Annotated in this window: 42 protein-coding genes, 1 tRNA gene and 3 pseudogenes (2 of these 46 only partly in view); 31 read left to right on the top strand and 15 right to left on the bottom strand. The window is 70.2% G+C overall.

The genetic code is table 11. The annotated features are described in order from the left end of the window. The 10 genes from ACWD4O_RS25550 to ACWD4O_RS25505 form a co-directional block, all read right to left on the bottom strand. On the bottom strand, nt 1-93 hold the 5' portion of the coding sequence (locus ACWD4O_RS25550; protein WP_451283163.1) for an Hsp20/alpha crystallin family protein. The gene continues 405 nt to the left of window position 1, outside the view; 93 of the gene's 498 nt are visible here — the first part of the coding sequence; its start codon is at nt 91-93; its stop codon lies beyond the left edge, outside the window. 47 nt (nt 94-140) lie between these two features. Next, a complete protein-coding gene (locus tag ACWD4O_RS25545; RefSeq protein WP_451283162.1) occupies nt 141-1922 on the bottom strand; it encodes an FAD-dependent oxidoreductase in 1782 nt (593 codons plus the stop codon). Continuing rightward, complete coding sequence (locus ACWD4O_RS25540; protein WP_451283160.1) at nt 1922-2185, bottom strand: UBP-type zinc finger domain-containing protein; 264 nt, start codon at nt 2183-2185, stop codon at nt 1922-1924. The genes ACWD4O_RS25545 and ACWD4O_RS25540 overlap by 1 nt, the downstream gene beginning before the upstream one ends. Nucleotides 2186-2190: 5 nt before the next feature. Further along, nucleotides 2191-2637 carry a thioredoxin gene (trxA, locus tag ACWD4O_RS25535; protein ID WP_451283158.1) on the bottom strand — a complete coding sequence of 149 codons (447 nt, stop codon included), beginning with the start codon at nt 2635-2637 and terminating at the stop codon, nt 2191-2193. Next, nucleotides 2634-5273 carry an ATP-dependent chaperone ClpB gene (clpB, locus tag ACWD4O_RS25530; protein ID WP_451283156.1) on the bottom strand — a complete coding sequence of 880 codons (2640 nt, stop codon included), beginning with the start codon at nt 5271-5273 and terminating at the stop codon, nt 2634-2636. The genes trxA and clpB overlap by 4 nt, the downstream gene beginning before the upstream one ends. Further along, nucleotides 5264-5632 (bottom strand): chaperone modulator CbpM, encoded by a 369-nt coding sequence (locus tag ACWD4O_RS25525; protein ID WP_451283154.1) that lies wholly within the window; start codon nt 5630-5632, stop codon nt 5264-5266. Before ACWD4O_RS25525 ends, clpB begins: the two co-directional genes overlap by 10 nt. Continuing rightward, a complete protein-coding gene (locus ACWD4O_RS25520) occupies nt 5632-6573 on the bottom strand; it encodes a DnaJ C-terminal domain-containing protein (RefSeq protein WP_451283152.1) in 942 nt (313 codons plus the stop codon). The genes ACWD4O_RS25525 and ACWD4O_RS25520 overlap by 1 nt, the downstream gene beginning before the upstream one ends. A 6-nt stretch (nt 6574-6579) precedes the next feature. Beyond that, nucleotides 6580-7164 carry a nucleotide exchange factor GrpE gene (locus ACWD4O_RS25515; protein WP_451283150.1) on the bottom strand — a complete coding sequence of 195 codons (585 nt, stop codon included), beginning with the start codon at nt 7162-7164 and terminating at the stop codon, nt 6580-6582. Between the two features lie 10 nt (nt 7165-7174). Continuing rightward, nucleotides 7175-9091 (bottom strand): molecular chaperone DnaK, encoded by a 1917-nt coding sequence (gene dnaK, locus ACWD4O_RS25510; protein ID WP_451283148.1) that lies wholly within the window; start codon nt 9089-9091, stop codon nt 7175-7177. 67 nt (nt 9092-9158) lie between these two features. After that, nucleotides 9159-9686, bottom strand: a complete 528-nt coding sequence (locus ACWD4O_RS25505) for a general stress protein (protein ID WP_451283146.1) — start codon at nt 9684-9686, stop codon at nt 9159-9161. A 251-nt stretch (nt 9687-9937) separates the two neighbouring features. On the opposite strand from ACWD4O_RS25505, the gene ACWD4O_RS25500 reads away from it, so the two are divergent. The 6 genes and pseudogenes from ACWD4O_RS25500 (at nt 9938) to ACWD4O_RS25475 (ending at nt 15543) form a co-directional block, all read left to right on the top strand. After that, entirely contained in the window at nt 9938-11695 is a 1758-nt protein-coding gene (locus ACWD4O_RS25500) for a PucR family transcriptional regulator (RefSeq protein ID WP_451283144.1), read from the top strand. A 21-nt stretch (nt 11696-11716) separates the two neighbouring features. Next, nucleotides 11717-12052 (top strand): thioredoxin family protein, encoded by a 336-nt coding sequence (locus ACWD4O_RS25495; RefSeq protein ID WP_451283142.1) that lies wholly within the window; start codon nt 11717-11719, stop codon nt 12050-12052. Nucleotides 12053-12167: 115 nt separating this feature from the next. Beyond that, nucleotides 12168-12590 carry an Hsp20/alpha crystallin family protein gene (locus tag ACWD4O_RS25490; protein ID WP_451283140.1) on the top strand — a complete coding sequence of 141 codons (423 nt, stop codon included), beginning with the start codon at nt 12168-12170 and terminating at the stop codon, nt 12588-12590. Between the two features lie 170 nt (nt 12591-12760). After that, a complete protein-coding gene (locus ACWD4O_RS25485) occupies nt 12761-13135 on the top strand; it encodes a DUF2267 domain-containing protein (RefSeq protein WP_451283139.1) in 375 nt (124 codons plus the stop codon). 582 nt (nt 13136-13717) lie between these two features. Continuing rightward, a complete protein-coding gene (locus ACWD4O_RS25480) occupies nt 13718-13966 on the top strand; it encodes a hypothetical protein (protein WP_451283137.1) in 249 nt (82 codons plus the stop codon). A 201-nt stretch (nt 13967-14167) separates the two neighbouring features. Further along, nucleotides 14168-15543 (top strand): annotated as a pseudogene (locus ACWD4O_RS25475) (IS1380 family transposase). A gap of 266 nt (nt 15544-15809) precedes the next feature. On the opposite strand, the gene ACWD4O_RS25470 reads toward ACWD4O_RS25475, so the two are convergent. Further along, nucleotides 15810-16370, bottom strand: coding sequence for a hypothetical protein (locus ACWD4O_RS25470; protein ID WP_451283136.1), 561 nt, complete (start codon nt 16368-16370; stop codon nt 15810-15812). Between the two features lie 305 nt (nt 16371-16675). On the opposite strand from ACWD4O_RS25470, the gene ACWD4O_RS25465 reads away from it, so the two are divergent. From ACWD4O_RS25465 to ACWD4O_RS25425, 9 genes and pseudogenes are all read left to right on the top strand, one after another. Beyond that, a complete protein-coding gene (locus ACWD4O_RS25465; RefSeq protein WP_451283134.1) occupies nt 16676-17656 on the top strand; it encodes a hypothetical protein in 981 nt (326 codons plus the stop codon). A gap of 5 nt (nt 17657-17661) precedes the next feature. After that, a complete protein-coding gene (locus tag ACWD4O_RS25460; RefSeq protein ID WP_451283132.1) occupies nt 17662-20553 on the top strand; it encodes a protein kinase domain-containing protein in 2892 nt (963 codons plus the stop codon). Nucleotides 20554-20682: 129 nt separating this feature from the next. Next, entirely contained in the window at nt 20683-21405 is a 723-nt protein-coding gene (locus tag ACWD4O_RS25455; RefSeq protein ID WP_451283131.1) for a hypothetical protein, read from the top strand. A 212-nt stretch (nt 21406-21617) separates the two neighbouring features. Next, nucleotides 21618-22094, top strand: a pseudogene (locus ACWD4O_RS25450) (ATPase, T2SS/T4P/T4SS family); the annotation flags it as partial. Continuing rightward, a complete protein-coding gene (locus tag ACWD4O_RS25445; protein WP_451283129.1) occupies nt 22087-22947 on the top strand; it encodes a type II secretion system F family protein in 861 nt (286 codons plus the stop codon). The pseudogene ACWD4O_RS25450 and the gene ACWD4O_RS25445, both read left to right, overlap by 8 nt. A gap of 102 nt (nt 22948-23049) precedes the next feature. Next, on the top strand, nt 23050-23844 hold the full coding sequence (locus ACWD4O_RS25440; protein ID WP_451283127.1) for a type II secretion system F family protein: 795 nt from the start codon (nt 23050-23052) through the stop codon (nt 23842-23844). Nucleotides 23845-24015: 171 nt separating this feature from the next. Continuing rightward, complete coding sequence (locus tag ACWD4O_RS25435) at nt 24016-24225, top strand: DUF4244 domain-containing protein (RefSeq protein ID WP_451283126.1); 210 nt, start codon at nt 24016-24018, stop codon at nt 24223-24225. 46 nt (nt 24226-24271) lie between these two features. Next, on the top strand, nt 24272-24616 hold the full coding sequence (locus ACWD4O_RS25430; RefSeq protein ID WP_451283124.1) for a TadE family type IV pilus minor pilin: 345 nt from the start codon (nt 24272-24274) through the stop codon (nt 24614-24616). Beyond that, nucleotides 24613-25014: pseudogene (locus ACWD4O_RS25425) on the top strand (Rv3654c family TadE-like protein); the annotation flags it as partial. The gene ACWD4O_RS25430 and the pseudogene ACWD4O_RS25425, both read left to right, overlap by 4 nt. Here ACWD4O_RS25425 and ACWD4O_RS25420 read toward each other — a convergent pair. Continuing rightward, a complete protein-coding gene (locus ACWD4O_RS25420; protein WP_451283122.1) occupies nt 24956-27595 on the bottom strand; it encodes a DEAD/DEAH box helicase in 2640 nt (879 codons plus the stop codon). The pseudogene ACWD4O_RS25425 and the gene ACWD4O_RS25420 overlap by 59 nt on opposite strands. 81 nt (nt 27596-27676) lie before the next feature. On the opposite strand from ACWD4O_RS25420, the gene bldG reads away from it, so the two are divergent. From bldG to ACWD4O_RS25365, 11 genes are all read left to right on the top strand, one after another. Then, the gene (gene bldG / locus ACWD4O_RS25415) at nt 27677-28018 is read left to right on the top strand and encodes an anti-sigma factor antagonist BldG (RefSeq protein WP_009189842.1); all 342 of its coding nucleotides are present in this window, start codon (nt 27677-27679) and stop codon (nt 28016-28018) included. A 111-nt stretch (nt 28019-28129) separates the two neighbouring features. Continuing rightward, the gene (locus tag ACWD4O_RS25410) at nt 28130-28564 is read left to right on the top strand and encodes an ATP-binding protein (protein ID WP_451283120.1); all 435 of its coding nucleotides are present in this window, start codon (nt 28130-28132) and stop codon (nt 28562-28564) included. Between the two features lie 349 nt (nt 28565-28913). Then, nucleotides 28914-31319 (top strand): sodium-translocating pyrophosphatase, encoded by a 2406-nt coding sequence (locus tag ACWD4O_RS25405; RefSeq protein ID WP_451283118.1) that lies wholly within the window; start codon nt 28914-28916, stop codon nt 31317-31319. 194 nt (nt 31320-31513) lie between these two features. Continuing rightward, entirely contained in the window at nt 31514-32113 is a 600-nt protein-coding gene (locus ACWD4O_RS25400; RefSeq protein WP_451283117.1) for a small secreted protein, read from the top strand. Nucleotides 32114-32220: 107 nt separating this feature from the next. Beyond that, nucleotides 32221-33750: a DUF7059 domain-containing protein gene (locus tag ACWD4O_RS25395; RefSeq protein ID WP_451283115.1), complete on the top strand. Its 1530-nt coding sequence runs from the start codon at nt 32221-32223 to the stop codon at nt 33748-33750. 442 nt (nt 33751-34192) lie between these two features. Continuing rightward, nucleotides 34193-34390 carry a hypothetical protein gene (locus ACWD4O_RS25390; RefSeq protein ID WP_450952127.1) on the top strand — a complete coding sequence of 66 codons (198 nt, stop codon included), beginning with the start codon at nt 34193-34195 and terminating at the stop codon, nt 34388-34390. 303 nt (nt 34391-34693) lie between these two features. Next, nucleotides 34694-37525 carry a type I DNA topoisomerase gene (gene topA, locus ACWD4O_RS25385; RefSeq protein WP_451283112.1) on the top strand — a complete coding sequence of 944 codons (2832 nt, stop codon included), beginning with the start codon at nt 34694-34696 and terminating at the stop codon, nt 37523-37525. 159 nt (nt 37526-37684) lie between these two features. Beyond that, nucleotides 37685-40858 (top strand): dTMP kinase, encoded by a 3174-nt coding sequence (gene tmk / locus ACWD4O_RS25380; RefSeq protein ID WP_451283111.1) that lies wholly within the window; start codon nt 37685-37687, stop codon nt 40856-40858. 166 nt (nt 40859-41024) lie between these two features. Then, complete coding sequence (locus tag ACWD4O_RS25375; RefSeq protein ID WP_451283109.1) at nt 41025-42230, top strand: DNA polymerase III subunit delta'; 1206 nt, start codon at nt 41025-41027, stop codon at nt 42228-42230. A gap of 91 nt (nt 42231-42321) precedes the next feature. Then, on the top strand, nt 42322-43932 hold the full coding sequence (locus tag ACWD4O_RS25370; protein WP_451283107.1) for an alpha/beta hydrolase: 1611 nt from the start codon (nt 42322-42324) through the stop codon (nt 43930-43932). Nucleotides 43933-44039: 107 nt separating this feature from the next. Then, nucleotides 44040-44113: transfer RNA gene (locus ACWD4O_RS25365), tRNA-Thr, on the top strand. Nucleotides 44114-44439: 326 nt separating this feature from the next. On the opposite strand, the gene ACWD4O_RS25360 is transcribed toward ACWD4O_RS25365, so the two are convergent. After that, nucleotides 44440-47499, bottom strand: coding sequence for an FG-GAP-like repeat-containing protein (locus ACWD4O_RS25360; RefSeq protein WP_451283106.1), 3060 nt, complete (start codon nt 47497-47499; stop codon nt 44440-44442). Between the two features lie 839 nt (nt 47500-48338). Here ACWD4O_RS25360 and ACWD4O_RS25355 point away from each other — a divergent pair. The 4 genes from ACWD4O_RS25355 (at nt 48339) to ACWD4O_RS25340 (ending at nt 54417) form a co-directional block, all read left to right on the top strand. Next, nucleotides 48339-49631, top strand: coding sequence for a glycosyltransferase family 2 protein (locus ACWD4O_RS25355; protein ID WP_451283104.1), 1293 nt, complete (start codon nt 48339-48341; stop codon nt 49629-49631). Between the two features lie 89 nt (nt 49632-49720). Then, on the top strand, nt 49721-51610 hold the full coding sequence (locus tag ACWD4O_RS25350) for a right-handed parallel beta-helix repeat-containing protein (RefSeq protein WP_451283103.1): 1890 nt from the start codon (nt 49721-49723) through the stop codon (nt 51608-51610). Between the two features lie 81 nt (nt 51611-51691). Continuing rightward, nucleotides 51692-52891, top strand: coding sequence for a right-handed parallel beta-helix repeat-containing protein (locus ACWD4O_RS25345; protein ID WP_451283101.1), 1200 nt, complete (start codon nt 51692-51694; stop codon nt 52889-52891). Between the two features lie 227 nt (nt 52892-53118). Next, complete coding sequence (locus ACWD4O_RS25340) at nt 53119-54417, top strand: UDP-glucose dehydrogenase family protein (protein ID WP_451283276.1); 1299 nt, start codon at nt 53119-53121, stop codon at nt 54415-54417. 157 nt (nt 54418-54574) lie between these two features. Here the strand turns inward: ACWD4O_RS25340 and ACWD4O_RS25335 are convergent, their stop codons facing one another. Beyond that, nucleotides 54575-54997 (bottom strand): PaaI family thioesterase, encoded by a 423-nt coding sequence (locus ACWD4O_RS25335; protein WP_451283099.1) that lies wholly within the window; start codon nt 54995-54997, stop codon nt 54575-54577. A 450-nt stretch (nt 54998-55447) separates the two neighbouring features. Between ACWD4O_RS25335 and ACWD4O_RS25330 the strand changes: the two genes are divergently transcribed. Then, on the top strand, nt 55448-56299 hold the full coding sequence (locus ACWD4O_RS25330; protein WP_451283098.1) for an MHYT domain-containing protein: 852 nt from the start codon (nt 55448-55450) through the stop codon (nt 56297-56299). A 146-nt stretch (nt 56300-56445) separates the two neighbouring features. On the opposite strand, the gene ACWD4O_RS25325 is transcribed toward ACWD4O_RS25330, so the two are convergent. Continuing rightward, on the bottom strand, nt 56446-57671 hold the 3' end of the coding sequence (locus tag ACWD4O_RS25325) for a DNRLRE domain-containing protein (RefSeq protein ID WP_451283096.1). It continues 2260 nt past the right edge of the window; 1226 of the gene's 3486 nt are visible here — the last part of the coding sequence; its start codon lies off the right edge, out of view; its stop codon occupies nt 56446-56448.

The raw sequence follows: 57671 nt of genomic DNA, 5'->3' as shown, positions 1-57671 counted from the left end.
CAGTTGGTCGAACTCCGTCAGCGGATTGCGTGCCCAGCCAAGGGGCCTGTCCTGCATGGCGCCACCGCGGGGGCGCCGGACGGGCGTGGTCATTCCCATCGCCTCCTTCTCCTTCTCGCGTTCTCGTCGCCCGCTGGGTGTCATGCGAGCCAAGCGGACTCCTTCGGACGGGTGTGCGGGGAGCTGTCGGTGCCGCCGGGCGCGGCCGTGTGGCCCAGGTAGCGGTGCACGAAGTGGATGCTCATCGCGCCTTCGCCGACCGCGGAGGCCACGCGCTTCACCGAGCCGCTGCGCACGTCGCCGGCGGCGAAGACGCCAGGCAGGCTGGTCTCCAACGTCAGGCAGTCGCGGCCCTGGCTCTGCCACAGCTCGGGAACGGAGCACGCCTGCGCCTCCGCGCCGGTGAGCACGTAGCCGCGCGCGTCGAGGGCGAGCGCGCCGGACAGCCAAGCGGTGTGAGGGTCTGCGCCGGTGAAGACGAAAAGGGCCCGCACCGCGAGGTGACGGTGCTCGCCCGTACGGTGGTCGACCACGGTGACCGCCTCCAGCGCCTTGTCGCCGAGTGCCTCGGTCACCTCGGTGCGCAGCAGCACGCGCACCCGCGGGTGGCGCTCGACCTGATCGATCAGGTAGCGGGACATGTGCGCCTCGAGGCTCCGCCCACGGACGAGCAGATACACCTGCGGTGCGTACCCGGCCAGGAAGAGCACGGCCTGGCCCGCGGAGTTGCCGCCGCCGACCACCGCCACCGGGTCGGTACGGCACTGCTGGGCCTCGTAGACGGTCGCCGAGTAGTGCACGCTCGCGCCCTCCAACGGCTCGATGCCGGGCACCTGGAGGCGGCGGTAGCGGGCGCCGGTGGCCAGGACGACGGTACGGGCGGTGATCTCGCTGCCGTCGTCGAACCCGACGGCGTAGTGGCCGTCCCGCCGTTCGAGCCGGGCCGCCTCCGCAGGGACACTGATCCGGGCGCCGAACTTGTCCGCCTGGAGCACGGCGCGCTCGGTGAGTTCGGCGCCGGAGATGCCGGAAGGGAAGCCGAAGCAGTTGTCGATGCGGGAGGACGTCCCGGCCTGGCCGCCGGTGGCCAGCGCCTCGACCACGGTCGTGCCGAGGCCCTCCGAGGCGGCGCTCACCGCGGCGGCGAGACCTGCCGGACCGGAGCCGACGATGAGGAGATCGCCGCGTCCGTTGCCCGATTCCAGAGGCGGCAGGCCGATGAACCGGGCCAGTTCGGCGTTGCTCGGATTGCGCAGCAGGGTCGTGTCCCGCCAGATCACCAGCGGCGTCTGTTCCGGACCGACCGCGAAGCGCCGCAACAGCGCCTCGGCCTCCTCGTCCGTCTCCAGATCGATCCAGCGGTGCGGCAGCCGGTTGCGGGCGGCGAACTCGCGCAGCCGCCGGGTGTCGGGCGAGTAGCGCGAGCCGATGATGCGGAAACCGGCGCCCTGCCCGACGAGTAGAGCCCGACGGCCCAGACAGGCGCGCAGCACCAGATCACCAAGGGTGGAGTCCCGGGTCACCAGGGCACGCAGCTGGTCCATGGACAGGGTGAGGATCTCGCCGGGGTCCCTGACCACGGCGGTGTAGAAGGCCACCTGTCCGTTCAGGAGGCCGAGTTCGCCGATGAAGCGGCCAGGGCCGTGCACACGCAGCAGGTGTTCATCGGGCGTGCCGTAGCCCTCGACGATGGCGACCGAGCCACTGAGGACGACGTAGAACGTCTCGCACCGCTCGCCCTCTCGGATCAGTACGTCACCCGCGTCAGCCGCGCGCCGCCGGCCATGCTGCGCCAGGCGGGCCATCTGGTCGTCCGACAGGCGGGGATAGGCGCCGTAGATGTCGGGGGTCTCGAAGGGGACGCTCTCCTCCGCCTCGTCCGGCACCGGCGCTGCGCCCGGCCGCGTCTCGTCGCCGGGCATCACACGAACGCCTCATGGACGAAGCACCACCGCCAGTCCTCGCCGGGCTCGAGCGACGCCACGATCGGATGGCCGTCGGCGGCGGCGTGACGGCGGGCGTGCCGGTTCGGCGAGGAATCGCAGCAGCCGACGTGGCCGCAGGTCAGGCAGAGCCTGAGGTGGACCCACGGGGAGCCGAGCAGCAGACACTCCTGACACCCTTCTGAGGTCAGCGGCTGGACCGGCCGGACAAGCGCGAGGTGGGGGTCTGCGTGCAGGGTCATCCGGATCACCCTTTCCGGGCCGTGATCGACTGTTCCACCCACTGGCGCAGAGCGGGGGCGGGCGCCGCCCCCGCCTGCCGGGCGACCGTCTCGCCCTGGTCGAGGACCAGCAGCGTCGGTACCGCCTGGACCTCGAACCGCCGCGCCAGGCGCGGGTTCTTGTCGATGTCGACCTTGACCAGTTTGATCTTTCCCGCGAGATCGGCGGCGACCTTCTCCAGCGCGGGACTCACCATGCGGCAGGGGCCGCACCAGGTGGCCCACAGGTCGACGACGACGGGCACGGTGGCCTGCTCGACGACCTCGGTGAAGTCGTCGTCGCCCGCGTCGGCCATCCACGGCAGCGGCTGCTTGCAGTTGCCGCACCTGGGGCTGCCCTCGGCGGCCGCCGGCACCCGGTTGGTGCGCCCGCAGTGCGGACAGGTGACGTTGGTGGCTTGCACGGTGCTCATGCCGCCCTCGCCCCCTTCCCGTCCTCGGGCTGGTCGTAGGTGACCACCAGTTCTCCGTGCTCGGCGTCGACACGGACCTTCGCGCCGTCCTGGACGTCGCCGCGCAGCAGGGCGCGCCCGACGAGTGTCTCGACCTCGTGGGAGATGTAACGCCGCAGCGGGCGGGCCCCGTACACCGGGTCGTAGCCCTGATGAGCGATCAACTCACGGGCTGCTTCGGTGAGTTCGACGGTGATGCGGCGTTCGGCGAGGCGGCGGCGCAGTTCGTCGAACTGCAGCTCCACGATCCGCTCGATCTGCCGCTCACCGAGCGGTTTGAACAGCACGATGTCGTCGACACGGTTCAGGAACTCCGGGCGGAAGTGCCCGCGCAGCTCGCCCATCACCAGGGCGCGGGCGTCCGGCTTGATCTCGCCCTCGGCGGTGGCGCCGTCGAGGAGGTGCTCGGAGCCGATGTTGGACGTCATGATGATCACGGTGTTGCGGAAGTCGACGGTGCGGCCCTGGGCGTCGGTGATGCGGCCGTCATCGAGGATCTGCAGCAGGGTGTTGAAGACATCGGTGTGCGCCTTCTCGATCTCGTCGAACAGCACGACCGAGTACGGCTTGCGGCGTACGGCCTCGGTGAGCTGGCCGCCTTCCTCGTAGCCGACGTATCCGGGCGGGGCGCCCATGAGCCGGCTGACGGTGTGCCGCTCCTGGTACTCGCTCATGTCGAGGCGGACCATGTTCTCCTCGGAGTCGAACAGGGCTCGGGCGAGGGTCTTGGCCAGCTCGGTCTTCCCGACGCCGGTGGGGCCGAGGAAGATGAACGAGCCGATGGGGCGGCGAGGGTCGCGGATGCCGGAGCGGGCGCGGATGATGGCGTCGGCGACGAGCTGGACGGCCTCGTCCTGGCCGATGACGCGCTCGCGCAGGATCTCGTCGAGGCGCAGCAGTTTCTCGCGTTCGCCCTCCTGGAGGCGGGCGACGGGGATGCCGGTCCAGGCGGCGACGATCTCGGCGATCTCCTCCTCGGTGACGACCTCGCGCAGCAGCCGGTTCTGCCCTTGTTTGGCGGCCAGTTGCTCCTCCTCTGCGGCGAGTCGGCGCTCCAGGTCCTGGAGGCGGCCGTAGCGGAGTTCGGCGGCGCGGTTGAGGTCGTAGGCGCGTTCGGCCTCCTCCGCCTCGTGGCGGACCTGCTCCAGTTCCTGGCGCAGTTCCTGCACGCGGCGGATCGCCTGCCGTTCGGCCTCCCACTGGGCGTGTTTGGCGTCGGCCTCGCCGCGCAGGTCGGCCAGTTCCCTGCGCAGCTCCTCCAGGCGGGCCTTGCTGGCGGGGTCGGTCTCCTTGGACAGGGCCGCCTCCTCGATCTCCAGACGGGTCACCCGCCGGGTGATCTCGTCGAGTTCGGCGGGCATGGAGTCGATCTCCGTACGCAGCCGGGCACAGGCCTCGTCGACGAGGTCGATGGCCTTGTCGGGCAGGAAACGGTCGGTGATGTAGCGGTGGGAGAGCGTCGCTGCCGCGACCAGCGAGGTGTCCTGGATCTTGACACCGTGGAAGACCTCGAGGCGTTCGCGCAGGCCGCGCAGGATGGAGATGGTGTCCTCCACGCTGGGTTCGTCGACCAGGACCTGCTGGAAGCGGCGTTCGAGGGCGGCGTCCTTCTCGATGTGCTTGCGGTACTCGTCGAGGGTGGTGGCGCCGATCATGTGGAGTTCGCCGCGGGCGAGCATGGGCTTGAGCATGTTGCCCGCGTCCATGGCTCCTTCGGCGGCGCCCGCGCCGACGACCGTGTGCAACTCGTCGACGAAGAGCAGGATCCGCCCCTCGGCGGCCCTGACCTCGCTCAGCACGGCCTTGAGGCGTTCCTCGAACTCGCCGCGGTACTTGGCGCCCGCCACGAGCGAGCCCATGTCGAGCGCGAACACCGTCTTGTCGCGCAGTCCTTCGGGCACGTCACCGCGCACGATGCGCTGGGCCAGACCCTCCACGATGGCGGTCTTGCCGACGCCGGGGTCGCCGATCAGGACGGGGTTGTTCTTGCTCTTGCGGCTGAGGATCTGGGTGACGCGGCGGATCTCGGCGTCCCGGCCGATGACGGGGTCGAGCCGCCCGGTCCGGGCCTCGGCGACCAGGTCACGGCCGTACTTCTCCAGGGCCTCGTAGGCCACCTCGGGGTTGGCGGAGGTCACGCGTTGGTTGCCGCGGACCTGGGTGAGCGCGCCGAGGAAGGAGTCCCGGGTCACGCCGTGCTCCTTCAGCAGGCGCCCGGCGGCGGTCGCCGAGCCCTCCTCGGCCAGCGCCAGCAGCAGGTGTTCCACGGACACGTACTCGTCCTTGAGGCGTTTGGCCTCCCGCTCTGCCGCGTCCAGCAGCCGGGCCAGACGCTGGGTGACGAAGACCTGGCCCGGCGCCGCGCCCGGGCCGGTCACCTTGGGCCGGCGGGAGAGCTCCTCGCGTACGGCCGCGCGCAACTCCTCGGGCTCGGTGCCCGCCTGCTGCAGCAGCCGCGGGATCAGGCCCTCCTCCTGGTCGAGGAGGGCGAGCAGCAGATGTTCGCCGTCGACCTCGGTGTGGCCCAGACGGCCGGCGGCGCTCTGGGCCTCCTGCAGGGCTTCCTGTGACTTCTGGGTCAGGCGGTTCATGTCCATGGTGGTAGATCACTCCTCACGCCTGCACGCCGCAGCGCGGCTTCGAGCAAGCTGATGCGGTCGAGCAGATCGAGCACCAGACCGAGGGATGCGTAGTTCAGGCACAGCCCGGTGCGCAACCGTTGGACGCGGGCCAGGGCGGCCGGGGCCGTGGGGGCGAACGCCAGCCGTCCAGAGGCGTCACGGCCGGCATCCACCAGTCCGAGGGCGACGAACCGACGGATCAGGTCGGGATGGAGGCCTGAGCGGCGGGCCACGGTCTCCAGGGAGAGCCTGGGCACGGGCACGATCGCGTACTGCACGCCCACCTCGGTCGTGCGTGCGTGGGACGGGCGGGCCTCGGCCGGTCGGTCGGTCATCAGGTCCTCCTGGGGTCGAACGAGGAGACAGCGGCAAGTTCCTCCAGCAGCTCGCGCTCCCGGTCGCTCAGCCGGGGCGGCACCATGATCCGCAGCTCCGCGTATAGGTCTCCGTTCGCGCCGCGCGGGCCCGGCATGCCCTCGCCGCGCAGCCGCAGGCGCCGTCCGCTGGAGGACCCGGCCGGCACGGTCACCTTCGCCGTGGCACCGCTCGGCGTGCGCACCGGCACGGTCGCGCCCAGCGCCGCCTCCCACGGGGTGACCGGAAGCCTCACGTGGACGTCCCGGCCGTCAAGGCGGAACTCGGGGTGCGGCTGGATCCGCACCCTCAGGTACAGGTCCCCGGCGGGAGCGTCGTCGCCGCTCCCGCGCCCGCCCTCCCCGGCCAGCCGGATGCGCTGCCCGTCGGTCGTGCCGGGCGGCACGTCGACCTGGTAGCGCCGCTGCCCGTCCGGCCCGGCGAGGGTGACCGTACGGCGGCCGCCCCGATAGGCCTCCTCGACGGTGAGCGGCAGTTCGGCCTCCTGGTCGGCGCCGGGCACGCGCATTCGCCCGGCGCCGCCGAACAGCGAGCCGAACAGATCCTCGACGTCGACCCCCTCGCCCCCGAAGCCCGCCGTGGAGTACCGCACCCGGGGACCGCCGCCGGTGGCCCACCGGAAGCCGCTGTCGGCTCCGGCTCCGGCTCCGGCGGCGACCCGCTCCTCCCAGTCCTCCGGGATCTTCCGGAAGTCCTCGCCGAAGCGGTCGTAGCGGGCTCGCTGCTCCGGATCGGACAGGACGCTGAAGGCCTCATTGATGTCCTTGAACCGCTCCTCCGCCTGGGGGTCCTTGTTGACGTCGGGGTGGTACCTGCGGGCCAGGGTGCGGTAGGCCCGCTGGATCTCGTCCCGGTCGGCGGTGCGCGGAACGCCGAGCACCTCGTAGAAGTCGCGTGCCATGGACGGTCACTCCCGCTTGGCGACGGTCACGGCGGCAGGCCGCAGCTGCCGCTCGGCCTCCCCGTAACCGGGTCGCAGCACTTGGACCACGGTGTTCGGATCGGCGTCGGGATCCTGGACCACGCCGACCACCTCGTGCCGGGCCGGGTCGAACGGCACGCCTTTCTCTGCGTGGCGCGGGTAGCCCAGCCGCTCCATGACGTTTACGGCCTGGTCCCGCACAGCTCGGATACCTTCGACAATCGCGCCGGGGTCGGCGGCCGCGTGGCTCAGGGCAAGTTCCAGGTTGTCGATGACGGGCAGGAAGGCCGCAGCCGTACGGGCGCGTTCGGCCGCGGCCTCCCGCTCCAGCTCCCTGGCGTGGCGTTTGCGCAGGTTGTCGAGGTCGGCCAGGGCGCGGCGCCAGCGGTCCTCGGCCTCTCGCAGCGCGACAGCGTATTCGTCGTCGGGTGCGGCGGCGCCGGTTGCGGCGTCGGGCCCCGGCTCGGCCTCCTCGGTCGGCGGTCCAGGCTGCTCAAGGTCCCCGCGCGGCGGCTGTACGGCGCCTTCCTGCGGCGGGTCGGGCTCTGGGCCCCGGGGTGGGATGGGCATGGCGGGCACCTCAGCCCTTGTCGAACTCGGCGTCGATCACATCGTCGTCGCCCCCGGCGCCGCCCGGCGCGGCCCCGCCGGTACCGGATCCGTCCGGTGAGCCGGTGCCTGCCGGACCGCCCGCGGCGGCTCCCGCCTGGTGGGCCGCGAGCCCCGCGAAGACCTGCTGGAGTTCGGACGTCAGCGGCCGGACCTTGTCCACCCCGGCGTCGTTCTTGACCGCCTCGCGGGCCTCGGCCACCAGCATCTCGGCGCGGGCCTTCTCATGTGCGGGCGCGGTGTCGCCGAGCTCGCCGAGGCGCTTTTCGACCTGGTAGGCGATGGCGTCCAGTTCGTTGCGGGCGTCGACCGCCTCGCGCAGGGCCTGGTCCTGGCCGCGGTTGCGGTCGGCCTCCTGGACCATCCGCTCGACCTCGCTGCGGTCGAGGTTGGAGCTCTCGCTGATGGTGATGCCCTGCTCCTTGCCGGTGTCCTTGTCCCGCGCGGTGACGTTGAGGATGCCGTTGGCATCGACGTCGAAGGTGACCTCGACCTGCGGCTCGCCGCGCGGCGCAGGGCGGATGTCGGTGAGCTGGAAGCGACCCAGGACCCGGTTGTCGGCGGCCCTCTCCCGCTCGCCCTGCAGGACGACGACGTCGACGGCGGGCTGGTTGTCCTCGGCGGTGGAGAAGGTCTCGGTGCGGCGCACCGGGATGGTCGTGTTCCGCTCGATGATCTTCGTCATCACGCCGCCGCGTGTCTCCACGCCCAGCGACAACGGGGTGACATCGAGCAGCAGGACATCCTTGACCTCGCCCTTGAGGACCCCGGCCTGGATCGCGGCGCCCATCGCCACGACCTCGTCGGGGTTGACGCTCATGTTGGGGTCCTTGCCGCCGGTCAGCCTCCGCACCAGGGCCTGGACGGCGGGGATGCGGGTGGAGCCGCCGACGAGGATGACCTCGTCGATGTCGTTGTCACTGACCTTGGCGTCGTCCATGGCCTGCCGCACCGGGCCCAGGCACCGCTCCACCAGGTCGCCGGTGATCTGCTCGAACGTGGACCGCATGATCGTCGTGGTCAGATGCTTGGGCCCGGAGGCGTCGGCCGTGATGAACGGCAGGCTGACCTGCGTCTGGGTCACCGAGCTGAGCTCGGTCTTGGCCTTCTCGGCGGCCTCGAACAGGCGTTGCAGCGCCTGCGGGTCGTTCCGCAGGTCGATGCCGTTCTCCTTCTGGAAGCCGTCGGCGAGCTGGTCGACCAGCCGGCGGTCGAAGTCGTCGCCGCCCAGATGGCTGTCGCCCGCCGTGGACCGTACCTCCACCACGCCGTCGCCGACGTCGAGGATGCTGACGTCGAAGGTGCCGCCGCCCAGGTCGAAGACGAGCACCGTCTCGTGCTGCTTCTTGTCCATGCCGTAGGCGAGGGCGGCCGCGGTCGGCTCGTTGATGATCCGCAGCACTTCCAGGCCGGCGATCCGTCCGGCGTCCTTGGTAGCGGTGCGCTGGGCGTCGTTGAAGTAGGCGGGCACCGTGATGACCGCCTCCGTGACCCGCTCTCCCAGCTGCTTGGAGGCATCGTCGGCGAGCTTGCGCAGCACCTGCGCGCTGATCTCCTCGGGCGCGTAGAGCTTGTCGCGCACCTTGAAGCGGGCGGCGCCGCCGTCTCCCTCGACCACGTCGTACGCGACGGCCTTGGCCTCCTCGGAGATCTCGTCGAAGTGCCGGCCGATGAACCGCTTCGCCGAGTAGATGGTGCCCTTGGGGTTGAGGATCGCCTGCCGGCGGGCCAGCTGACCCACCAGGCGCTCGCCCGTGTCGGTGAAGGCCACCACGGACGGCGTCGTACGGTTACCCTCGCTGTTGGGAACGACCGCCGACTCGCCGCCCTCCCAGACGGCGATCACCGAGTTCGTGGTGCCCAGGTCGATGCCTACTGCCTTGGCCATGAGGAACTCCTTCCGCGACGGGCGGCCCCCGTTCGCCTCGGAGTCGCGCCCGGTCTTCCGCACTCGCTCAGGTGACGGCGGGACCGCTCCGCGGGCGGCTGCTCTTCCAAGCCCCGCTGCTTGTGCTGGTGCCGGTCCCGCCGGGCAGCTCGGCCAGCAGCTGCACCGCCTCGTCGGCGACCGCTTCGTCGGCGACGACGTCGTACCGGCTGGGCTGCATGAAGCTCACCGAGGCGAAGTCCCGGCGGCCACGCTGGGCCGCGTGCACCAGCAGGCCGAGCAGAGCACCGACGAGTGCTCCGAAAACCAGCCCGTCCAAGGCGAGGAGCAGTCCCGACACGACCGGGTCCAGCCAGTTCAGCAGCCCGAAGATCCACCCGATCAGTGCGCCGGGCAGGGCACCGCTCGCCGCGCCCTGGAGGGCGGCCCCGCCATGTCCCATGCGGCCGGTCACCTGCTCGACCAGGCGCACGTCCTGCCCGATGATGGCCACCCTCTCGACGGGAAAACCCTGATCGGACAGGTGATCGACGGCGCGTTCCGCCTCCTGGTAGGTCGTGTACGAGGCGATGGTCCTGCGGACCTGCTCGTTCATCAGCCAGTCCTTCCTGCCACGGCCACCGGTGCGCCCGGCGATCCCTGACAAGCCCAGAGTTGCAAGAGAGCAGCGCGCTCCGCCTGCACCCGATAGGTCAGAAGTCGACGCGGTCGGTCGGCCCACGAGAGCAAGGCACAAATCGGACAAGTCGGATTGCCTTGCCTAGGCTGGGTGCTCAGGGCACGCCCAGGCGTGGATCCCACGACTCGCTCGATCGCCTCCGATGACCGGAGGAGAACGGAGTGACCATGGCCTCCCATCCGTCACGGAGGCTTTCCCCTCACATCTCCGACCAGAAGGTGACCCGCCACCCGAGCAACACCGCGGGCACCGAACGGCACGCCCCCCGTCCGCTCGCGGCGGACCCACACGGGCTGCTGGTGCTGTCCCACACCCTGTTCACCTGCGCGGAGCAGAGTGAGATCGTGCGGTTGGCCATGCGGCACGTCAGGGCCCTTGGTCCCTACCACGCCGAGGCCGGATACCTCGCGACGGGCGACGGTTTGTCCCGCGTCCCCGGCCACGACGCGGGAGCGCCAACGGTCGACGACGCACAGATGAAGGAGCTGGGCGAGGCTGACGGCTCCGTATACCTTCCAGAGAGGCCCTGGAGCTGGGCGTTCGGCCTGCGCGGGGCCGGCGGTCTGCTCGGCTACATCGTGGTCTCCTCCCGCTCCGGGCCCGATGAGCAGGGCCACTTCCTCCTCTCGACCCTCGTGAGGCTCGCATCGGCGGCCATGTCACTGGCGGCCACGCACCCCGCGCACCACGACAACGCCGGCGAGCTGAGCCGACTTCGCACCGAACGGGACACCGCGCTGCGGCAACTGGACGCAATGCGCTCCAAGCTGCACCTGCAGAAGAGCGTGCACGAGACCCTCGACCGTGTCGCCGCCCGGGGCGGCGGCGAGGACGCCATCACCCAAGCGCTGTACGAGCTCACCGGGCTGTCGGCGCTCATCGAGGACCGGTTCGGCAACCTGAGGTGCTGGGCCGGTCCCGACCGGCCCGACCCCTATCCAGTGCGGTCCTCGACCCACCAGGACGAGATGTTGCGGGAGGTCGCGCACGAGGCGGGCCCGGTCAAAGTCAAGGACCGGCTGATCGCCCTGGTCCGACCACGCGGCGACCTCCTCGGCGTACTCGCCCTGGAGGACCCCGAGGCGACGGCCGACGAGCACACCACGTTCGCCTTGGATCACGCCCAGCGCTTGCTCGCCCAGGAGCTCCTGCATATGCGAGAACTCACCGAGGCCGGACTGCGGCTTCGCCGCCAGCTGATCGACGACCTGTTGGAGGGCACTGACGAGACGAGTGCCTACGCCCGGGCCGAAGCCGTCGGCCACGACCTGCAACGTACCCATTACGTGGTCGTGGTGTACTGGCCTGGCAACGCCCCTGACGACTCCTTCACCCGTGCCGTCGAGCAGGCGGCGGCCGCCACGGCGACCCGTCCGCTGATCACCCGTCGCGGCGACCGGGTGGTCCTGCTGACCGAAGCAAGGCCCAACGACGATGCCGTGCACGCGGCGCTGGCCCATGAGCTGGGGACGCCCGACGGAGCGATCGGGGTGAGCACCCCCTGCGACTCCCCTGACGCCGTTCCCCGCTGCTATCAGGAGGCACTGCGGGCCCTGGAGGTGCGGCAGAACTCCCGCCAGCGCAGCGGGACGACGTTCTTCGAAGACCTCGGGCTGTACCGGATCCTGGGGCCCGGCAACGATCTCCGGGAGCTCGAAGACTTCGTGCGAGAGTGGCTCGGCCAGCTGATCGACTACGACGCAGAACACGACACGGAGTTGGTGGAGACGCTCTCGCGCTACTTCGACTGCGGAGGCAACTACGACGATGCGGCCTCTGCGCTGACGGTCCACCGCAGCACCCTGCGCTACCGGCTGCAGCGCATCCGTGAGATCAGCGACCGCGACCTGGCGGATGTGGACACCCGGCTCAACCTGCAGGTGGCAACGCGCGTTTGGAAGATCATCCTGGGTGGGCGGCGCTGACCGCGGATACCCGGAGGTCCGGTGCAGCGGGTCAGCCCGGCACTCGAACAGGTCGCCTGTGGCCTCGCCGGACCCATCAAACTAGTCAAAGTCGACGTCCACCAGTCCTGCCCGCTGGCCCGGCGATTCGAGGTACAGATGGTGCCCACCCAGCCGGTGCTCCACAACGGGCAGGTCATCGCCCGGCAGGCCGGCGCGGCACCCGCGGACGTCCTGCGCCCGTGGGCCGAGAAATTGCTCCCCGGACGCCGGCCCGGCCCGCCTCCGCAAGGGGCACGAGGACCGTCCAGGCCAGCCTGCGCCGGTTCTCCGGCGGCACACGATATCCAGGGCAGCGGCACGGCCAGTCGCCCCTGAACTGGGCTTTCAGGGAAATATGAGCCCGCACTTGTCAAGTTTTCTTCTCTGAGCTATATGAATGGTGTACGGGCATCGCAGACCGGATCCGTCGTTCGAAAGGAGATGACCAGTGATGCTCATGCGCACCGACCCGTTCCGTGCACTGGATCGACTCACCCAGCAGGCGCTCGGTACGAGGTCCTGGACCACCGCCATGCCGATGGAGGCATACCGCGCGGATGACGAATTCGTGGTCCACTTCGACATCCCGGGTGTCGACCCCGAGACCATCGACCTCGACGTCGACCGGAACGTCCTCACCGTCCGCGCCGACCGCCGCTCGCCGGCACCCGATGGTGCACAGTTGATCGCGGCCGAGCGCCCGACCGGGACGTACAGCCGCCAGCTGTTCCTCGGCGACAGCCTCGACACCGAGCGGATCGACGCCTCGTACGACGCCGGGGTCCTTACGCTCCGCATCCCGGTGGCCGAGCAAGACAAGCCGCGGAAGATCCAGATCTCGGGCGGCGAGCCTTTGAAGCAGATCGACGCCTGAACCGGGCTGCACCCGGCTCCCGGCAGGAGCCCTCGCTTTGCACTGCCGGGGGCCGACAGCCGACCCATCCCGTCCACGCACCGTCTGACATCTTCGCCGCCGCCTTTGGCCCGGAGCTCGGCGAACGGAACGAAAGGGAAGGGATACCGGAGATGCGATGGAGCGAACTCGTGGAGGAAGTGCGCGAGCGCGGGGAGTACCCCACCACCAAGGAGGCCGAGCGGATCACAAAGATCGTGCTCTCCACACTGGGCGGGCACCTGACCGGTCCGGCGAAGGCCGATCTGGTCAAGCGGCTGCCTGTCGAGGCCGCCACGGTCATTGCCGAGCAGGTACCCGTCATCAAGCCGCTGACCGGTGCGCAGTTCGTCGACAATGTGGCGGCCCGGATCGATGGAGCCACTCCCACGACTGCCCGCTGGGACGTCAGCTCGGTCCTGAGTGTGGTGGCGGACGCTGCGGGTGACGAGCTCACGGAGCGCATTATCCGCCTGCTTCCGCCCGGATACGCCCTGCTGTTCGGTCGGATCCAGCTTGCGGCCTGATCGCCTGCCGCCCAACCCCGCCGAGCTGCGGAAACTGCCCGCACGGGAGGTGTGCTGGTGCCGAGCAACGATCAGTGGAGGTGGGTGACCTGGCCTGCCACCGCCCCACGGGGCGCATCAGCCCCACGGGCCTTGCGGTTGTACATTTCCTCGTCCTTGCGATGGACATTCCTCTCCGAGAGGGGTGATGGCGATGTTCCTGTCCATAGCGTCATCGGCCCTCAAGAGGTGCTGGCAAGCCCTGTTGAGGTGTGGGCAGATCTTCGAGTGGTGGGGGGACGCCTTCGAGAGGCCCGGGAAGGTCCGGACTACATTGGATGACCTGATCACGGATGTGATCCTGCGGCCCCTGCGAGGAAGCCCCGCCCCAGTCAGCACAGTTGGCTCCGTGGAGCGGCACCAAAACGCCGACACCAGAACTGCGTATGTCCGAACCGGCTTAGCCCCGGGCTTTCACGAGGTGGTCTGTCCGAGACTTGATCGCAAACGCGAGAAGTGCTCCTGACCTGCAATGCCGGTGATTTAGGGCATCAGTGCAGGTAGAGCGTGTGCTGATAGCTGTTTTGGGTGAGCTGCCCCTGGGTGCATGGGGAGATCCGCACGATCACCGTCTACCAGGCGCTGTGTGCGCTCAAGGTCCACGCAGCCGAACAGGGAGAGATCGATCCCGACCAGATCTCCTTCACCACGGTGGAGCGGCTCGCCCGGCTCACCACTGCCGGACAGGCCGCAGCGAACCCGCAGGCCCTAGGCGCCGCCCGACTCGAAGTCGTCCAGGAACTCCTCAACGACCTCCTGCCCCACGCCGCAACCGCCGCTGCCAACGGTTGAAAAACCACCGAGGAACACGTTCGAAGCCAAACGCCGGGACCCCGCCCTCCCAGCCGCGTCAGCTACTCACTCAAAGTCACACGGAACCCGGGACACCCGCCCTCACCTGCAGAAGCGTCTAAATCACTGGCATTGTCCTGACCTGGAACGATAGGACTTGTCGAGAGTCCAGATCGTGCCGTGGAAAGAAGCACTTCTCAGGTGAAGAAGCACACCGGGTCGTACCCGCGTGTCCGCGTTGAGGGCAGCGGTCGTGGAGTGGTCTCGCAGGCCGGGACCGTGCTGCTGGTGGAGACAGTCCGCAAGACGGGCCTGGATACTGCGATATCTGCGGCTCTGGCACCTGGCGCAAGCCGCGGGCGGTGCACGACCCCGGCAAGATCCTTCTGGATGTGGCGCTTGCGCTCGCCCTCGGTGGCGACTGCCTGGCCGACATTGGCATGCTGCGGGTCGAGCCGGCCGTGTTCGGGCCGGTGGCTTCGGACCCGACAGTCTCCCGACTGATTGACACGCTCGCAGCAGGCGGCCAACTCGCCCTGAACGCGATCCGCAGCGCCCGGTCCCAAGTGCGTCAACATGTATGGAAGTTGGCTGGCATGTCGGCGCCGGATGCGACCGGTTCTGTGACCGTGGACCTGGATGGCGTCCTGGTGATCGCGCATTCCGACAAGGAAGACACGGCTGCGACCTGGAAGAAGACCTTCGGCCACCATCCGCTGATGGGCTTCGTCGACCATGGGACGGGCGGGTCCGGCGAACCGGTGGCCGGTCTGCTCAGGCCCGGAAACGCCGGCAGCAACACCGCCGCCGATCACATCACGACCACCCAACTGGCCCTGGCCCAGCTGCCCAAGCCCTATCGGCGCGGGCGCCGGACGCTGATCCGCACCGACTCCGCGGGCGGCACCCACGAGTTCGTGGCCTGGCTCGCGAAACGCGGACGGTGGCTGTCGTACTCGGTCGGCATGACCATCACCGACGCAATTCACCAGGCCGTACTCAAGGTGCCGCTCACGGCATGGACGCCGGCCGTCGAGCCCGGCGGAGAGATCCGCGACGGGGCCTGGGTCGCCGAACTCACCGGCGGCATGCTCGACGGCTGGCCGAAGGGCATGCGGCTGATCGTCCGGAAGGAACGACCGCACCCCGGCGCCCAGTTGAGGATCACGGATGCCGACGGCATGCGGATCACGTGCTTCGCGACCAACACCACCGGCCGGCCCATCGCCGAGCTCGAACTCCGCCACCGCCTGCGGGCACGGGCCGAGGACCGCGTCCGGGCTGCCCGCGCGACCGGCCTGCGGAACCTGCCCCTGCACGACACCGCGCAAAACAGGGTCTGGCTGGAGATCGTCCAGATCGCACTCGACCTGCTGGCCTGGATGCCGATGCTCGCACTGAACGGTCAGGCCCGGCTCTGGGAGCCCCGCCGGCTTCGGCTCCGGCTCTTCTCCCCAGCCGCCCAGCTCGTCACGACCGGCAGGCGTCGCATCCTCCGCATCGCCCGCCACTGGCCGTGGTCCGGCGAGATCACCACAGCACTCGCACGACTCGCTCTCCTACCGAAGCCCGGCTGACCAGCGACTTTACGTCCCGACGAGGAGCACCACCCCTACCGGAGTAGTGGAACCCGGCGCCCACCCGACGCGACAGTCGGGCCACCGGCCTGCCCACCCTCAGCCACCGAAAACGAAACGGTCCGCCGACTCCGTCGGCGGACCGTCAAGAAAGATCGAGGCTAGCGGCCGTCCACGGCAGAGTGCCAGAACCGGCTGCCAGCCGAGCGTCGGGGCGAGGTCCCGCTGATCGGCGGTTGCCAGCTCGCCGAAGCGCGGCTGAGGATTCACTCGGCAGTGATCAGACGCGTCATCTTGATGCGGAACTCCTCGAGACCCGGCGGGCGGACCCCCTGATCCCGGCCGGCCCGGTTCATCAGCGCCTCCTTCAAGAGCTGATGCTTTCCGAATACTCTCGTCTTGGCCTGCAGAGCGCCGAGAAGTCTCTTCGGCTCAACTAGGTCTATCCACTTTTCATCCCAGCGACCCCGGGCCAACTCCTGTTGCTCAGACAAAATTGCATCCCATGCAGCGGCGCGGTTCTCGTAAACGCGAGCACAGGCGATATCGAAATCGGGGGCAGAGTTGAAATTGCTCCGACGGGGCGGGGGATGGAGGCGATTTCTTGCCGCATGGGCGAGTGTCTCGGCTACTTCATTCATGAATTGGGCGGCCAACTCCCGAAGCATCTCCTCCACATCCTCATCCGAGATTCTGCGGCCAACCGTTTCTAGGGAAACGGAAGAGATGAGGGGTGGATGAAGCAGCATACTTTCGAGTGTTCGACGAGGCCAGACGTGAAGGTTCGGATAAGCGACGGAAAGACGCTGGACCTCTTCTGCGGTCATTAGGTCGCGATCCAACAGGCAGAGTCATGGCAACTGAATTACGCTCGCCGCCAAGGATCGATGATGACAGTTGTGTGAGTGCCTGCGCCGCTCGGCGTTCGCCGGCTGTAGTTTCTGCAGCCAGGCGGCAACACGCTGGAACTGTCCGTAGAACCGGTGGGCACCCCGGTGCCGAAGACTGAGTGAAAACTTGCTGGTCAGGGAATATCCATGAGGCCGTACTCACCCTGGAGCGGCAGCGCTGAAGAAGCTCAATTACCTTTGGTATGTCGGCTTCGCCATCCTCACCTTTCGGAGTGCAGGTGTTGGATCCAATCACCGCCAAGATCGCCGCGAGTGTCGCAGCCTCACTACTCGGCCAGGCCGCCAAGCGGATCGGTGCAGCCGCGTTCGGCAAGCCCGAGACGCGCGCCGCGGAGAAGGCGATCCGCCGGGCTATCGACCAGGGAGTCGAGGAAGTCTGCGCAGACGGGCTGCCGGCCGAGGTCGTGCAGCACGTCCTGCTCATGATCCACAACTTGGTTGAGGAACAGCACGACCTCGGCGCCGACCTGCTCGGCCAACGAGACGACGACGCCGCCTTGCGGTACTGGACCGAGGCCGCCGAGGAGGCGGGATGGGATCTGGCCACCTTCCCCGTTCACTTCCCGGACATCGTCACTCGCATCACCCGGCACATCCCCAACGAGATTCGTGCCATGGCCGGCGAGGCAGAGAGCCCGCTGCACAACCGCGTCGTGCTCGCTGTTCTGGAGAAGGTGGAGTCACAGCTGGCCGACCTGCAGCGGCTGAACACGGCTGCCCTGTCGCGTGATGTCCCGCTGGCCGACCCGCTCCGTGAGACGCTGGAACGGGCCAAGGCGGCCTGCAAGGCCACCGACTCACGTTTCCTCACGCCGCACCTGCTCCTCGCCCTGATTCGGTCGCCCTCGACCGCCGTCCGTGCCCTGTTCGACCAACAGCGAGCCGGGCTTGCGGGGGAGATCGAGGGCTCACTGGCCGACTATGTCGGCGGGCACCCGGTGGCAGGCTTCGTTGACTTCGACTGGCGTGAACGCTCGGAGGTCCAAGCCGCGCGGGTCGTAGCGATCCGACTGGGCGCGGCGGTCGTGACCGACCGACTCCTGCTCCTCGGCGTTCTGGAGACACCCTCCACGACCCGCCGGCAGCTCATCGCTTGGCTCGGGGACGAGCTACTCGCCGCGGTAAAACGGGGAGTACTGAACTCCCCGGCGGGCCAGACGTTCGTCACGCCGGGCGTCGTCTTCGAGGCGCAGGGCGAATAGCCGTCATGGACCCTTCAGCCACCCCCGGTGAGATCTTCGTTCCCCGCAAGCCGAGCGGGACCCGCACCCGGCTGGTGACCGATGGCAAGGTGACCCGCGAAGTGCGGATCATCGGACGCCTTGGGCCGGCTTACGAGGTCTTCGACATCCAGAACGGCGGACATGGCGAAATCTACTTCTGTGTCCCGACGGGCGGAACGGACCCACGCTTGGCCGTCGTCTGCAAGCGGGTCCCCCGTCAGGTGCTGCTTGACCCGGTACGCCGCCGCGCGTTCTCGCGGGAGTGCCTGCTGGCGGTACGACTGGCAGCCCTCCCCGGCTTCGCCTCCAGCCACATCCTCCGGATGAACGGCGTCCCTGTTCTGGTCACGCCGGCGGTGTTGCGCGGTGACGACGGTGTGGTGAACCTGCGGGATGTCGTCGAGGGCCCTCAGCTGCCCGTCCCTGTGGTGGGCTTTCTGGCATGGGCGGTCGCTGAGAGCATGTCCACGGCGCTTCACGTCCACCCCGATTTCGTCCACGGTGATCTGAAACCCGAGAACATCCTGGTGCAGGCGGGAGCACCGCTGATCACCGATCTCGGTCTCGCCAGCACCCTCCGGCACGGGTGGGGACAGGACACCCTGCCCGGTACGCCCCGGTATCTTGCACCGGAAGCGCGGCGCCCGGACGCACGGCTTACCCGGGCGACCGATATCTATGCTTTCGGCGTGATTCTGCGGGAGATGCTGGGCAACTGCCAGGCGGCCGACGCCGGCCCCCACACGACCGCGTTCGACCTGATCAACGAGCTGGCGTCGCAATGCACAGCGGACGACCCAGAGCGGCGGCCCACCGGGTTCCCGGAGATCGCCCAACGTCTAAAGCAGACGTTCGACAAGTCGGACCCAGCTGTGAAGAAGCGATACGACGTCTATCAGATGCTCGCCATAGTGTCCGTCAGCTATTCCGCTGTCTTCCCCGACTTCGAGAGCTTGGTCCGCCTGGAGGAGTGGGACCTGCTCCACGAGGCGATCGAGACCCAGCCTGCCGAGGAGCGCTCCACCAGCACCTGGCACATGCACGGACTTGCCCTGACGCGCATGGGCCGGGATGCCGAGGCGTTTGAAAGCTTCCTGAAGGCGCTTGCACGTGCGGAGTGGGAGATCGAGAAGACCGGCCGGCCGTTGATCTACGGCCCCGACGAAGACGCCATCTGGAGCATCCGGTTCGACATCGCTGTGCTCTTGGTGAACATGGAGCGCTTCCGCAAGGCCGAGGAACTGGGACGGGAACTCGTGGCGACTGCCGCCTCAGACGACGCGGCCAGGCGCGCCAAGGGCATCGTCGCGGTGGCCCTGATCCATTCCGGTCGGCTGGTCGAGGGTGAACAGCTGCTCATCACCTCTATGACGGGCGAGGGCAACGAAGAACGCCTGTCCGAAGGGTTCCGGGGTCTCAGCGAGCTGCGGCTTCGGCAGGGGCGGCCGGATGAGGCGATTGAGGCGATGCAACGGGCTGTGCAGCTCACGCCCGGCCGGGCCTCACACCACCGGCGCTTGGGCGAATTGCTTGCCCAGCTTGGCGAGCCAGGTCTGGCGGTCGCCGCCTTCGACCACGCCATGCTGTGCGGGGACCTGACCCGGGATGTGCTCGCAATGCGGCTGGCCTGCGAGATCGTCACCGACGACAGGGTGCCAGAGTCATACCGTGCTGAGGCGGAGCGCCAGTTCGGCGTCGAGCAGGTCGATAACGCCTGGCAGACCGTCCTCGACCTCGTGGCAAACGCGCGAGAACTGGAGCCGGCTGAAGTCGCTGCTTCAACAGCAGCCGGTCCGTTCGGCCAGACGCTCAACTACGGCGAGCTACAGGTGGAAATCGATGACTCGGGCTTCTACACCTTCGATTACTACGTCGACGGTGACGAGGCAGACCTCGTTGGCGACTTCACCGCCCGCTACCGCGAGATGGCAACGATGATCACCCAGGCGACCATGAGGGGCGCCCCCATCCTCTGCACCCAATGCTCCGGCTGCGGGACCGAGATCCTGACGAATCGGCCTGTGGGCGCTGCTATCACCTGTGCCCGTTGCGACGCCAGCCACGAGGTCTCCCCTCTGCTGGACGAGCCGCACCGGGAGCTCCACGACACCATCGGCCGGGCTCTGGACCTGACCGAGGTGCCTGCCGACGGCCAAGGCCGCTGCGTCGTTGTCCAGCCGTGGGAACCCGGTACCGAAGAGCAGGCCGAGCGCGTCCACGAGGCCGCCCGGCGGCACGGGCTGGAGCCGGTGCCCCCGGAGCACGCTGCCGTCGTCTTGGCCCACATGCGCGGGATATCCGGGGGTCATTTCGCGTTCCACCACCAGCCCATCGGCGCAATCTACCGGTTCCCGAAGGGAAGCCAGCACATCCTGCGGATGGCGCCAGCACCGGTCGAGGATTATCTGGCGGAGGTTCGCAAGATTTTCGGGTGCCCGGTGAACAGCTCGTCCTACCAAATCGACTACACCCGCGAGGATCCGGACGGGCTTATCTGGGCGGACCGGCTCGACGAGGCCGCGGAGCGGGCGCACGCCGATCCCGACATCGACAGCCGCCGAACCACGCTCATCCTGCTATCCCAACTCCGGCTCAGCCGCGGACAACCAGAGATCGCCCTGGATCTAGCCGATGAGGCGGTGCGGCTTGACGGCGAGGACGAGAATGCCTGGATCGCCAAGGGCTACGCCGAGCTGGTGCGCGGTGATGTCACCGCCGCAAGGGGGAGTCTGCGGCAGGCGCTGCGCGTCAACTCCGCGTCTAGCGGTGCCACTGCGCTGCAGGCCACCATCGAACAATTCAGCGGCGACGAGAACGCACGGTTCACGCTAGCCCGGGCAGTCACCCTCGGCGCCGTCTTTCGGCCGCCCGGCTGACCATGCTGGTCTCGACAACGGTCATTTGGACCTGTGCCCGCCCTTCCTGGGGGGGGGCACACATTCGGTCACCTGGTGGCGTCGAGCTTTGGGTAGGGAAAGCCCGCCGGCATGAGGGAGCGCTGTTCCTTGTTCAAGCGAGGCCGCAACAAGCCGCTGGATGAGTTCACCAACGCCGAGCGGATCGCCCTATGGGATACGGCTCGGGCCGACATCAGGGACTTGGAGGTCCGGCTGAAGCGCGGGGCGGAACTGCTGGAGAAGGGGCGAGACCCTCGCGATGACGGCGACTGGCAGAACATCGCGGATCTGGTCTGGGCGGCGAGGCACGGAGTGCTGACCACACACGCCCTGTTCGACAACCTGCCCAAGCACACCAAGTGGTGGCCGCAGCATCTGACCGCGCTGCTGCCGCCGGATCGCGGCCGCAACGCATCCGGCCGGTCCGGCCTGGTCAACGCGATCGGCAGGATGCTCTTCCCGAACGAGCTGGACTTGATGCCCTTCCGCGTTCTGCGGCTGGAGATGCCCGACGCCACCCGGGAGGAGGTGCACGACCTGATGCGGGACGAGATCGAGTTCACGCCCACCGGGGTGAGGGCCGTCCGGCGCAGGATGCGGGCCTGGCGGGTGAGGGCCGACTTTCACCCTGCGGCCGACGAGGAAGTGCCGCAGGGGTCCGAGGACGACAGCATCGTGGTCAGCGAGCACACCCCTACACCGGGGACGGAGCCTGGGGGGCCTGCTGAGTCCTCGGACGCGCTTGACCTCGCAGGGCACGTTCTCCCCACCACGATGCTCCTCCGCACGTTCCCGCGGAGGAGGCGTTCCTGCCGTTCGTGCTCCCTGTGAAGCCGGCAAAGCAGACCTGAAGCAGCGGCGATCACGGTGAACGACGCCGTCGTCGAACCAGCGCATCCATAGCACTCGGCTGGTCACGAGTTCATAACGGATCCCGTCTGTGGTTGAGACACCTCCTCGGGACTTCTGGCCAGCGCGACGACGCATCGCGAAGTCACCGGCTGAGACATAAGGCGTCCTGAGACACCCGAACTGTTCCTAACGCGATGCTCGTGACGCTCAAGGACCTGGTGCGACAGGCCCTGCGGATGCGGCCAGACCGACTCGTCGTGGGCGAGGTGCGAGGGCGAGAGGTCGTCGACCTCCTGGCCGCCCTCAACACGGGCCACGAGGGCGGCTGCGGCACGGTCCACGCCAACGCCGCATCGGACGTGCCCGCCCGGCTGGAGGCGCTCGGCACGGCGGCCGGCCTCGACCGGGCCGCGCTGCACAGCCAGTTGGCGGCCGCGCTGTCGGTGGTCCTGCACCTCGTACGCGACCCGGCCGGGCGGCGGCGGATCGCCGAGGTGCACGTGTTGGAGCGGGACCCGTCCGGGCTGGTGCGGACCGTGCCGGCGCTGCGCCGGCGGGCGGACGCGTTCGCCCACGAACGGGGCTGGGAGCGGCTGCGGGAGCTGCTGCGCGGCGACGGGGCCGAAGGGAACAGCGGGGACGAAGGGGCGGGTGGGTGCGATGGGTGAGGTGCCGATGGCTGCGGCCGTGGCCTGTGCCGGGGCGGCGGCCTGGCTGATGGGCGGACCGTACTCAGGTGCCAGGCGGGCGCAGTTGCTGCTCGCCGGAGGCGGGGTCGCCGACTGCGGCCCCCTGCCGTGGTGGCAGCCGGCCGAGGAGGTGCGCAGGCTCCGGGCACGGTGGAAGCCCGAGTGGTGGGCACCGGTCGCCGGACTGGTCCTGGCGCTGCTGGGCGGCTCGGTGCTGCCGGTCGTCGCGGGGGCGGCCGGGGTGCCTCTGCTGCGCCGAGCACGGCGGGCCGCCGACGCTCGGCGGGCGGGGGAGCGCCGGGGGGACGCGGTGATCGCGCTCTGCGCGACGCTGGCCGGGGAGGTGCTCTCCGGTCGGCAGCCCGGGGAGGCGTTGCAGCGGGCCGCGCGGGACTCCGGAGGGCTGGGTGAGGCGCAGCCCGCGGTGTTGGCGGCGGCACGGTTCGGCGGGGACGTACCCAAGGCTCTCGCGGTCGCCGCACGGCAGCCGGGGGCCGACGGGCTGCTGGGACTCGCCGCGTGCTGGCGGGTCGCCGTGGACCAGGGCGCGGGTCTCGCGGCCGGACTCGACCGCCTCGAAGAGGCGTTGCGTGCCGAACGGGATCAACGGGCCGATCTGCGGGCCCAGTTGGCGGGCCCTCGCACCACGGTGGTGATGCTCGCCGGGCTGCCGGTCCTCGGCCTCCTGCTGGGCGTGGGGCTCGGAGCCGACCCGCTGCACGTCCTGCTGCACACCGGAGCGGGGCTGGGCTGTCTGCTCGTCGGCGGGGTCCTGGAGGGCGTGGGGACGTGGTGGGCCCTGCGGATCGTGCGCAACGCGGAGGCGACGTGAAGGGGGCGATGCCGACAGCGGGCGGCGAGAGGCGGATGACGTGGGCGGCATTGACGGCGTGGACAGCGGCGATGGGCGGTGGGTGACATGGACGGAGGCGGCATGAGCGTGGAAGTTGTCCACAGGCTGGGGGCGACCGTGGGGATCCTGGTGACCCTCTGGTGGCTGGCGCGGTCGCTGGCGACCGGCCGGCGCGAACGCAGGGCACGACGGCGTCTGGCCGAGCTGCTGTCCACGGCGACGGAACCGGACGTCCGGCGTTCCGGTGTGCGGGACGCCGTGGGGCGGTGGCTTCCGGAGGCCTTGGTGGCGGGTGCCGGATGGGTGGTGGTCGGCGGTGTCGCCGGTCTCCTACTGGGGCTGGCCGGGGCGGTGGGGCTGGGGCGGTGGCGGCGGCGTCAGCGTGCGGGGGCGGAGACCGGTGCGGTGAGCGAGGCCGACGCCCGGCTCGCCGCCCGGCAACTCCCCCTGGCCGCCGACCTGCTGGCCGCGTGCATCGCGGCCGGCGCCGGACCGGTGATCGCGGCACAGGCCGTGGGTGAGGCGCTCGGGGGTCCCGTCGGGGAGGGGCTGGCGCGTGGTGCCGCCGAGGTGCGCCTGGGCGGCGAACCGGCCACCGCGTGGCGGCGGTTGGCGTCGATGCCGGGCGCGGCGGCCCTGGCCCGGTTGCTGGAGCGGGCCGACGTCTCGGGGCTGCCGGCGGCCGGACCCGTCGCCCGGCTCGCCGCAGACACCCGTGCCGAGTGGACGCGTACCGCGACTGCTCGGGCGCGGCGGGCGGCCGTCATGGTCACCGCGCCCGTGGGGCTGTGTTTCCTGCCCGCCTTCATCGCGGTCGGTGTGCTGCCGATCGTCATCGGGCTCGCGGGCGGGGTGCTGGGAGGAGGTGCGCCATGAGAGAGCGATGAGTGCGCACGCCCTGGGAGCGGGGCGGCAGCGCGAACAGCAAGTGACTAACGGAACCAACATAACCAACAGAATCAATACGTACAAAAACATCGAAAACGCCAAAAACCATAACCAGCAGATCAAATAGGTCCAACAGTTCTGAATCTCACGGGGGTTGAAATGTGCAAGGCGGTATGGGCGCGGCTGCGGGCTGTGATGTGCAGGGCGCGTGCGGCGCGGAGGGACGCGGGGATGGTGACGTCCGAGTACGCGATGGGGATCGTGGCGGCCGTCGGTTTCGCCGTGCTGCTCCATCAGGTGGTGACGAGCGACGTGGTCGGCGCTCAACTGCAGGCACTCGTGAATCGGGCACTCAGTGCGGGGGCGTGAGCTGCGGCGCGCTCGTCGGCGGGTGTGCGGCGGGGACCAGGGGTTCGTGACGGCGGAGTCGGCCGTGGTGCTGCCGGTGCTGGTGGCGTTCGCGATGGCGCTGGTCTGGGGGCTGCTCGTCATGGCGGCTCAGATCCAGTGCGTGGACGCGGCCAGGACCGGTGCCCGGGCGGCGGCTCGGCAGGACCCGGCCGACGCGGTCCTCCAGGTGACCCGTGGGACGGCGCCGCGCGGGGCGGAGGTGACGGTCCGCCGGGAGGGGGACCAGGTTCGTGTGGTCGTCGTGGCGAAGCCGCCCGTGCTGCGAGGGCTGCCCTTCGAGGTGCGGGAGGAGGCCGTTGCCGCGGCGGAGGAGGCCGTGGGGACGGCAGGCGGGGAGACAGCGCCATGAAGGGCCGTCTCTTCGGAGCCGGAGGGCTAGCGCGTCACGGGGAAGCCGATCGTGGCTCCGCGACCGTCTGGAGCCTCGGTGCGATCGCCGTGCTGTGTGTGGTGTTCGGCGTCGTGCTCGCCCTCGGGCAGGCGGTGGCGGCCCGGCACCGGGCCGCGGGCGGCGCCGACCTCGCGGCGCTGGCGGCAGCCGGCCACTGGTCCGACGGCGGCGCGCAGGCCTGTGCGCGGGCGGACCGGGTGGCTCGGGCGCAGGGCGCGCGACTGGTGCGATGCGCCGTCGTCGGTGAGATCTCGGACGTGACGGCGGCTTCGGGGCGGGGCATGTTCGCGGCCGAGGTCAGGGCGCGGGCGGGCCCGGCGGATGCGGTGCCCCATCAGCCTCCGTTGCCTTCTCCGTTGCCTCCTCCGATGTCTCCTTCGGTGTCTCGGTCGGTGTCGCCTCCGCCCCCTCCACCTGCTCCACCTGCTCCTCAGGCCTCCCCTCAGGCCTCTCCTCAGGCTTTTTCTCGGGCTGCTCCGCAGGCTTCTCCTCAGGGGCCTCCCGCAGGAGTTCCGTGAGCAGGCGTACCGCGCCCCTCTTGTGCAGCGGGTCGTTGCCGTTGCCGCACTTGGGGGACTGGATGCAGGACGGACAGCCGGCGTCGCACTCGCAGGAGGCGATGGCCTGCCGGGTGGCCGTCAGCCAGGAGCGGGCCGTGTGGAAGGCGCGCTCCGCGAAGCCCGCGCCGCCGGGATGGCCGTCGTAGACGAAGACCGTCGGGAGGAGCGTGTCGGGGTGCAGCGGGACCGACACGCCGCCGATGTCCCAGCGGTCGCAGGTCGCGAAGAGGGGCAGCATGCCGATCGAGGCGTGTTCGGCGGCGTGCAGGGCCCCGCCGAGGATCTCGGGGTTGATCCGGGCGGCGTCCAGCTGGTCCTCGGTGACCGTCCACCACACGGCACGCGTGCGCAGCGTCCGAGGAGGGAGGTCGAGCTTCGACTCGCCCAGGACTTCACCGGTGATGACACGTCGACGCAGGAAGGAGACGACCTGGTTGGTGACTTCGACGGAGCCGTAGCACAACCGGCCCTGGCCCCAGGGGATTTCGACGTCCGTCTCCAGGACGGAGATCGACGTCGTGTCGCGGGCGACCGTCGAGTACGGCGGGTCGGCCTGTTCGACGAGGGCGACGGAGTCCTCCAGGTCCAGGGAACGCACGAGATACGTGCGGCCCTGGTGGAGGTGGACGGCGCCCTCGTGGACGGCGGTGTGGGAGGCGCCCGCGTCGACCGTGCCGAGCAGTCGGCCCGTCCCGGCCTCGACGACCTGGACCGGTCGGCCGCCCCCGCCGCGGATGTCCGTGAGGTCGGCGGCCCGTTCCCGGCGGGTCCAGTGCCAGGCTTTGGTCCGGCGCCGCAGCAGCTTCGCGGCCTCCAACTGCGGCAGCAGGCCCTCGGTCTCGGGGCCGAACAGGGCCAGGTCCTCCTCGGTCAGGGGGAGTTCGGCGGCGGCCGCGCACAGGTGCGGGGCGAGCACATAGGGGTTGTCGGGGTCGAGGACCGTCGACTCCACCGGGCGGTCGAACAGCGCCTCGGGGTGGTGGACGAGGAAGGTGTCCAGCGGGTCGTCCCGGGCGATCAGCACGGCCAGCGCGCCCTGTCCGGACCGGCCCGCCCGGCCTGCCTGCTGCCACAGGGACGCGCGCGTGCCCGGGTAGCCGGCGATCAGGACGGCGTCGAGGCCGGAGACGTCGATGCCGAGCTCCAGGGCGGTGGTCGCGGCGAGACCGAGGAGTTCGCCCGAGTGCAGGGCCTGCTCCAGGGCGCGGCGTTCCTCGGGGAGGTAGCCGCCGCGGTAGGCCGCGACACGCCGGGCGAGCGAGCGGTCGACCTCGGCGAGGCGTTCCTGGGCGATCACCGAGATCAGCTCGGCGCCGCGCCGGGAGCGGACGAAGGCGACGGTGCGTACGCCCTGAATGGCGAGGTCGGTCAGCAGGTCGGCGGTCTCGGCGATGGCGGTACGCCGGACGGGTGCGCCCTTCTCGCCCGCCATCTCGGTGAGCGGGGGCTCCCAGAGGGCGAACACCAGTTCACCGCGGGGTGAGGCGTCGTCGGCGACCTCGACCACCGGGAGGCCGGTGAGGCGGCCGGCGGCCACCGAGGGCTCCGCGGCCGTCGCGGAGGCCAGCAGGAAGACCGGGGAGGCGCCGTAGCGGGCGCACAGCCTGCGCAGACGGCGCAGCACCTGGGCGACGTGGGAGCCGAACACGCCGCGATAGGTGTGGCACTCGTCGATGACGACGTACTTCAGGGACTTCAGGAAGGAGGACCAGCGGGGGTGGGACGGCAGGATGCCCCGATGCAGCATGTCCGGGTTGGTCAGGACGTAGTTGGCGTACTGGCGGATCCACTCCCGTTCCTCGAACGGGGTGTCGCCGTCGTAGACGGCCGGCCGCACGGAGTTGCCCAGAGGTTGTGAAAGTTCCTTCACGGAGCGGCACTGATCGGCCGCCAGGGCCTTGGTGGGGGCCAGGTAGAGGGTGGTCGCCCCACGGCCGTTGGGGGCCTCCGAGCCGTCCAGGAGGGCCGAGAGGACGGGTACCAGGTACGCCAGCGACTTGCCGGAAGCGGTGCCCGTGGCGACGACCACCGAGTCGCCGTCCAGCGCGTGCTCGGCGGCCCGGGCCTGGTGGGCCCAGGGGTGTTCGATGCCGCGGGCCTGCACGGCCGCGATGACCTCGGAACGAATCCGGTCCGGCCAGATGGCATGGCGACCCTCGCGCGGGGGCAAGTGCTCCGTATGAGTGATGCGCGATGCCCGGCTCGGTCCCGGGGCGAGCCGGTCCAGGAGCGCGCCCGGAGACAGCCGGGGCGCGGCCTCGGGCAAGGGGCGATCGGATCGGTGATTCTTGGCCATCGGCACCGAGTGTGTCACTGGCGTGACGGACAATGGGGCCAAGGCGTCGTGCACGCCTGCCGGTAAGTGATTGAATGCCATCGCGGCTGGCGTACCGTCCCGGGGACTCCTGCCCAGGTGTTCCGAGGGGCGACCGCTCGATAGCAAGGTGCTGGAGGATCCGTGGACCTGTCTCTGTCGACCCGTACCGTCGGCGATCGTACGGTCGTCGAGGTCGGTGGCGAAATCGACGTATATACCGCGCCCAAGTTGCGCGAGCAGCTGGTCGAGCTGGTGAACGACGGGAATTTCCACCTCGTCGTTGACATGGAGGGCGTGGACTTCCTCGACTCCACCGGGCTCGGCGTGCTGGTCGGCGGACTGAAGCGGGTGCGTGCCCATGAGGGTTCGCTCCGCCTGGTCTGCAACCAGGAGCGTATTTTGAAGATCTTCCGCATCACTGGTCTGACCAAGGTGTTTCCGATCCACACCTCGGTCGACGAAGCGGTCGCTGCCACCGACTGACCACCCCGTTCCGGGCCCGCGCGGCCCGGCACGGCTGGTTGAACGAAGTAGGGGGACCGGGCTCGGTGGCCCGGCCCCCCGACAGCACGCCCGTAGTTCCGAGGGGGACGTATGGCCACCGTTGAACTCCGCTTCAGCGCGCTGCCCGAGCACGTCAGGACCGCCCGACTGGTGGCGGCAGCGGTTGCGCGCAGGGCCGGGGTGGACGAGGCCGTCCTCGACGAGGTCAGGCTCGCCGTCGGCGAGGCCTGCACCCGCGCCGTCGGACTGCACCAGACGGGCGGTATCTCCGCGCCGGTGAAGGTGCTGCTGATCGAGGAGGAGAAACAGTTCTCCATCGAGGTCGGCGACGAGGCGCCACGCTCGGCGCCCGGTGACCGGGCGCCCGGCTCCGGCGCCGAGGCCGACGCGGAGGCCGAGGAGGACGAGATGGGCCTCGCGGTCATCAGCGGCCTCGTCGACGACGTGGAGGTCACCGCCGGCGAGCACGGCGGACTGATCCGTATGACCTGGCCGAGCACGTCGGCGACTGCGGCGCTGTCCTGACCCGTCGCCCGTCCTGACCCGAGCCTCGCGATTCACTCACCCGAAGGGCCCTACCTCGTAGGGCCCTTCGGCATGTGCGGACCTCGGTGACCGCGCTTACAGTGGTTCCGTGAAATGAATCTTGGAGTCTCGGGATCTTGGAATCCCGGTGCAGTGAATCTTGCCGCGAATATCGTGAATGAATTCACGAACGACAATGCCTTGAAGGCATTACCGTGCTGGATCATTCAGGATCATGCGGGTTTTGCGTGCGAAGGCGAATTCCGTTTGCCGCACACTGTTTTGATCAGGTTCCGGTACCTACAATCCGTCCACATCTTGAGCTCAGCCCAAGCGTCAAGGAGGACGAATGGCGGGGCTTTCTACCCCTCATCGGTTGGACCACTCCACAACCTTCGCAGCCGCAGTGCTGACCGACGGCAACCGCCTGCTCGTGGTGGTCATCGCGGTCGTGGCACTGGCCGCGCTCGTGGTCGCGGGCGTGCTACTGCGCCAAGTGCTCGCGGCGGGCGAGGGCACCGACAGCATGAAGAAGATCGCAGCGGCCATCCAGGAAGGCGCCAACGCCTATCTGGCCCGGCAACTGCGCACGCTCGCCGTTTTCGCCGTGGTCGTGTTCTTCCTGCTCATGCTGCTGCCCGCGGACGACTGGAACCAGCGCGCCGGACGATCGGTGTTCTTCTTGATCGGCGCCGCGTTCTCGGCGGCCACCGGCTATATCGGCATGTGGCTCGCCGTGCGCAGTAATGTGCGTGTCGCCGCGGCGGCCCGGGAAGCGACTCCGGCAGCAGGCGAACCGGAAAAGGATCTCACCGCCGTCTCGCACAAAGCAATGAAGATCGCATTCCGTACCGGCGGCGTCGTCGGCATGTTCACGGTGGGGCTCGGCCTGCTCGGCGCCGCGTGTGTGGTGCTGGTCTACGCGGCCGACGCGCCGAAGGTGCTCGAGGGCTTCGGGCTCGGCGCGGCACTCATCGCCATGTTCATGAGGGTCGGCGGCGGCATCTTCACCAAGGCCGCCGACGTCGGCGCCGACCTGGTCGGCAAGGTCGAGCAGGGCATTCCGGAGGACGATCCGCGCAATGCCGCGACCATCGCCGACAACGTGGGCGACAACGTCGGAGACTGCGCCGGCATGGCGGCCGACCTGTTCGAGTCGTACGCCGTGACCCTGGTCGCCGCGCTGATCCTCGGCAAGGCGGCCTTCGGCGACGCCGGGCTCGCCTTCCCGCTGCTCGTCCCCGCGATCGGCGTGCTCACGGCCATGGTCGGGATCTTCGCGGTCGCCCCGCGCCGCACCGACCGCAGTGGCATGTCCGCGATCAACCGGGGCTTCTTCATCTCCGCGGTGATCTCGCTCGTGCTGGTCGCGGTCGCCGTCTTCCTCTATCTCCCCGGAAAGTACGCCGACCTCGACGGCGTCACCGACGCGGCGATCCAGAGCAAGAACGGCGACCCGCGCATCCTCGCCCTCGTCGCCGTGGCGATCGGCATTCTCCTGGCCGCCGTCATCCAGCAGTTGACGGGCTACTTCACCGAGACCACCCGCCGACCGGTGCGTGACATCGGCAAGTCGTCGCTGACGGGCCCGGCCACCGTCGTCCTCGCCGGTATCTCCGTCGGGCTCGAATCGGCCGTCTACACCGCCCTGTTGATCGGCCTGGGCGTGTACGGGGCGTTCCTGCTCGGCGGCACGTCGATCATGCTGGCGCTGTTCGCGGTGGCGCTGGCCGGCACCGGTCTGCTCACCACGGTCGGCGTGATCGTCGCGATGGACACCTTCGGGCCGGTCTCCGACAACGCCCAGGGCATCGCGGAGATGTCCGGAGACGTCCAGGGCGCGGGCGCGCAGGTGCTCACCAACCTCGACGCCGTCGGCAACACGACCAAGGCCATCACCAAGGGCATCGCCATCGCCACCGCAGTCCTGGCGGCGTCGGCGCTCTTCGGGTCGTACCGGGACGCGATCACCACGGGTGCGCAGGACGTCGGCGAGAAGCTCTCCGGGGAGGGCGCGCCGATGAGCCTGATGATGGACATCTCGCAGCCCAACAACCTCGTCGGCCTGATCGCGGGCGCGGCGGTCGTCTTCCTCTTCTCGGGGCTGGCGATCAACGCGGTGTCGCGGTCGGCGGGTTCCGTGGTGTTCGAGGTGCGGCGGCAGTTCCGCGAGCACCCGGGGATCATGGACTACAGCGAGGAGCCGGAGTACGGCAAGGTCGTCGACATCTGCACCAGGGACGCCCTGCGCGAACTCGCGACCCCCGGGTTGCTGGCCGTGCTGGCGCCGATCTTCGTCGGGTTCACCCTCGGCGTGGGCGCGCTCGGCGCGTTCCTGGCGGGCGCGATCGGCTCGGGCACGCTGATGGCGGTGTTCCTGGCCAACTCCGGCGGCGCGTGGGACAACGCCAAGAAACTCGTCGAGGACGGCCATCACGGCGGCAAGGGCAGTGAGGCGCATGCGGCCACGGTGATCGGCGACACGGTCGGCGACCCGTTCAAGGACACCGCGGGTCCCGCGATCAACCCGCTGCTCAAGGTCATGAACCTGGTGGCGCTGCTCATCGCGCCGGCCGTGATCAAGTTCAGCTACGGCGAGGACAAGAGCATCGGTGCGCGGATCCTGATCGCGCTCCTGTCGCTCGCCGTCATCGTCGTCGCGGTCTATGTCTCCAAGCGGCGTGGCATCGCCGTGGGTGACGAAGACAACGCCGGCACCTCGGCCAAGTCGGCCGATCCGGCGGTGGTTTCGTAGACCTGCTCGACGGTGCCCAGCTCAAAGGGCGGGCGGTCGACGCGTGTTGACGCGTCGACCGCCCGCTGTGCTGCGGGTGTGCCCGAGCCGTGAGCCTTCTCTCTCTTGGTGCAAATGGCTTCAATAATGCCTATAGCGGACATCCGTTCTGGGGGTGTCGCCCGGTTGGCGTGTATGTTCCGGGGCCGAGAGCCATGGAAGGGACCAAACCGGTGAACAAGAAGCTCGCGGCCGTACTGTCCGGCGGTGCGGTACTGGTACTGGCACTGTCCGGATGCAGCAGCGACGACGGCAACAAGGAGCTCGACGCCTGGGCCAAGCAGGTCTGCGACGCGCTGCCCGCCCAGGACGCGAAGGTCGACGCCGCCAACGACGCGATCAAGCAGGCCGCCACGGACAACAACGCTCCGGCGAACGTCCAGAAGACCGACTCGCAGGCCTTCCAGGACATGTCCGACGCCTACAACGCGCTGGCCCAGGCCGTCCAGACCGCCGGGGCCCCGCCCGGGGTCGACGACGGCGAGAAGAAGCAGAAGGACGCCGTCGCGGCGCTCACCACCCTCTCGACCTCCTACGCCGGCCTGAAGAAGCAGGTCGACGCGCTGGACACGAAGGACCAGGCGAAGTTCGCCGACGGTCTGCAGCAGATCGCCACCGAGCTCGGCACCCTCAGCAAGAGCGGCAACACCGCGCTGAAGAACCTCGAGCAGGGCGACGTCAAGGACGCCATGGCCGGCCAGGAGAGCTGCAAGAAGGTGGCCGCCTCCGCCTCGGCCCGCGCGACGACCAGCTGAAGCCGGGTGGCCGGGACGCTCCGGGATGCGCCGGGAGAGGCCCGGGGCATCCTCCGGGGCGGCCGACCCGGGCGGTGACGCAGACACCCGAGGGGTGACGGGAGACAATGGGGGGCGTGAGTAACGCCACCCGGTCCCCCCTGCCCTCCGCCGACCGCCCCGAGGTCGCCGCCCGGCTGCGGGAGGCCCTGCTCGCGGCCTCCTTCACCGCGGACGGTCTCCTCGAGCTGCTCGGCGCCCCCGCCTACGCGGCCCTGGCGCGCAGCGAGACCGTGCCCGCGCTGCGCGCGACCCGCGGGGACACCCCGCTGGAGACGCTCGTCCGCCTCTTCCTGCTCCAGCAGCCGGTGCCGCACGCACGCGTGGAGGAGTTTCTGCCCGTACGCGCGTGCGTGGAGAGCGGCTGGCTGCTTCCCGCCGGCCCGGACGAGGTGGCCGCGACCGTGGACGTACGGCCGTACGGCGGGCCGGGCGGCGAGGACTGGTTCATCGTGTCCGACCTGGGGTGCGCGGTCGGCGGCGCGGGCGGCATCGGCAGCAAGGACGAAGGCGTCGTCCTCGGCGTCGGCGGCGCGTCGACGACCCTCGCCGGCATCACCGTCCGCCGGCCCGTCTCCGCCGCCCTCGATCTCGGCACCGGGTCCGGCATCCAGGCGCTGCACGCCGCCCAGCACGCCACGCGCGTGACGGCGACGGACCTCAACCCGCGCGCGCTGCACATCACCGCGCTCACGCTCGCACTGTCCGGAGCCCCGGCCGCCGAGCTGCGCGAGGGCTCGCTGTTCGAACCGGTCCGGGACGACGAGAAGTACGACCTCATCGTGTCGAACCCGCCGTTCGTGATCTCGCCGGGCGCCCGGCTGACCTACCGGGACGGCGGGATGGGCGGGGACGATCTGTGCCGCTCGCTCGTTCAGGGGGCGGGGGAACGGCTGAGCGAGGGCGGGTTCGCGCAGTTCCTCGCCAACTGGCAGCACGTGGAAGGGGAGGACTGGCAGGACAGGCTCAGGTCGTGGGTGCCGCGCGGGTGCGACGCGTGGATCGTGCAGCGCGAGGTGCAGGACGTCACGCAGTACGCCGAACTCTGGCTGAGGGACGCCGGTGACCACCGGGGCGACCCGACCGAGTACCAGGCGCACTACGACGCATGGCTGGACGAGTTCGAGGCGCGCAAGGTGAAGGCCGTCGGCTTCGGCTGGATCACGTTGCGCAGGACGGCGTCCGCGGAGCCCGTGATCACGGTGGAGGAGTGGCCGCACCCGGTCGAACAACCGCTCGGCGACACGATCATGGCGCACTTCGATCGGCTCGACTACCTGCGCGTGCACGACGACGCGGCCCTGCTCGCGGGGCGCTTCCGGCTGGTCACGGAGGTCGTCCAGGAGCAGGTCGGGCTGCCCGGCGCCGATGATCCGGAGCACGTCGTGCTGCGCCAGCACCGCGGCATGCGGCGGGCCACCAAGGTGGACACGGTCGGCGCGGGCTTCGCGGGCGTGTGCGACGGCTCGCTGAGCGCCGGCCGCATTCTCGACGCCATCGCCCAACTGGTCGGCGAGGACGCGGTGTTGTTGCGGGACCGTACTCCGGCGCAGATCCGTCTGTTGGTGGAGCAGGGGTTCCTCGAACCGGCGGAGTGAGCCGGCGAGAACGGGGAGGGTGACCGGAAAGCATCGTGTCGGGTTCCCGGAGGGGCACGCAGCCCAAGTCGCCACTCGCACCCCGCACCGCCGGTCCGGCGTGCCCTGCACCGCCGGTCCGGCGCGTCAGAACCCGCCGGTCCGGCGCGTCACATCTCGCCAGACGGGCGCGTCACCCCTGGCTGGTCCAGCCCGCCCGCCCGGCCCGCGCGGCCCGCCCGTCCGGCGCGTCGCATCTCGCCAGACGGGCGCGTCACCCCTCGCTGGTCCAGCCCGCCCGCCCAGCCCGCCCAGGCCGCCCAGCGCCCCGGTCGACGGCTCGCCGCGCCTCTCGCCCCCGCCCGTAGTCCCGGCGTTAACCTCGGGTTCGCCGGGGTGCCGCCCGCGCGTGACAACCTCCCGGGGCCAAGGCTGCGCGTGGAGAAAAGGGGCGGGGACGATCATGGAGACTGGGCCGGCGATCTTCGCGGGAGTGGTGTTCGCCCTGTTCGGGGCCGCGCTGCTGGTGTGGACCGCGGTCCGGGTGCGACAGCGTGAACCCGTGGCGCAAGGTGTGAGCCCCGTCGCATCGGCGACCCTCGCGACCCTGGCCGCCGTCGTCGCCCTGGCCGCCGGGGCGTGGTGCTTCACCCGCCTCTGAATCCGCCTTCAAGGCCACCTCCGAGGCCATGTTCGAGGATCCCGTCGGTTCCCCGTGCAAGCCGCGTGAGCGTGGTCACGGCGATAAAGGGGAGGACGCCTTCCGGTCGTACGCAAAAGGGCTGGTCGGTACTCCGGGCGGCAGGAATGGCGGTAGTCGGGTTACCGTTCGAGTGGCCGTTGCGGGCTTTTCCCGTTTGACACGGGGGCGGGATGTACCGTCACACTCCGCAGCGTCACCATGACCCGACCCCGGGAGCAAGGCCTGGGGAGGCCCCAGAGTCGACCGGAGAGAAGAGCGAAGTTGTCCCCGACCAGCGAGACCGCGAAGGGCGGCCGCCGACTCGTGATCGTCGAGTCGCCTGCCAAGGCGAAGACGATCAAGGGTTACCTCGGCCCCGGCTACATCGTCGAGGCCAGCGTCGGGCACATCCGCGACCTTCCCAACGGTGCCGCGGAGGTGCCGGACCAGTACACGGGTGAGGTCCGCCGTCTCGGAGTGGACGTCGAACACGACTTCCAGCCGATCTATGTCGTCAACGCCGACAAGAAGGCGCAGGTCAAGAAGCTCAAGGACCTGCTGCGAGACTCCGACGAACTCTTCCTCGCCACCGATGAGGACCGCGAGGGCGAGGCCATCGCATGGCACCTCCAGGAGGTGCTGAAGCCCAAGGTCCCGGTCAAGCGGATGGTCTTCCACGAGATCACCAAGGCCGCGATCCAGGCCGCCGTCGCCAACCCGCGCCAGCTCAACCAGAAGCTCGTCGACGCCCAGGAGACCCGCCGCATCCTCGACCGCCTCTACGGCTACGAGGTCTCGCCGGTCCTGTGGAAGAAGGTCATGCCGCGCCTGTCGGCCGGCCGCGTCCAGTCCGTCGCCACCCGGCTCGTCGTGGAGCGGGAACGCGAGCGCATCGCGTTTCGTTCTGCTGAGTACTGGGACCTGACGGGCACCTTCTCGACCGGCCGCGCCGGTGACCAGTCGGACCCGTCGTCGCTGGTCGCCCGCCTGCAGGCCGTCGACGGCAGGCGAGTCGCGCAGGGCCGCGACTTCGACTCCGTGGGACAACTCAAGAGCGCGAACATCCTCCACCTCGACGAGGCGAACGCCCGCGCCCTGGCCGCCGCCCTGGAGAACACGCGGTTCGCCGTCCGGTCCGTCGAGTCCAAGCCCTACCGCCGCTCGCCGTACGCCCCGTTCCGTACGACGACGCTGCAGCAGGAGGCCAGCCGCAAGCTCGGCTTCGGCGCGAAGGCCACCATGCAGGTGGCGCAGAAGCTGTACGAGAACGGCTTCATCACCTACATGCGTACGGACTCCACGACGCTGAGCGAGACGGCGATCACCGCCGCCCGCGCCCAGGTCACGCAGCTGTATGGCGCCGACTACCTCCCGGCCCAGCCGCGGACGTACGCCGGCAAGGTCAAGAACGCGCAGGAGGCGCACGAGGCGATCCGCCCCTCGGGTGATCGTTTCCGCACGCCTGCCGAGACGGGCCTGACCGGCGACCAGTTCAAGCTCTACGAGCTGATCTGGAAGCGGACGGTCGCCTCCCAGATGAAGGACGCGGTCGGCAACAGCGTCACGGTGAAGATCGCCGGCGCCGCCGCCGACGGCCGGGACGTCGAGTTCAGCGCCTCCGGCAAGACGATCACCTTCCACGGCTTCCTGAAGGCGTACGTCGAAGGCGCCGACGACCCGAACGCCGAGCTGGACGATCGCGAGCGCCGCCTGCCCCAGGTCGGCGAGGGCGACGCGCTGTCCGCCGAGGAGATCACGGTCGACGGGCACGCCACCAAGCCCCCGGCCCGCTACACCGAGGCCAGCCTGGTCAAGGAGCTCGAAGAGCGCGAGATCGGCCGCCCGTCGACGTACGCGTCGATCATCGGCACGATCCTCGACCGCGGCTACGTCTTCAAGAAGGGCACGGCGCTCGTCCCGTCCTTCCTCTCCTTCGCCGTGGTCAACCTCCTGGAGAAGCACTTCGGGCGGCTCGTCGACTACGACTTCACCGCGAAGATGGAGGACGACCTCGACCGCATCGCCCGCGGCGAGGCGCAGTCCGTGCCGTGGCTCAAGCGGTTCTACTTCGGCGAGACGACGCCTGACAGCGGCTCCGCCGCCGACGCCGGCAACGGCGACGGGGACCACCTCGGCGGTCTCAAGGAACTGGTGACCGACCTGGGCGCGATCGACGCCCGCGAGGTGTCGTCGTTCCCCGTGGGCAACGACATCGTGCTGCGGGTCGGCCGCTACGGCCCCTACATCGAGCGCGGCGAGAAGGACTCCGAGGGCCACCAGCGCGCGGACATCCCCGAGGACCTCGCGCCGGACGAGCTGTCCGTCGAGCTCTCCGAGGAGCTGCTCGCCAAGCCGAGCGGCGACTTCGAGCTGGGCGCCGACCCCGAGTCCGGCCACCAGATCATCGCCAGGGACGGCCGCTACGGCCCGTACGTCACCGAGGTGCTCCCCGAGGGCACCCCGAAGACCGGCAAGAACGCCGTCAAGCCGCGTACGGCCTCGCTGTTCAAGTCGATGTCGCTGGACACGGTGACGCTGGCGGAAGCCCTCAAGCTGATGTCCCTGCCCCGGGTCGTCGGCAAGGACGCCGAAGGCGTGGAGATCACCGCGCAGAACGGCCGCTACGGCCCGTACCTGAAGAAGGGCACGGACTCGCGGTCGCTGCAGACCGAGGACCAGCTCTTCACGATCACGCTCGAAGAGGCGCTGGAGATCTACTCCCAGCCCAAGCAGCGTGGCCGGGCCGCCGCCAAGCCGCCGCTGAAGGAGCTGGGCACGGACCCGGTCAGCGGAAAGCCGGTCGTCGTCAAGGACGGTCGCTTCGGGCCGTACGTCACCGACGGGGAGAGCAACGCGACCCTGCGCTCCGGCGACAGCGTCGAGGAGATCACCCCGGAGCGCGGCTACGAGCTGCTCGCCGAGAAGCGCGCCAAGACGCCGGCCAAGAAGACGGCCAAGAAGGCGCCCGCGAAGAAGGCGACGACGGCGAAGAAGGCCGCCCCGGCGAAGAAGACGGCGGCCAAGAAGACCGCCGCCAAGACGACGACCGCGAAGAAGACGGTCGCCAAGAAGACGGTCGCCAAGAAGGCTGCGGCTTCTCCGTCGGACGACTGACCTGTCGGACGACTGATCCGGCAGACGACTGACCCGTCGGCCACGGTTCCTTCACAGCGGGTTCGCTGAACGAACGCCCCGGCATCACTTTGGTGTCGGGGCGGTCGTACGTGCGGACGGCGGCCACAGGCTGTCAGTCGCGGCCGATAGGCTGAAAGCATGACGCGAGCCGAGCAGCCAACGGCCCACCACCCGGCCCCGGACGACGCCCTGGTGGCGGACTCCCGCGAGCGCGCCGTGCGCGCCCTGTTGCGCGAGCCGCAGCTCAAACGGCTCTGGAGCGCGCAGCTGGTGAGCGGTGTGGGCGACGCCCTCGCACTCCTGGTGTTCGTCCTCCTCGTCCTCCAGGCGGCCATCGCCGAGGGCTCCTTCGGAGGCGGCTACCGGGGCGTGGCGTTCGCCGTGGCGATCGTCTTCGGGGTGCGCATTCTGGCCACTCTGCTCTTCGGCGCCGTCCTCCTGGGCCCCTTGACGTCGCTGACCTCGCCGGACGGCCCGCTCGACCGCCGCTGGACCATGGTCGGCGCGGACGGGCTGCGTGCCGCGCTGCTGATCGTCGCGCCCCTGTGGATCGACTGGACGCCGGACGACGCACTGGCCCTGCTGCTCGTCACGGTCTTCGTGACCGGAGTCGCCGAACGGTTCTGGACGGTCGCCCGCGAGAGCGCGGCCCCGACCCTGCTGCCCGCCCCGCCGCTGGAGGGCGCGACCGTGCGGCCGCTGCCGGACCACATGGACGCCCTGCGCCGGCTGTCGCTGCGCACCGGCTTCGTGGCGATCCCGCTGGGCGCGGCCACGCTGGTCGTCGCGGCATTGTTCAACAATCTTCTGGGTGCCGGGATCGACTGGTTCGGCCAGCACCAGGCGGCCCTCGCCTCGTACGTCGCCGGCGGGCTCTTCGCCGGATCGCTGTCCATCGTGACGTTCCTGGAGCTGCCCGGCGTGCGCGCCCCGCGCGCGCGGTCGCCGCTCGAAGGACTGCGCCGTCCCAGGACCGCCACCGGCGTCGAGGCGGGCCGCACGGGCGCGATCCCGCTGCTGGTCCTCGCCTGCGCCGCCGTCGCCGGGGCGATCTCCGCCGCCGTCGCCGTGTCCGTGCTGCACGCCACCGACCTGGGCGGCGGCCCGGTGCTCTACGGGCTGCTCGTGCTCGGGCTGACCGGCGGGGTCGTCGTCGGCGTCCGTACGGCGCCCAAGGTGCTGGTGTCGCTGTCGCGGCGCCGGCTGCTCGCGCTGGCCATCGCCTTCACCGGCGTGGCGCTGCTGGCCGCCGGGCTCGTTCCGGACGTCACCAGCGTGCTCCTGATCGTGGCCCTGGCCGGCGTCGGCGCGGGCGTCGCCGCCAACACCGGGCACGCACTGCTCGACCAGGAGACCGAGGAGCACCGCAGGACGCGCACCACGGAGCATCTGCACGCGGTCGTGCGGGTCCTGGTGGCGCTGGGCGCGGTGATCGCCCCGCTGGTCGCGGCGCTCATCGGGCCGCACCGGCTGGAGAACGGCAAGTTCGTGTTCGCGCACGGCGGCGCCGCGTTCACCCTGATGCTGGTCGGGGCGCTGCTGCTGCCGGTGGCCGCCCTGGTGCTGGCCAAGGTCGACGACCGCTCCGGCGTACCCCTGCGGCAGGACCTGCGGGACGCGCTGCTGGGCGGCGACGACCCGGTGACGGCCCGGGCCGCGAACGGCTTCTTCATCGCCCTGGAGGGCGGCGACGGCGCCGGCAAGTCCACCCAGGCCGAGGCGCTCGCCGAGTGGATCAGGGCGAAGGGCCACGAGGTCGTCCTCACGCGCGAGCCGGGGGCCACGCCCGTGGGCAAGCGGCTGCGCTCGATCCTGCTGGACGTGTCCAGCGCCGGGCTCTCGCACCGCGCGGAGGCGCTGCTGTACGCGGCGGACCGCGCGGAGCACGTCGACACGGTCGTACGGCCCGCCCTGGAGCGCGGCGCGGTGGTGATCACCGACCGGTACATCGACTCGTCCGTGGCCTACCAGGGCGCGGGCCGTGACCTGTCCCCGACCGAGATCGCGCGGATCTCGCGCTGGGCGACGAACGGCCTGGTGCCGCATCTGACGGTCCTGCTGGACGTCTCCCCGGAGGCCGCCCGCGAGCGCTTCACGGAGGCCCCGGACCGGCTGGAGTCGGAGCCCGCGGAGTTCCACGCACGCGTGCGCTCCGGTTTCCTCACCCTCGCCGCCGCCGACCCGGGCCGCTACCTGGTCGTCGACGCGGCCCAGGAGCCCGAGGCCGTCACGGCCGTCGTCCGGCACCGGCTCGACCAGCTGCTGCCCCTGTCCGAGGCCGAGATCAAGGCCCAGGAGGAGGCGCGCAAGAAGGCCGAGGAGGAGGCCCGCCGCAAGGCCGAGGAAGAGGCCGCCCGCAAGGCCGAGGAGGAGCGCCTGGAGCGCGAGCGCGAGGAGCAGCTCGCCAAGCTGCGCGCCGAGGAGGAGGAGCGCAAGCGGCGCGAGCTGGAGGAGGCGCAGCGGCGCGAGGCCGAACGGCAGGCCGAGGAGGCGCGGCTGCGCGCTGAGGAGGCACGCAGGCGTGCCGAGGAGGAGCGGGTCCGGCTCCTCGCGGAGGAGAAGGCCCGCGCCGAGGAGGAGGTCCGCCGCAAGGCGGAGGAGGAGCGGCGTCGCAGGCAGGCCGAGGAGGAGGCCCGGCTGCGTGCCGAGGCCGAGGCCCGGCGGCTGGAGAAGCAGCAGAAGGCCGAGGAGGCGCTGGTGCGGGCCGAGCAGGCCCGGCGCGCGGCGGAGCAGGCCGCTGCCGCGGCGCAGGTCGGCCCGAGGCCGACGGCCCGTCCCAAGGCGGCCTCGGCTCCCGTGGTCGCGCCTCCGGAGGCGACCACCGTGCCGACGCCGGTCGTGACTCAGCCGAAGGCGCCGGTCGGGCCGGTGGACGAGACGGCCGTGCTGCCGCCGATCCGCATGGACAAGAAGCCCGAGCAGCTTTCGGCCGACGCCGAGGTGACGGCGGAGCTGCCGCAGCCTCCGATGCCGGCGGGCGCCGCGGACGAGACGGCGGTCCTGCCGCCGGTGCGCGCACAGAACTCCGAGGAGGAGACGGCCGTACTGCCTCCGGTCCGGGACGAGAACCCTTCGGACCGGGTGCCGCCGGGCTACTTCCGCGACGAGCGGGACGGGCAGGGCGGGGGCGACGACCGTACGCGCGAGCTGCCGCAGGTCGACGAGGCCGGCGCACCACGGCCGCGGCCGCGGCCGGACTGGGCCGAGGAGACCCCGCTGGACGATCTGCCGTCGCTGGCGGACGAGCTCCTGGGACCGCGCGGGGACGAGGACGGACACGACGAGGGCCACGGGCGGGGCAGGCGCCGCTAACCGCTGAGGGTCCCGGGCAGGGTTCCGGGCCCAGGCGCCGGGGCGCCGGGGGCCGGGGCCAGCGGCTGTGGGCTGGAGGGGGGCGACCGGCAATGGCCCGATTGTCAGTGGCTCCCCGCACAATGGAACCCGCAGCGCGAAACGTGACGAAAGGGCGGCGTGACGCATGACCGTGTGGGACGACCTGGTCGGGCAGGAGAAGGTGAGTGGACAGCTGGCCGCTGCCGCTCGGGACGCCGACGCGCTCGTCACCGCGGCCACCTCCGGCACCCCGCCGCCGGAGGCGTCGAAGATGACGCACGCCTGGCTGTTCACCGGCCCGCCCGGCGCCGGCCGTAGCCAGGTGGCGCGGGCCTTCGCCGCCGCGCTGCAGTGCGTGAGCCCGGACCGGGCGCTCGGCGGCGTCCCGGGCTGCGGGTTCTGCGACGGCTGTCATACGGCGCTCATCGGCACCCACGCCGACGTCAGCACCGTCGCCGCCGTCGGCTCGCAGATCCTCGCCGAGGACATGCGCGACACGGTCCGCAAGTCGTACACCTCGCCCGCCACGGGCCGTTGGCAGATCATCCTCGTGGAGGACGCCGAGCGGCTGAACGAGAAGTCGGCCAACGCCGTCCTGAAGGCCGTCGAGGAGCCCGCCCCGCGAACGGTCTGGCTGCTCTGCGCGCCCTCCCTGGAGGACGTGCTGCCGACCATCCGCTCCCGCTGCCGGCACCTGAACCTGCGCACGCCCTCCGTGGACGCCGTCGCCGACATGCTCGTACGGCGCGAGGGCATCGAGCCGGCCGTCGCCGCGGCCGCCGCCCGGGCCACGCAGGGGCACGTCGACCGGGCCCGACGCCTGGCCACCGACCCCGCCGCGCGCGAGCGCCGCGCGGCCGTGCTGAAGCTGCCCCTGCGCGTCGACGACGTCGGCGGCTGCCTCAGAGCCGCCCAGGAACTGGTCGACGCGGCCACCGAGGACGCCAGACAGCTCGCGGAGGAGAGGGACGGCAAGGAGACCGAGGAGCTGAAGACGGCGCTGGGCGCGGTCCAGGGCGGCCGGATGCCGCGCGGCACGGCGGGTGTGATGAAGGACCTGGAGGACAAGCAGAAGCGTCGGCGGACGCGCACGCAGCGCGACAGCCTCGACGTCGCGCTGACCGACCTGACCGCCTTCTACCGCGACGTGCTCGCCCTCCAGCTCGGCTCCCGCATCGCCATCGCCAACGCGGACGCAGAGGACGCCCTGGAGCGGCTCGCCCGCGGCGGCAGCCCCGAGGCCACCCTCCGCCGCATCGAGGCCATCGCCGCGTGCAGACAGGCCCTCGACCGCAATGTGGCTCCGCTGCTGGCGGTCGAGGCGATGACGATGGCCCTGAGAGCGGGGTGACATCGATGCCCGTGGGTTGACGGGGTCGCTCGTCCGTGGCACATCGCGTACGGACGGCGTTCACGTCATTGCGCAGAGTTACGCTCGCTTGATGCACACCAGGCGCTCCCTCCGCAGGTCCCACAGGTCTCGCAGGTCCCGCACCGGCGTCGCTTTCCTGTCGCTCGCCGCGCTGCTCGTCTCCAGCGGCCTTGTCTCCGGCTGCTCAGCAGAAGCGTCGTCGAGTTCCGCCGGTTCGACGGCGATGGCGGCGCTCGCGGCGCTGCCGCGGGCCACGCCGCCGGCGCTCGCGCCGTACTACGGGCAGAAGCTGAGCTGGCGCAGCTGCGGTGTCCCCGGCTTCGAGTGCGCCACGATGAAGGCGCCGCTCGACTACGCCGATCCGAGCGCGGGCGACGTCCGGCTCGCGGTCGACCGCAAGAAGGCGACGGGACCGGGCAAGCGGCTCGGCTCCCTGCTGGTGAACCCGGGCGGCCCGGGCGGCTCCGCGGTCGCCTACCTGCAGCAGTACGCCGGCATCGGCTACCCCGCCGAGGTCCGCGCCCGCTACGACATGGTCGCCGTCGACCCGCGCGGCGTGGCCCGCAGCGAGCCGGTGGAGTGCCTCGACGGGCGGGCGATGGACGCGTACACCCAGACGGACACCACCCCCGACGACCAGCGGGAGACGGGCGAACTCGTCGACGCGTACAAGGAGTTCGCGGAGGGCTGCGGGGCGCACTCGGCGCGGCTGCTGCGGCACGTCTCCACCGTGGAGGCGGCCCGTGACATGGACATCCTGCGGGCGATCCTGGGCGACGGGAAGCTGACATATGTGGGCGCGTCCTACGGGACGTTTCTCGGGGCGACGTACGCGGGGCTGTTCCCGGACCGGGTGGGCCGGCTCGTCCTGGACGGCGCGATGGACCCGTCGCTGCCCGCCCGTCGGCTGAACCTGGACCAGACGGCCGGGTTCGAGACGGCGTTCCAGTCCTTCGCGAAGGACTGCGTACGGCAGCCCGACTGCCCGCTCGGCCGCAAGGGCACCGCTCCCGCCAAGGTCGGCGAGAACCTCAAGGCCTTCTTCGCGAAGCTCGACCGGCGGCCGATCCCGGCCGGCGACCCCGACGGCCGCATGCTCGGCGAGGCCCTCGCCACCACCGGCGTGATCGCGGCGATGTACGACGAGAGCACGTGGGAGCAGTTGCGCGAGGCGCTGACCTCGGCGATGAAGCAGAACGACGGCTCGGGCCTGCTCGTCCTCTCCGACAGCTATTACGAGCGGGGCGCCGAGGGCCGCTACGCCAACCTGATGGCCGCCAACGCGGCTGTGAACTGCCTCGACCTCCCGGCGGCCTTCGCCACCCCGGAGCAGGTCGAGAAGGCGCTGCCGTCCTTCGAGAAGGCGTCCCCGGTCTTCGGCGTGGGCCTCGCCTGGGCCTCCCTGAACTGCGCGTACTGGCCGGTCAGGGCCACGGGTGAGCCGCGCCGCATCGAGGCGAAGGGCGCCGCCCCGATCGTCGTCGTCGGCACCACCCGCGACCCGGCGACGCCGTACCGCTGGGCCCGCTCCCTCGCCGGCCAGCTCGCCTCGGCCCGCCTCCTCACCTACGAGGGCGACGGCCACACGGCCTACGGCCGGGGCAGCGACTGCATCGACTCGGCGATCGACGCGTATCTGCTCCGCGGGACCCCTCCGTCGAAGGGAAAGCGCTGCTCATAGCCCCACTGCGGACCCCGCGCACCCCGCCCCCGGAGCCGGTGCGGAGCACCCCTCGAAACTGTGTAGACTTACCGACGTTGCTGACCGCACCATAGTGCGGACAGCGCGCCGCCTTAGCTCAGATGGCCAGAGCAACGCACTCGTAATGCGTAGGTCTCGGGTTCGAATCCCGAAGGCGGCTCTGCCGAAGCCTCAGGACTCACTCGCCGTGACCTGGGGCTTTTGCTTTTATCGGATGCGGCGACGGCGCTGCGTGCGGGCCGTTCGGCTGTTCGTGGTCTCGGTTCTGGTCTCAGTTGCGGGTTCGGGGCGTGGCATGAGGGTGTCGCCCACGCGGCGCGTCGCGGGATCGAGGGGGCGACCGTCCGGCCGGGGTGAAAACGGCCTTGTGCCCCTCTCACGCGTCGCTCGCGGCGGCCCGCTTCACCTGCTGCTGCCTGTGCTCCATCAGACAGGGGATGTGGTCGCCACCCTCCCGGGCCACGTAGTTCCGAGCCGTCGGTGTCGTCAGAAGATGCCTTTGTAGGTCCCCCATCCCGTGGCGATCTTCACGCGGGCGCCGAACGATCCCTTCCCGTTGCCTGGGTAGCGCCAGACGGTGCCGGAGGTGTCGCGGGCGATGATGTCGGACCTGCCGTCGCCGGTGATGTCGCCGATTCCGGCGACTAGGTTGTACGACGCGCCCCAGCCGGCGGCCACCTTCACTCCGGAGGAGAAGCCGCCGACGCCGTTGCCGTCGTAGCGCCACAGGGTGTTCGCCTTGTTCTGGACGAGGAGTTCGCCACGGCCGTCGCCGTCGAGGTCGCCGACGCCCACGATCTTCTTGTAGACCGACCAGTTCGTTCCGATGCGGATCCGTGCCGACAGCTTCCCCGCGCTCGTGCCCTTGTAGAGGAACAGCTCACCCGTCGACGCCTTGCGCGCGATCAGGTCCGCGAGGCCGTCGCCGGTGATGTCGCCGGGCGACGTCAGCACGTTGTACTGGTTCCAGCCGGTGCCGAGCGACACGTGCGGGGTGCCGGGGGTGAAGGCCTGGCCGCGCTGGGTCCGGTACGCCCGCAGCTCGCCGGTGCCGAACCGGACGAGGATGTCGTTCCGGCGGTCGCCGTTCAGGTCGCCGAAGGGGACGAGGGTCACCGTGGACGGCCAACCCGACGCCGAGATCGCCGCGTTGAGGCCGCCCGCCCCGTTGCTCGGCCGGTAGCCGAGGACCCCGGACGGGGAGAGGGTCAGGGCGTCGCCGATGCCGTCGGGCGTCTTGGAGCCGCTGCTGGTGAAGTCGTGGCGTACGGCGGTCCCGGTGGACACGTTCACCGGGCGGGACAGCGTCAGCGGCTTGCCGGAGCCGTCGGCGGGCCGGGCGGTCAGCGTGAAGGTGTACGTGCCGTTGGGGACCAGCGAGCCCGCCGTGTCGCGTTCGTCCCAGCGCGCGGTGAGCGTGCCGTCGACCTCGCCGCCGGAGTAGGTACGGACGACCTGGCCCGTGGCCTTGCTGGTGAGCGTGGCCGTCCAGGAGGCGGCGGGCTTGGACAGCAGGCCGCGCCACTGCCACCACGAGGCGTCGGCGGCGACGCTCGTGTCGGACTCGATGGCGTCGAGCGGCTGGGTGGGGACACCGCTGGGCACCAGGTGGACGCGGTGGTCGGCGTCGACGTAGGCCGCGGGCCCGCCGAACTTGTCCACCGTCCACGTCACCCCGCGCAGGTCGGCCTCGCCCGCCGCGAGGTCGCCGATCTCGCGGGTGGTCGCGGCGCCGTCGGCGAAAGCGGTCAGCAGGAGCGCCCCGGCCGACGTGTCGTGGCGTACGAGGTAGCCGTCGCCGAGCAGTGCCTCGCCGGACGGGACGGAGATGTTCTTCTTCGCCGTGAGGTCCCAGACGCCCGCCGCCGCCGTTGCGCCGCACGACCAGTAGATCCAACGGCCCACGGCCTGAAGCTCTTTGGGGACGCAGGGGGCGCCGGTGCTCACCGTGGCGGTCGCCTTGCCGGTCTTCAGGTCCTTGGCGGTGACCGTGCCGGCGGTGGCGCCCGGCGTCCACAGCTGGGTTCCCCACACCGAGGCGGCCGTGACGGAACGCGTGACGATGGGCCGCAGGTCGGTGTACACGCCGAGGTCGCCCACGTACTGCCGGGCGGGGGAGGAGCCGTTGACGACCGCGTAGCGGCCGGTGACGTCCAGGACGCTGCCGGAGGCCGAAGGCAGGTAGAAGCCGACCGCTGTTTCGGAGCGGTCGATGGACGCCACGGACGAACCGACGTCGGGGTTGGCGTCGGCGACGAATTCCACCGCGCGGCCGTCGCCGGTGGCGTACGGGCCGGCCTGCTCGTGCTTCCAGGTCCGCCAGACCGGTGTGCCCGGTGTGCCGTCGGCGGAGACCGGGCGGGTGTAGTAGGCGGCCAGGAAGCTGCTGTCGGCCTCGTCGGTGGCCAGCGTGCCGTTCTGCAGGGAGAGGCGGTCGATCCTGGCGGCGACCGGCGGCACGGCGGTCACCTCCGTCAGCGTCGGCAGGTCCGTGCCCGTGTCGGTGACCTTGCGCACCGCCCAATGCCCGGAGTCCGCGCCGCCCACGACGAGCAGGCCGCCGTCCGGGGTCGGCGTGACCGAGGTGTTCGCGTGCCGGAGCAGGGTGACCGCGTCGCCGCCCGCGAGGGGGACAGCCCTCAGAGGCTCACCGGACTTGTCGACCAGGTTGCCGGGTGACGACGGCAGGGAACGGGCGACCACCAGCCAGCGGCCGGCGATGCCGAGCTGCGGGGTGCCCTCGGTGCCGGGCAGGGTCACGGTCGTCTCGGCGGCGGACAGGTCGGCACGGTCCAGGACGTGCGCCGTGGCGCCGTACGCGTACCAGACCAGCCGGTCGGGGCTCAGGGCGACCGCGGTCGGCGCGGCGGCCACCGTCACGTCGGCGGTGACCTTCGCCGCGGCCAGGTCGACCAGCGCCAGGTGCCGCGCGCCGTCGAGGGCGTAGCTGACGACGGCGGTGCCGCTGTCGCCGCCCAGCACGGTGAAGTTGGCGGTGATGCCGGTCGGCCAGCCGTCGACGAGGGTGCCGTCGGACGGTGCGCCGCCGCCGTACAGCCACAGCACACGGTTGCCGTCCGCGTCCCGCGCCTGGGTCAGCACATGGGCGCCGTAGGTGGCCCAGTACGTGCCGTGGGTGACGACGACGTCCGTGGTGGTGCCGGCGGCCAGGTCCCTGAGGACGACTTTCCCGGTGCGCGAGACCACGTCGGCCACGATGTCGGACGAAGATCCGAGGGAGCCGGGGATCGCGGTCTGTGACAGGGCGCCCAGTTCGGTTGTCGTGCCGGTGTCGTACGACGTCCACAGGTAGCCCGAACGGCCTTCCTGGGCGTGCAGATAACCGCTCGGGCCGGCGGAGTGGGTGAGGTCCCGGCGCGGGACGTAGCGGTCCGACTGGAAGACCTTCTCCGCCGCGAGAGGGGTGCTGGTATTTCCGTCCGCGGCGGCCGCGGCGGCCGGGGCGGCGAGCGGGAGGGGACCGGTGGTGACGGCGAGGACCGCGAGCGCGGCGACGACGCCACGGGCGGGGGTACTGCGGGCCACACGGCCTCCAGAGCGAAGAGAGGGCATCAGGGCATCAGGGTCGATCCCGTCGGGTCAGCCGCGCGCTGCCTTCTGACGCTGATACGAGATCTGCGACCATCCGCGCCCGGACGAGCCGTCGCCCGACGATGGTCAGGACGTCGGCGGGAGGCGTGCGGCGATGGTGTTCGCTCCCCCCGGCACAGAACGTACACAGCAACTGCTGGACTCGGGCACTGGGTTGTCATGGCATTGGTAAAAAGTGCTGAGGTTCGGTCGATCCGATTCCTGGCGCGGAGCCGTTGGCGTCCTCGGCTTCCGAACGCCCGCCGCCCTGAAGCCCGCGTCGTGACCACTCATTCCGCTCGGCGCGGCCGTCGGTCCGGCCGTCGGTCCGGCCGTCGATTCCGGCCGTCGATTCCGGCCTTCGGCCTCCCGGGAACTCTGCGTGGATGGCGATTTGGTGAGCTGTGTGTGACATGTAATCGCCAGCCCGGATCCAGGGCATGTGACGTGCGTCACGTCGACTTTACTTCTGTGAAGGCTGTGACGCTCGGCCGTCAGGGGTGGCGGCGGAGGGGTTGACGTCGGCTCGAGATGAGTCCAAATCCCGTACTGCGGGTCGTATATGACGATCAATCACATTGTCGGGCGATGGCTTGATGTGAGCGATGCGGGGGCGAGGTGTTCGCTGAAGGGGCGCTCGCTTTGTGAACGTTCTGTGGACGTGCCAGGTGAATTTTGTGTTGCCCGTGTGCCGAGAGGGACCGTTTCGGCCCTAGATTTCGCCGTGTAGACCGCGAACATCGCACATTTCGCCCACGTGTTTGGGCAACGCTCCGGCTGGGGGGTCTGGGTTCGTGTCGAGCTTCTTCGACGATTTCTGGTCATGGATAGTCACGGCGACCGCCGAGACGTCATGGCGCGAGGTGATGCCACTGGGCATCGCCGGCGTCTTCGTCTGGGGGCTGTGGCTCTATCGGGCGGTGCTCTCCCGGTTCGCCAAGCCCGTGGTGAACAACTACCGGACCACGGTGTCGGTGGTGGTTCCGGCGTACCGCGAGGACGCGGACATCCTGGTGGACTGCCTGGACACCTGGCTGGCCCAGGATCCCACCGAGGTCATCATCGTCCCGGACGTGGAGGACAAAGAGGTCCTGCACAGGCTGGCTCAGGTGCAGGATCCGCGTGTTCGGGTGCTGGCGTTCGAGCACCGCGGCAAGCGGTCGGCGCTGGGCGTGGGCATCCGCGCCGCGACGAGCGAGCTCGTGGTGCTGGTGGACTCGGACACCCGCTGGGAGCCGGGCCTGCTGGCCGCCGTCCAGATGCCGTTCGTCGACCCCGCGGTCGGCGGAGTCGGCACCCAGCAGAACGTCTACCAGCGCCGGACCAGCATCTGGCGGCGCGTCGCCGACTGGCTGGTCAACCTTCGCTACTACGACTACGTCCCGGCCATGGGCCGAGCGGGCGCGGTGGCCTGTCTGTCCGGCCGTACGGCGGCCTATCGTCGGGCCGCGATCGAGCCCGTGCTGGAGAACCTGGAGAACGAGTTCTTCCTGGGCCGCCGCTGTGTCGCCGGCGACGACGGACGGCTGACCTGGCTGGTGCTGGCATCCGGTTACAAGACCGTGCACCAGTCCTCCGCGCGGGCGATGTCGATGTTCCCCTCCTCGTTCCGCGCTTTCGTCAAGCAGCGGGTGCGCTGGAGCCGGAACTCCTACCGCTGCTATCTGACCGCCCTGTACAAGGGCTGGCTCTGGCGGGTCCCCCTGGTCACCAAGATCACCGTGCTGCAGATCCTGCTGACGCCGGTGACGATGGGCATGGCGCTCGGCTATCTGCTCTTCAGCCGCCTGGAACTGACCGGCCGCGGTGTGGTGCTGGTGTTGATCTGGCTGTTCGTGGGACGCGGCATCCGCGGATACTCCCATCTGCGCAGACACCCGCAGGAGGTGTTGTTGCTGCCGGTGCTGGCCCTCGTCGTCATCATGATCTCGTTGCCGATCAAGCTGTTCGCCTTCGTCACCATGAACAAGCAGGGCTGGCTGACCCGCACCAGCGACAGCGTCGGTGGCGAGGGACAGAACTCGGCGTCCCTCGGTGGCACGACGCGGACCGCCACGGCCTCGTGGCCGGAGGTGCAGCAGTCATGACACGTCGCCACCCTCACCCTCACCCTCGCCTTCACCGCCTCCATCACCTTCACCTTCACCGCCACCATCTCCTGGCCGGCCTGCGCGCAGTGGTCGTGCTGGCCCTCGCCGCCGGTGCGCTCTTCGCCTCCGCGGCCGTCGCCCCGGCCGCCGACGGAGACGACAAGGAGCAGGTCAACGCCACGGATGCGGAGAACGAGACCGCGCTCGTGGCCGCGGAGGACCACCGCCTGGACCAGGTCCGTGCCGTCGCCGCCGTCGCCCCCCTCAAGGGCGGCCAGTGGAAGGCGCCGTACCGATTGGACACCGGCAGCGGCTACACCCTGGTCCTGACCCAGCGCAGCAACGCCTACACCGTCTCGGACCTGTTGGAGCTGGCCCCGCAGACGTTCGTCCGCGAGCGCGACGGCTCCTACCTGCTGACCGAGAACCTCTATCTCAACGCCGGGGCCAAGCTGAAGCTGTCCAACCCCGGCGGGCTGACCCTGCGGATGGCCAGCAGCAACAAGGGCTTCGTGAGCATCGTGTCCTTCGGCGGCCGGCTCACCCTGGAGGGCACTCCGCAGGCGCCCCTGCGGATCACCGCCTGGGACGACAAGAAGAACAAGCCGGACACGGACGTCCGGGACGGCCGGGCCTACATCCGTGCCATCGGCGGCCAGTTCTCCATGACCTACGCCAAGATCAGCGACCTCGGCTTCTGGAGCGGCCGCACCGGCGGCCTGAGCCTCACCGGCACCGACCGCCCCGACACCGGCAACATCAAGGACTCGGAGGTGTCCTCGGACTCGGACGCGGGCAGCGGTGGCGTGGTGGCCCAGCCCTCCGGATCGCTGGCCACGCCGGACACCCGGTTCTCGGTGCCCAGCCTCAGTTACGTCTCGGCGGAGATCGGGCACTCCACCCTCACCGGCAACGCGTACGGCATGTTCATCTCCGGCGCCAACGGGGTCAGCATCAGCGACAGCACGGTGCAGAAGAGCCTGGAACACGGCGTGGTCCTGCACCGGTTCGTCACCAACGCGGTGGTCGAGCGGACCGTCTCCAAGGACAACGGCGGCGACGGGTTCGTGCTGGCCCGAGCCACCGAGCAGGTCCGGATCAGCGGCTCCACGGCCTCGGGCAACGGCGGCAACGGCTTCACACTCAGCGGCCGGCCGCTCGCCAGCGGCCCCTCGGCCTCGGGCGAGTCCATCAGCAGTTACGGCTCCAACTCCGTGTCCGACAGCACCGCCAAGGACAACGGCCACTACGGCATCGAGATCTTCGGCGGCACGGACGTCGGTGTGCAGAACAACCGTGTCGAGGGCGGCGACATGGGCATCGTGGCCCGCAAGGACGCCACCAAGGTGGCCATCACCGGGAACCACCTCAGCGGCCAGTCGAGACAGGGCATCTCGGTGCGCGACGGCGTGACCGCCGCGACGATCACCGGCAACATCGTCGAAAGCACCGACACCGGCATCTACATACGGGAATCGGTCGGCGAGATACGCGGCAACACCGTCCAGGACGCCACCAACCACGGGATCAGTCTCGTCGGGTCGGTCGACAAGTCCCTCGTCTCGTACAACGTCATCTCGGGGGTGGGCCCGAGCGCCGTGGACACCACCCGCGCCCACGGCAGCATCACCGTCAAGCAGAACCAGACGTTCGCCTGGCACGACACCAGTTCCTTCTGGATCAAGTTCCGGCACTACGCCAGCCCCATGACGCTGCTCTGGGCGGGCATGCTGCTGCTCATCCTGTTCTCCGCGGTGCTGGGCGGACGCCAGAGCCGCCGTGGGCGCCGTCGCGCCGGACGAGGAGTCCTGGGCACCCACCCCTACGACGACAAGAGGCCGCTGGCCGGCGCCGTCAGAGAGGTCCCCGTCCGTCAGGCGCCTCAGCACGGCTGGTTCGCGAAGGACGACGAGGAGACCACGACTCTGCGCGCCCTGACTCCCCAGTCCGTCCAGGCCGGCAACCCGCCCCGCTGACCTCTGGCCCCTACGCCCATGCCGACTGCCCGACTGCCCGACTGCCCGACTGCCCGACCGGACGGACCGGAGCTACCGCCCATGTCATCCACGCCGACCACACCGTCGACCCCGCCGCCCACCCCGGGGGGCAGAAACCTCCGGCAGCCGGCCGTCTGGCTGGCAGCCGGTGCGTTCCTGCTCGCCCTGGCCGCGCTCGTCGTCGCGGTGGCGGGCGGCGGCGGGGAGGACCCGAAGACGACGGCCGGGGCCACCGCCGCCGGTCCCAGGGCCTCGGCCACCGAGGACCCGTCGACCGAAGACACCCAGTCGGCCCTGCCCACCCGGTCGGCCACCGCCAAGGCCCCGACCGCACAGGCCACCAGCGGCTCGGTACCCGACTCCGCCGTCACCTGCCCGGCCGCCTCCGTCAAGGTGAGCGACGCCACCACCCTGGAGCAGGCGCTCTCCCAGGCCCAACCCGGAGACAGCATCTCCCTGGCCAACGGCACCTACGCGGGCAACTTCACCGCCGAGATCTCCGGTACGGCCGCTAAGCCGATTTTCCTGTGCGGAGGTTCGGCAGCGGTCATCGACGGCGGCGGCACCGACGACGGCTACGCCTTCCACCTGGACCACGTCAGCTACTGGCGGCTGGTCGGCTTCACCGTCCGCAATGCGCAGAAGGGCGTGATGGCGGACGGCGTGGTGGGCACCGTCATCCAGGGCCTCACCGTCGAACAGATCGGCGACGAGGCCATCCACCTGCGCGACTTCAGCTCGGACAACATGGTCCGGGGCAACACCGTCCGCGCCACCGGGATACGCCGCGAGAAGTACGGCGAAGGCATCTACATCGGCACCGCCAAATCCAACTGGTGCACCGTGAGTGCCTGCAAGACGGACACCAGCGACCGCAACGTGGTTCTCGGCAACCACATCAGCGACACCACCGCCGAGTCCATCGACATCAAGGAGGGCACCAGCGACGGCAAGGTCATCGACAACACCTTCGACGGATCGAACCTGAGCAGCTCCCACAACAACGACTCCTGGGTCGATGTGAAGGGCAACGGCTGGCTGCTCCAGGGCAACACGGGAAGCCACTCCCCTCAGGACGGGTTCCAGACCCACCAGATCGTCAGCGGCTGGGGCACCGGCAACACCTTCCGAGGCAACACCGCGAACGTGGACGGGCCCGGCTACGGCTTCCACCTCACGTCCGACGGCAACAAAGTCACCTGCGACAACAAGGCGAACGACGCGGCCGAGGGCCTCGCCAACGTCGACTGCACCTCCTGACGCCACCCTCCCCCACCCTTCCCCACCCTTCCCCATCGGTTCCGCAGGCCGCCACCGGCCCATGCGGCGGGCCGACCTGCCCGCACACACCTCTGGAGACCACCGTGACCTCTTCGGACGAAGCACACAGAGACGACGCACACAGAGACGACGCACACAGAGCCGACGCACACAGAGCCGACGCCCACCGAGCCGACGCCCAGAGAAGCGCGCCCCGCCTCACCGTCATAGGCACCGGCTACCTCGGCGCCACCCACGCCATCTGCATGGCCGTCCTGGGCTTCGACGTCCTCGGCGTGGACGTCGACCCGGTCAAGATCGAGCGGCTGAACTCGGGCGAGGTGCCCTTCTTCGAGCCCGGACTTCCCGAACTGCTCGCGAAGGCCCTCGACACCGGTCGGCTGCGGTTCACCACGAGCTTCGCCGAGGCCGGCGAGTTCGGCGACGTCCACTTCGTCTGCGTGGGCACGCCCCAGCAGCAGGGCTCGCACGCGGCGGACATGAAGTACGTCGACAGCGCGGTCGGAGAACTCGCCCAGCACCTGCGCAGGCGCACCCTGGTGGTCGGCAAGTCCACCGTCCCGGTGGGCACCGCCGCCCGGCTGACGGACCTCGTCCAGCGCACGGCGCCGGCCGGGACGGACGTCGAACTCGCCTGGAACCCGGAGTTCCTGCGCGAGGGTTACGCCGTCGACGACACCCTGCGGCCCGACCGGCTGGTCTTCGGGACGGCGTCGGAGTGGGCCGAGGAGCAGCTGCGCGCCGCCTTCGCCCCGGTGATCGCCCAGGGCACCCCGGTGGTCGTCACCGATCTGCCCACCGCCGAACTGGTCAAGGTCGCCGCCAACTCCTTCCTCGCGACCAAGATCTCCTACATCAACGCCATGGCGGAGGTCTGCGAGGCGACCGGCGCCGACGTCACCGGTCTCGCGACCGCGCTGGCCTACGACGACCGGATCGGCGGCCGGTTCCTCAAGCCCGGTCTCGGCTTCGGCGGCGGCTGCCTGCCCAAGGACATCAGGGCGTTCAGCCACCGCGCCGAGGAGCTCGGCGTCGGCCAGGCCGTCGCCTTCCTGCGCGAGGTCGACGCCATCAACCAGCGGCGCCGGGCCCGCACGGTGGACCTGGTCCGCGAACTCGCCGGCGGAGAGCTGGCCGGCGCCAAGGTGACCGCGCTGGGCGCGGCGTTCAAGCCCAACTCCGACGACATCCGGGACGCCCCGGCGCTGGATGTGGCCAGAACCCTGCACCAGTCCGGCGCCCAGGTGACCGTCGTCGACCCCGCGGCCACCGAGAACGCCCGGCGCGCCTACCCGGACCTGACCTACGGCACGGACGTGCTCGGCGCGGCTGCCGGGGCGGACGTCGTGGTGCTGCTCACCGAGTGGTCCGAGTTCCGGGAGATCGACCCGCACGCCCTGGGCGCGGTCGTGTCCCGACGCCGCATCGTCGACGGACGCCACGCCCTCGACCCCGCCCAGTGGCGCAGCGCAGGCTGGGAGTACCGAGCGCTGGGCCGCCCTTGATCCGACGACACACCGGTAGGCGTTGCGCGCCCGCCAGGCCAGGTGTGGCTACGGCCCGCCCGGCCTGGCCTGTCGACGCGCGGGCGGGCGGTGAGGGAGTCGGTATCTGTGGCCATGCTCGTTAACTCCGCACCTCCGCGGTGGGTTGACGTGCCGGTCACGTGCCGGGGTTCAATACGACCTGGGTCTGGGTGGTCTGTGCCACCAGCCGGTCCCGGTCGTCCCGGAGCTCGGTCTGTACGACGATCACGGTCCGGCCGATGTGCAGCGGGCGGGCGGTCGCGCGTACGGAGCCCGAACCGACCGGGCGCATGAGGTTGGTCTTCGACTCCAGGGTCGTGGTGCCCGCGCCCGGCGGGAGGTTGAGGAACGCGCACACGGCCCCCACCGAGTCGGCGAGCGACATGAGGGCTCCGCCGTGCAGGACGTTGCCGATGGTGCACAGCTCGGGCTTCCAGGCCAGGGTCGCGGTGACCGCGTCGGCCGCGGCCTCCTCGAAGGCGATCCCCAGGCCGGCCGTGAAGGGCATGGCGGCGGCGAGGTCCGCGAGTGCTGGGGTGCTGGTCCCGGAGGTCGTCACGATGGCTGCCTTTCGAGGAGCGGGGTGTTCTCGGACGGTTCAGGGTTCACGGTTCAGGGCTCAGGGTTCAGGGTTCATGGCCAGTCTGTAATACCGGAGTGAGGAACCACAGACGATTCCCTGATCTCCCGGACGCGGGCTGCGGGCGCTGTTTTGGGGCGAAGTGCGGTGGAGTATCGATTCGGTGAACGACTGTCTGCCATGTGTGGGAAGTGTGTGTTCGACGTGATTAAATCGTGCACAACTCGGCCAGGTGGCTTGATCTGATCGTTCGGTTCCCCGTGGCCTGCTCCCCCAGCAGGACTTCCGTACGCATGGGTCAGGTGCGCCGGGCCGAGCCGTTTTGCACGTGCGGCAGGGAAGGGACGGCGATCCCGCTCGCCCTCGCCACCGTGCCGGCCCGCCGCGTCCGCGGTGCCGCCTGCTGTCACGCACGTGAAGGGAATCCCCATGACCGCCACCGTCTCCAATTTCCACTACGGTGCCGTGACCCCCATCGCCTCCTATCTGATGGCCTGTCTCGGTGCGGCACTCGGACTGCGGTGCACGACGAGATCGCTGCGACGCCCGCACCGCAGAGCGCGTTGGCTGGCGTTGGGCGCGGTGTCGATCGGTTGCGGCATCTGGACCATGCACTTCATCGCCATGATCGGTTTCAGCGTCCAGGGCGCTCTGGTCAGCTACGACACGACGAAGACACTCCTCAGCCTCGCCGTCGCGATCGCCTTCGTGGCCGTCGGCGTCTTTCTCGTCGGCTACCGGGGCAGCTCACCGGTGAACCTGGGCATAGCGGGCACGGTCACCGGGCTCGGCGTCGCGGCCATGCACTACCTCGGCATGGCCGCCATCCACACCAACGGCGGCCTCCACTACGACGCCCTGACGGTGTCGCTGTCCGTCGTCATCGCCGTCGCGGCTGCCACGGCGGCGCTGTGGGCCGCGGTCTCCATCCACAGCCTGTGGTCCAGCCTCGGCGCGAGCCTGGTCATGGGCGTGGCGGTGACGGGTATGCACTACACGGGCATGGCCGCCGTCTCCGTCCACCTGACCGGTGAGTCCGTGGCCTCGCAGTCGTCCACCGACCTGCTGTCGTTCCTCCTGGCCATGCTCGCCAGCCCGCTCGCCGTCCTCCTGATCGCCGCCGTGATCGTCATGTTCGACCCCGACATGATGCTCGGCGACGACACGTGGGACCGGGACGGCGACCGGGGCCGGGTGGCCCCCACCCCGTTCGGCGCCGGCGCCGGTACCGGCACCGAACTGCCCGTGGCACAGCAGCCGCAGCGCTACACCTCTTGGTGACGGCAGCTGGGAACGGACCTCGGGGAGACGGCGTCCCGCGACCGTGAGGTGCTCATCGAGAGGGCTGAGGACTGAGCACTGAGGACGGAAGAAAGCCGGAAGGGCCCGAGACGACCGTCTCGGGCCCTTCCGTGTGAGCGTCGGCGTCAGCCGATTCGCTTCGTCGTGCTGTATCCGCTGGAGCGGAGCGTCGTCGCGGTGCCGAGCGCGGTGGCACCCCCCTTGTAGAGCAGAAGCGATCCGGCAGCGTTGGTCGCCACGATGTCGGGGATGCCGTCCCCGGTGGCGTCGGGGCTGCCGTAGAGCAGGGGGAAGGCGGCGCGGGTCATCGTGCCGGTGACGTACATGTCGTCGCCGTCCAGGCTGGCCCCGGAGGTGCCCAGGCTGGTCAGGACCGTGCCCACGCCGTCGCTGTCGAGGACCCCCTTGCGCAGAATGATGTGGCCCGCGCCGGTGCGGTACGTCATGTCGGCGGCGCCGTCGGCGTTGTAGTCGGCGATGGCCACGAAGTCCCGGTCGGCGTCAGCCCAGTCGGCCGTCGTCAGCCGGGTGGCCGTGGAGAAGGCGCCGCCGCTGTAGCCGGTGAAGACCCACAGCTCGGCGCCGTTCGCTCCGCCGGTCACGAACAGCTCGGGCTGGCCGTCACCCGTGATGTCGCCCGCTGACTTGATCTCCGAGAAGGTCGCCGGGGCGGGGGCGTTGGACGGTAGCTCCACCTTGATGCGCTTGCTGACGTCGATCGCGCCGTAGCCGTCGCCGGGGTAGAGGAAGAGCCGGCCGTCGGGAGTGCGCACCATCCAGTCGGTGACGCCGTCGGCTGGGGCGAAGTCGCCGTTGTGGGTGATCAGGGCGAAATTGCTCGTGGCGTTCCACATGTGTGGGGCGGTGGCCGCGTTTTCCAGCAGGGTGCCCTTGGCGTGAGTGCCGAGGCTGCTGGCGAAGAAGGCGCCGTTCTGGGAGACGGCGTCGATCCAGAGGTTTCCGTTGACGGTGATGTGACCGAAGTCGGCGTTTCCGTCGCCGTTCAGGTCGCCCGCGCCGTCCGGGAGCGAGCGGGGTGTGACGTAGAAGAAGTACTTGGTGGCGTTGGGGGAGATGTTGCCGGCCGAGTCGACTTCCTTGACGTACAGGGTGTTGGGACCGGCGGAGGGCGGTTTGACGTCGGTGACGGTGGCCGACTTGATGGGTGTGGTGCAGGAGGCCGTGAGACCGCCCGTGGTGCCCTGCTTGCCGCTCGCGCAGACGTAACCGGCGTATGTGGTGGTGTTGATGGAGTAGACGAACTTCACGATGTCGGTCTCGGAGGGGTCGCCGACCGCGAAGGTGAAGGCGCCGCCGGTGCCGAAGGGGTGCTTGGACCAGGCCTCGGGGT

The organism is Streptomyces sp. NPDC002623, from assembly GCF_053592635.1.
Note: the sequence above shows the minus strand (reverse complement) of the source record. Positions and strands in the feature narration are given on the sequence as shown.

Excerpts from the sequence above, each read along its gene's own strand:
- ACWD4O_RS25410 (WP_451283120.1), top strand. The coding sequence starts at position 28,130 with ATGGCCACCGTTGAACTCCGCTTCAGCGCGCTGCCCGAGCACGTCAGG.
- ACWD4O_RS25500 (WP_451283144.1), top strand. The coding sequence starts at position 9,938 with ATGGCCTCCCATCCGTCACGGAGGCTTTCCCCTCACATCTCCGACCAG.
- ACWD4O_RS25545 (WP_451283162.1), bottom strand. The coding sequence starts at position 1,922 with ATGCCCGGCGACGAGACGCGGCCGGGCGCAGCGCCGGTGCCGGACGAG.
- ACWD4O_RS25405 (WP_451283118.1), top strand. The coding sequence starts at position 28,914 with ATGGCGGGGCTTTCTACCCCTCATCGGTTGGACCACTCCACAACCTTC.
- ACWD4O_RS25330 (WP_451283098.1), top strand. The coding sequence starts at position 55,448 with ATGACCGCCACCGTCTCCAATTTCCACTACGGTGCCGTGACCCCCATC.
- ACWD4O_RS25370 (WP_451283107.1), top strand. The coding sequence starts at position 42,322 with ATGCACACCAGGCGCTCCCTCCGCAGGTCCCACAGGTCTCGCAGGTCC.
- ACWD4O_RS25420 (WP_451283122.1), bottom strand. The coding sequence starts at position 27,595 with ATGGCATTCAATCACTTACCGGCAGGCGTGCACGACGCCTTGGCCCCA.
- ACWD4O_RS25395 (WP_451283115.1), top strand. The coding sequence starts at position 32,221 with ATGGGGGGCGTGAGTAACGCCACCCGGTCCCCCCTGCCCTCCGCCGAC.
- ACWD4O_RS25390 (WP_450952127.1), top strand. The coding sequence starts at position 34,193 with ATGGAGACTGGGCCGGCGATCTTCGCGGGAGTGGTGTTCGCCCTGTTC.
- ACWD4O_RS25400 (WP_451283117.1), top strand. The coding sequence starts at position 31,514 with ATGGAAGGGACCAAACCGGTGAACAAGAAGCTCGCGGCCGTACTGTCC.
- ACWD4O_RS25470 (WP_451283136.1), bottom strand. The coding sequence starts at position 16,370 with ATGACCGCAGAAGAGGTCCAGCGTCTTTCCGTCGCTTATCCGAACCTT.
- dnaK (WP_451283148.1), bottom strand. The coding sequence starts at position 9,091 with ATGGCCAAGGCAGTAGGCATCGACCTGGGCACCACGAACTCGGTGATC.
- tmk (WP_451283111.1), top strand. The coding sequence starts at position 37,685 with ATGACGCGAGCCGAGCAGCCAACGGCCCACCACCCGGCCCCGGACGAC.
- ACWD4O_RS25445 (WP_451283129.1), top strand. The coding sequence starts at position 22,087 with ATGGGTGAGGTGCCGATGGCTGCGGCCGTGGCCTGTGCCGGGGCGGCG.
- ACWD4O_RS25515 (WP_451283150.1), bottom strand. The coding sequence starts at position 7,164 with ATGCCCATCCCACCCCGGGGCCCAGAGCCCGACCCGCCGCAGGAAGGC.
- ACWD4O_RS25540 (WP_451283160.1), bottom strand. The coding sequence starts at position 2,185 with ATGACCCTGCACGCAGACCCCCACCTCGCGCTTGTCCGGCCGGTCCAG.
- ACWD4O_RS25460 (WP_451283132.1), top strand. The coding sequence starts at position 17,662 with ATGGACCCTTCAGCCACCCCCGGTGAGATCTTCGTTCCCCGCAAGCCG.
- ACWD4O_RS25440 (WP_451283127.1), top strand. The coding sequence starts at position 23,050 with ATGAGCGTGGAAGTTGTCCACAGGCTGGGGGCGACCGTGGGGATCCTG.
- ACWD4O_RS25490 (WP_451283140.1), top strand. The coding sequence starts at position 12,168 with ATGCTCATGCGCACCGACCCGTTCCGTGCACTGGATCGACTCACCCAG.
- ACWD4O_RS25505 (WP_451283146.1), bottom strand. The coding sequence starts at position 9,686 with ATGAACGAGCAGGTCCGCAGGACCATCGCCTCGTACACGACCTACCAG.
- ACWD4O_RS25345 (WP_451283101.1), top strand. The coding sequence starts at position 51,692 with ATGTCATCCACGCCGACCACACCGTCGACCCCGCCGCCCACCCCGGGG.
- ACWD4O_RS25525 (WP_451283154.1), bottom strand. The coding sequence starts at position 5,632 with ATGACCGACCGACCGGCCGAGGCCCGCCCGTCCCACGCACGCACGACC.
- trxA (WP_451283158.1), bottom strand. The coding sequence starts at position 2,637 with ATGAGCACCGTGCAAGCCACCAACGTCACCTGTCCGCACTGCGGGCGC.
- clpB (WP_451283156.1), bottom strand. The coding sequence starts at position 5,273 with ATGGACATGAACCGCCTGACCCAGAAGTCACAGGAAGCCCTGCAGGAG.
- ACWD4O_RS25375 (WP_451283109.1), top strand. The coding sequence starts at position 41,025 with ATGACCGTGTGGGACGACCTGGTCGGGCAGGAGAAGGTGAGTGGACAG.
- ACWD4O_RS25435 (WP_451283126.1), top strand. The coding sequence starts at position 24,016 with ATGTGCAAGGCGGTATGGGCGCGGCTGCGGGCTGTGATGTGCAGGGCG.
- ACWD4O_RS25520 (WP_451283152.1), bottom strand. The coding sequence starts at position 6,573 with ATGGCACGCGACTTCTACGAGGTGCTCGGCGTTCCGCGCACCGCCGAC.